The 56285-nt window shown below is 45.2% G+C and carries 61 protein-coding genes (1 of these 61 running past the window's edge); 32 read left to right on the top strand and 29 right to left on the bottom strand.

Annotated elements, in window-relative coordinates:
• Nucleotides 1-197, bottom strand: partial view of a chorismate synthase gene (gene aroC, locus ANME2D_RS16195; protein ID WP_048094010.1) — the 5' portion only. The gene continues 997 nt to the left of window position 1, outside the view; only the first 197 of its 1194 coding nucleotides appear in the window; the start codon lies at nucleotides 195-197; the stop codon falls past the left edge of the window.
• A gap of 206 nt (nucleotides 198-403) precedes the next feature.
• Here aroC and ANME2D_RS16190 point away from each other — a divergent pair, with 206 nt between their 5' ends.
• Nucleotides 404-1618 (top strand): zinc-dependent alcohol dehydrogenase, encoded by a 1215-nt coding sequence (locus ANME2D_RS16190; protein ID WP_048094009.1) that lies wholly within the window; start codon nucleotides 404-406, stop codon nucleotides 1616-1618.
• Nucleotides 1619-1738: 120 nt separating this feature from the next.
• Here the strand turns inward: ANME2D_RS16190 and ANME2D_RS16185 are convergent, their stop codons facing one another.
• From ANME2D_RS16185 to ANME2D_RS16170, 4 genes are read right to left on the bottom strand one after another with little or no spacing between them, the layout of a single operon-like run.
• Nucleotides 1739-2341, bottom strand: a complete 603-nt coding sequence (locus ANME2D_RS16185) for a DUF2179 domain-containing protein (RefSeq protein WP_048094008.1) — start codon at nucleotides 2339-2341, stop codon at nucleotides 1739-1741.
• Nucleotides 2342-2397: 56 nt separating this feature from the next.
• Nucleotides 2398-3693 carry an aminotransferase class III-fold pyridoxal phosphate-dependent enzyme gene (locus tag ANME2D_RS16180; RefSeq protein WP_048094007.1) on the bottom strand — a complete coding sequence of 432 codons (1296 nt, stop codon included), beginning with the start codon at nucleotides 3691-3693 and terminating at the stop codon, nucleotides 2398-2400.
• Between the two features lie 8 nt (nucleotides 3694-3701).
• Nucleotides 3702-5177, bottom strand: coding sequence for an aldehyde dehydrogenase family protein (locus ANME2D_RS16175; RefSeq protein WP_048094006.1), 1476 nt, complete (start codon nucleotides 5175-5177; stop codon nucleotides 3702-3704).
• 56 nt (nucleotides 5178-5233) lie between these two features.
• The gene (locus ANME2D_RS16170) at nucleotides 5234-6775 is read right to left on the bottom strand and encodes a serine--tRNA ligase (RefSeq protein ID WP_320408826.1); all 1542 of its coding nucleotides are present in this window, start codon (nucleotides 6773-6775) and stop codon (nucleotides 5234-5236) included.
• A gap of 179 nt (nucleotides 6776-6954) precedes the next feature.
• On the opposite strand from ANME2D_RS16170, the gene ANME2D_RS16165 reads away from it, so the two are divergent.
• Nucleotides 6955-7278, top strand: a complete 324-nt coding sequence (locus ANME2D_RS16165; RefSeq protein WP_081810353.1) for a PEF-CTERM sorting domain-containing protein — start codon at nucleotides 6955-6957, stop codon at nucleotides 7276-7278.
• Nucleotides 7279-7285: 7 nt separating this feature from the next.
• Here the strand turns inward: ANME2D_RS16165 and ANME2D_RS16160 are convergent, their stop codons facing one another.
• The gene (locus ANME2D_RS16160; protein ID WP_048094003.1) at nucleotides 7286-7507 is read right to left on the bottom strand and encodes a hypothetical protein; all 222 of its coding nucleotides are present in this window, start codon (nucleotides 7505-7507) and stop codon (nucleotides 7286-7288) included.
• A 73-nt stretch (nucleotides 7508-7580) separates the two neighbouring features.
• Complete coding sequence (purL, locus tag ANME2D_RS16155) at nucleotides 7581-10511, bottom strand: phosphoribosylformylglycinamidine synthase subunit PurL (protein ID WP_048094002.1); 2931 nt, start codon at nucleotides 10509-10511, stop codon at nucleotides 7581-7583.
• Nucleotides 10512-11144: 633 nt separating this feature from the next.
• Between purL and ANME2D_RS16150 the strand changes: the two genes are divergently transcribed.
• Nucleotides 11145-12191, top strand: coding sequence for a hypothetical protein (locus ANME2D_RS16150; RefSeq protein ID WP_048094001.1), 1047 nt, complete (start codon nucleotides 11145-11147; stop codon nucleotides 12189-12191).
• On the opposite strand, the gene ANME2D_RS16145 is transcribed toward ANME2D_RS16150, so the two are convergent.
• The 6 genes from ANME2D_RS16145 to ANME2D_RS16120 all read right to left on the bottom strand — a co-directional run bounded on the left by ANME2D_RS16145 (nucleotide 12188) and on the right by ANME2D_RS16120 (nucleotide 16113).
• On the bottom strand, nucleotides 12188-13201 hold the full coding sequence (locus ANME2D_RS16145) for a hypothetical protein (RefSeq protein ID WP_048094000.1): 1014 nt from the start codon (nucleotides 13199-13201) through the stop codon (nucleotides 12188-12190). The two genes, ANME2D_RS16150 and ANME2D_RS16145, sit on opposite strands and share 4 nt — an antisense overlap.
• A gap of 51 nt (nucleotides 13202-13252) precedes the next feature.
• Complete coding sequence (locus ANME2D_RS16140; RefSeq protein ID WP_048093999.1) at nucleotides 13253-13900, bottom strand: translation initiation factor IF-6; 648 nt, start codon at nucleotides 13898-13900, stop codon at nucleotides 13253-13255.
• 45 nt (nucleotides 13901-13945) lie between these two features.
• Complete coding sequence (locus ANME2D_RS16135) at nucleotides 13946-14209, bottom strand: 50S ribosomal protein L31e (protein WP_048093998.1); 264 nt, start codon at nucleotides 14207-14209, stop codon at nucleotides 13946-13948.
• A 9-nt stretch (nucleotides 14210-14218) separates the two neighbouring features.
• The gene (locus ANME2D_RS16130; RefSeq protein ID WP_048093997.1) at nucleotides 14219-14371 is read right to left on the bottom strand and encodes a 50S ribosomal protein L39e; all 153 of its coding nucleotides are present in this window, start codon (nucleotides 14369-14371) and stop codon (nucleotides 14219-14221) included.
• Nucleotides 14372-14445: 74 nt separating this feature from the next.
• On the bottom strand, nucleotides 14446-15105 hold the full coding sequence (locus tag ANME2D_RS16125; RefSeq protein WP_048093996.1) for a potassium channel family protein: 660 nt from the start codon (nucleotides 15103-15105) through the stop codon (nucleotides 14446-14448).
• A gap of 9 nt (nucleotides 15106-15114) precedes the next feature.
• Nucleotides 15115-16113: a potassium channel family protein gene (locus tag ANME2D_RS16120; protein ID WP_048093995.1), complete on the bottom strand. Its 999-nt coding sequence runs from the start codon at nucleotides 16111-16113 to the stop codon at nucleotides 15115-15117.
• Between the two features lie 135 nt (nucleotides 16114-16248).
• Between ANME2D_RS16120 and ANME2D_RS16115 the strand changes: the two genes are divergently transcribed.
• Nucleotides 16249-18237, top strand: coding sequence for a cation:proton antiporter domain-containing protein (locus tag ANME2D_RS16115; protein WP_048093994.1), 1989 nt, complete (start codon nucleotides 16249-16251; stop codon nucleotides 18235-18237).
• A 14-nt stretch (nucleotides 18238-18251) separates the two neighbouring features.
• Here the strand turns inward: ANME2D_RS16115 and ANME2D_RS16110 are convergent, their stop codons facing one another.
• Nucleotides 18252-20972 (bottom strand): cation-translocating P-type ATPase, encoded by a 2721-nt coding sequence (locus ANME2D_RS16110; RefSeq protein WP_048093993.1) that lies wholly within the window; start codon nucleotides 20970-20972, stop codon nucleotides 18252-18254.
• Nucleotides 20973-21341: 369 nt separating this feature from the next.
• Between ANME2D_RS16110 and ANME2D_RS16105 the strand changes: the two genes are divergently transcribed.
• Entirely contained in the window at nucleotides 21342-23375 is a 2034-nt protein-coding gene (locus ANME2D_RS16105; protein WP_048093992.1) for an acetate--CoA ligase family protein, read from the top strand.
• A 9-nt stretch (nucleotides 23376-23384) separates the two neighbouring features.
• Here the strand turns inward: ANME2D_RS16105 and ANME2D_RS16100 are convergent, their stop codons facing one another.
• Nucleotides 23385-24740 (bottom strand): PFL family protein, encoded by a 1356-nt coding sequence (locus ANME2D_RS16100; protein WP_048093991.1) that lies wholly within the window; start codon nucleotides 24738-24740, stop codon nucleotides 23385-23387.
• 2 nt (nucleotides 24741-24742) lie between these two features.
• Nucleotides 24743-25021: an ACT domain-containing protein gene (locus tag ANME2D_RS16095; RefSeq protein ID WP_048094039.1), complete on the bottom strand. Its 279-nt coding sequence runs from the start codon at nucleotides 25019-25021 to the stop codon at nucleotides 24743-24745.
• 284 nt (nucleotides 25022-25305) lie between these two features.
• Here ANME2D_RS16095 and ANME2D_RS16090 point away from each other — a divergent pair, with 284 nt between their 5' ends.
• The 4 genes from ANME2D_RS16090 (at nucleotide 25306) to ANME2D_RS16075 (ending at nucleotide 27892) form a co-directional block, all read left to right on the top strand.
• Nucleotides 25306-26166 (top strand): coiled-coil protein, encoded by an 861-nt coding sequence (locus ANME2D_RS16090; RefSeq protein ID WP_048093990.1) that lies wholly within the window; start codon nucleotides 25306-25308, stop codon nucleotides 26164-26166.
• A 70-nt stretch (nucleotides 26167-26236) separates the two neighbouring features.
• Nucleotides 26237-26956 (top strand): phosphoribosyltransferase, encoded by a 720-nt coding sequence (locus tag ANME2D_RS16085; RefSeq protein ID WP_048093989.1) that lies wholly within the window; start codon nucleotides 26237-26239, stop codon nucleotides 26954-26956.
• On the top strand, nucleotides 26953-27240 hold the full coding sequence (locus ANME2D_RS16080; RefSeq protein WP_048093988.1) for an acylphosphatase: 288 nt from the start codon (nucleotides 26953-26955) through the stop codon (nucleotides 27238-27240). The genes ANME2D_RS16085 and ANME2D_RS16080 overlap by 4 nt, the downstream gene beginning before the upstream one ends.
• A gap of 241 nt (nucleotides 27241-27481) precedes the next feature.
• The gene (locus tag ANME2D_RS16075) at nucleotides 27482-27892 is read left to right on the top strand and encodes a DUF1699 family protein (protein WP_048093987.1); all 411 of its coding nucleotides are present in this window, start codon (nucleotides 27482-27484) and stop codon (nucleotides 27890-27892) included.
• 22 nt (nucleotides 27893-27914) lie between these two features.
• On the opposite strand, the gene ANME2D_RS16070 is transcribed toward ANME2D_RS16075, so the two are convergent.
• Both ANME2D_RS16070 and ANME2D_RS18895 read right to left on the bottom strand, forming a co-directional pair.
• On the bottom strand, nucleotides 27915-28211 hold the full coding sequence (locus ANME2D_RS16070; RefSeq protein WP_081810352.1) for a Sec-independent protein translocase subunit TatA/TatB: 297 nt from the start codon (nucleotides 28209-28211) through the stop codon (nucleotides 27915-27917).
• Nucleotides 28212-28217: 6 nt separating this feature from the next.
• The gene (locus ANME2D_RS18895) at nucleotides 28218-28520 is read right to left on the bottom strand and encodes a twin-arginine translocase TatA/TatE family subunit (protein ID WP_048093986.1); all 303 of its coding nucleotides are present in this window, start codon (nucleotides 28518-28520) and stop codon (nucleotides 28218-28220) included.
• A 173-nt stretch (nucleotides 28521-28693) separates the two neighbouring features.
• Here ANME2D_RS18895 and ANME2D_RS16060 point away from each other — a divergent pair, with 173 nt between their 5' ends.
• Complete coding sequence (locus ANME2D_RS16060) at nucleotides 28694-29344, top strand: metal-dependent transcriptional regulator (protein WP_048094037.1); 651 nt, start codon at nucleotides 28694-28696, stop codon at nucleotides 29342-29344.
• Nucleotides 29344-31347, top strand: coding sequence for a ferrous iron transport protein B (gene feoB / locus ANME2D_RS16055; protein ID WP_052369004.1), 2004 nt, complete (start codon nucleotides 29344-29346; stop codon nucleotides 31345-31347). The genes ANME2D_RS16060 and feoB overlap by 1 nt, the downstream gene beginning before the upstream one ends.
• A gap of 12 nt (nucleotides 31348-31359) precedes the next feature.
• Here the strand turns inward: feoB and ANME2D_RS16050 are convergent, their stop codons facing one another.
• The gene (locus ANME2D_RS16050; RefSeq protein WP_052369003.1) at nucleotides 31360-31992 is read right to left on the bottom strand and encodes a site-2 protease family protein; all 633 of its coding nucleotides are present in this window, start codon (nucleotides 31990-31992) and stop codon (nucleotides 31360-31362) included.
• 35 nt (nucleotides 31993-32027) lie between these two features.
• Nucleotides 32028-32348, bottom strand: a complete 321-nt coding sequence (locus ANME2D_RS16045) for a MarR family transcriptional regulator (RefSeq protein WP_081810351.1) — start codon at nucleotides 32346-32348, stop codon at nucleotides 32028-32030.
• Nucleotides 32349-32473: 125 nt separating this feature from the next.
• On the opposite strand from ANME2D_RS16045, the gene ANME2D_RS17600 reads away from it, so the two are divergent.
• Nucleotides 32474-32626, top strand: coding sequence for a DUF1059 domain-containing protein (locus tag ANME2D_RS17600; RefSeq protein WP_081810350.1), 153 nt, complete (start codon nucleotides 32474-32476; stop codon nucleotides 32624-32626).
• A 36-nt stretch (nucleotides 32627-32662) separates the two neighbouring features.
• Here the strand turns inward: ANME2D_RS17600 and ANME2D_RS16040 are convergent, their stop codons facing one another.
• A complete protein-coding gene (locus tag ANME2D_RS16040) occupies nucleotides 32663-33595 on the bottom strand; it encodes a nucleoside recognition domain-containing protein (RefSeq protein WP_048093984.1) in 933 nt (310 codons plus the stop codon).
• Nucleotides 33596-33688: 93 nt separating this feature from the next.
• Here ANME2D_RS16040 and ANME2D_RS16035 point away from each other — a divergent pair, with 93 nt between their 5' ends.
• The 3 genes from ANME2D_RS16035 to ANME2D_RS16025 all read left to right on the top strand — a co-directional run bounded on the left by ANME2D_RS16035 (nucleotide 33689) and on the right by ANME2D_RS16025 (nucleotide 36041).
• Nucleotides 33689-34795: an ORC1-type DNA replication protein gene (locus ANME2D_RS16035; RefSeq protein WP_320408825.1), complete on the top strand. Its 1107-nt coding sequence runs from the start codon at nucleotides 33689-33691 to the stop codon at nucleotides 34793-34795.
• Nucleotides 34796-34847: 52 nt separating this feature from the next.
• Complete coding sequence (pdxS, locus tag ANME2D_RS16030) at nucleotides 34848-35744, top strand: pyridoxal 5'-phosphate synthase lyase subunit PdxS (protein WP_048093983.1); 897 nt, start codon at nucleotides 34848-34850, stop codon at nucleotides 35742-35744.
• A 69-nt stretch (nucleotides 35745-35813) separates the two neighbouring features.
• Nucleotides 35814-36041 carry a ribbon-helix-helix domain-containing protein gene (locus tag ANME2D_RS16025; protein ID WP_048093982.1) on the top strand — a complete coding sequence of 76 codons (228 nt, stop codon included), beginning with the start codon at nucleotides 35814-35816 and terminating at the stop codon, nucleotides 36039-36041.
• Nucleotides 36042-36061: 20 nt separating this feature from the next.
• On the opposite strand, the gene cofE is transcribed toward ANME2D_RS16025, so the two are convergent.
• From cofE to ANME2D_RS16010, 3 genes are read right to left on the bottom strand one after another with little or no spacing between them, the layout of a single operon-like run.
• The gene (gene cofE / locus ANME2D_RS16020; RefSeq protein ID WP_048093981.1) at nucleotides 36062-36829 is read right to left on the bottom strand and encodes a coenzyme F420-0:L-glutamate ligase; all 768 of its coding nucleotides are present in this window, start codon (nucleotides 36827-36829) and stop codon (nucleotides 36062-36064) included.
• Between the two features lie 54 nt (nucleotides 36830-36883).
• Nucleotides 36884-37612, bottom strand: a complete 729-nt coding sequence (locus tag ANME2D_RS16015) for a Nif3-like dinuclear metal center hexameric protein (RefSeq protein WP_048093980.1) — start codon at nucleotides 37610-37612, stop codon at nucleotides 36884-36886.
• A gap of 21 nt (nucleotides 37613-37633) precedes the next feature.
• A complete protein-coding gene (locus tag ANME2D_RS16010; protein WP_048094033.1) occupies nucleotides 37634-38692 on the bottom strand; it encodes a Leu/Phe/Val dehydrogenase in 1059 nt (352 codons plus the stop codon).
• A 312-nt stretch (nucleotides 38693-39004) separates the two neighbouring features.
• Between ANME2D_RS16010 and ANME2D_RS16005 the strand changes: the two genes are divergently transcribed.
• Nucleotides 39005-40654, top strand: coding sequence for a pyridoxal phosphate-dependent decarboxylase family protein (locus tag ANME2D_RS16005; RefSeq protein ID WP_198527461.1), 1650 nt, complete (start codon nucleotides 39005-39007; stop codon nucleotides 40652-40654).
• A gap of 14 nt (nucleotides 40655-40668) precedes the next feature.
• Here the strand turns inward: ANME2D_RS16005 and ANME2D_RS16000 are convergent, their stop codons facing one another.
• The 3 genes from ANME2D_RS16000 to ANME2D_RS15995 form a co-directional block, all read right to left on the bottom strand.
• Nucleotides 40669-41097 (bottom strand): hypothetical protein, encoded by a 429-nt coding sequence (locus ANME2D_RS16000; RefSeq protein WP_157834183.1) that lies wholly within the window; start codon nucleotides 41095-41097, stop codon nucleotides 40669-40671.
• Nucleotides 41098-41278: 181 nt separating this feature from the next.
• Entirely contained in the window at nucleotides 41279-41404 is a 126-nt protein-coding gene (locus tag ANME2D_RS18890; protein ID WP_277812955.1) for a hypothetical protein, read from the bottom strand.
• A gap of 110 nt (nucleotides 41405-41514) precedes the next feature.
• Nucleotides 41515-41757, bottom strand: a complete 243-nt coding sequence (locus ANME2D_RS15995) for a hypothetical protein (RefSeq protein ID WP_048093977.1) — start codon at nucleotides 41755-41757, stop codon at nucleotides 41515-41517.
• A gap of 123 nt (nucleotides 41758-41880) precedes the next feature.
• Here ANME2D_RS15995 and ANME2D_RS15990 point away from each other — a divergent pair, with 123 nt between their 5' ends.
• Nucleotides 41881-42102 carry a hypothetical protein gene (locus tag ANME2D_RS15990; protein WP_048093976.1) on the top strand — a complete coding sequence of 74 codons (222 nt, stop codon included), beginning with the start codon at nucleotides 41881-41883 and terminating at the stop codon, nucleotides 42100-42102.
• 401 nt (nucleotides 42103-42503) lie between these two features.
• Here ANME2D_RS15990 and ANME2D_RS15985 read toward each other — a convergent pair whose 3' ends face one another.
• Together ANME2D_RS15985 and ANME2D_RS15980 are read right to left on the bottom strand one after the other, a co-directional pair.
• Nucleotides 42504-43022: a nitroreductase family protein gene (locus ANME2D_RS15985; protein WP_048093975.1), complete on the bottom strand. Its 519-nt coding sequence runs from the start codon at nucleotides 43020-43022 to the stop codon at nucleotides 42504-42506.
• Nucleotides 43023-43026: 4 nt separating this feature from the next.
• Entirely contained in the window at nucleotides 43027-43365 is a 339-nt protein-coding gene (locus ANME2D_RS15980) for a hypothetical protein (RefSeq protein ID WP_048093974.1), read from the bottom strand.
• Between the two features lie 237 nt (nucleotides 43366-43602).
• On the opposite strand from ANME2D_RS15980, the gene ANME2D_RS15975 reads away from it, so the two are divergent.
• The 15 genes from ANME2D_RS15975 to ANME2D_RS15905 all read left to right on the top strand — a co-directional run bounded on the left by ANME2D_RS15975 (nucleotide 43603) and on the right by ANME2D_RS15905 (nucleotide 56111).
• A complete protein-coding gene (locus ANME2D_RS15975; RefSeq protein WP_048093973.1) occupies nucleotides 43603-44241 on the top strand; it encodes a hypothetical protein in 639 nt (212 codons plus the stop codon).
• On the top strand, nucleotides 44231-44563 hold the full coding sequence (locus tag ANME2D_RS15970) for a cupin domain-containing protein (RefSeq protein ID WP_157834182.1): 333 nt from the start codon (nucleotides 44231-44233) through the stop codon (nucleotides 44561-44563). The genes ANME2D_RS15975 and ANME2D_RS15970 overlap by 11 nt, the downstream gene beginning before the upstream one ends.
• A gap of 92 nt (nucleotides 44564-44655) precedes the next feature.
• Nucleotides 44656-45912 carry a hypothetical protein gene (locus tag ANME2D_RS15965; RefSeq protein WP_048093971.1) on the top strand — a complete coding sequence of 419 codons (1257 nt, stop codon included), beginning with the start codon at nucleotides 44656-44658 and terminating at the stop codon, nucleotides 45910-45912.
• 89 nt (nucleotides 45913-46001) lie between these two features.
• Nucleotides 46002-46439 (top strand): hypothetical protein, encoded by a 438-nt coding sequence (locus ANME2D_RS15960; protein WP_048093970.1) that lies wholly within the window; start codon nucleotides 46002-46004, stop codon nucleotides 46437-46439.
• A gap of 346 nt (nucleotides 46440-46785) precedes the next feature.
• The gene (locus ANME2D_RS15955; RefSeq protein ID WP_048093969.1) at nucleotides 46786-47331 is read left to right on the top strand and encodes a nitroreductase family protein; all 546 of its coding nucleotides are present in this window, start codon (nucleotides 46786-46788) and stop codon (nucleotides 47329-47331) included.
• Nucleotides 47324-47566, top strand: a complete 243-nt coding sequence (locus ANME2D_RS15950; RefSeq protein WP_048093968.1) for a sulfurtransferase TusA family protein — start codon at nucleotides 47324-47326, stop codon at nucleotides 47564-47566. Before ANME2D_RS15955 ends, ANME2D_RS15950 begins: the two co-directional genes overlap by 8 nt.
• 401 nt (nucleotides 47567-47967) lie before the next feature.
• Entirely contained in the window at nucleotides 47968-48489 is a 522-nt protein-coding gene (locus ANME2D_RS15945; protein ID WP_052369002.1) for a hypothetical protein, read from the top strand.
• Between the two features lie 89 nt (nucleotides 48490-48578).
• Nucleotides 48579-50291, top strand: coding sequence for an aldehyde ferredoxin oxidoreductase family protein (locus ANME2D_RS15940; RefSeq protein WP_048093967.1), 1713 nt, complete (start codon nucleotides 48579-48581; stop codon nucleotides 50289-50291).
• Nucleotides 50292-50420: 129 nt separating this feature from the next.
• Nucleotides 50421-51740, top strand: a complete 1320-nt coding sequence (locus ANME2D_RS15935; protein ID WP_048093966.1) for a signal recognition particle protein Srp54 — start codon at nucleotides 50421-50423, stop codon at nucleotides 51738-51740.
• 127 nt (nucleotides 51741-51867) lie between these two features.
• Complete coding sequence (gene ftsZ, locus ANME2D_RS15930; RefSeq protein ID WP_081810347.1) at nucleotides 51868-53061, top strand: cell division protein FtsZ; 1194 nt, start codon at nucleotides 51868-51870, stop codon at nucleotides 53059-53061.
• A gap of 160 nt (nucleotides 53062-53221) precedes the next feature.
• The gene (locus tag ANME2D_RS15925) at nucleotides 53222-53902 is read left to right on the top strand and encodes a hypothetical protein (RefSeq protein ID WP_048093965.1); all 681 of its coding nucleotides are present in this window, start codon (nucleotides 53222-53224) and stop codon (nucleotides 53900-53902) included.
• A 131-nt stretch (nucleotides 53903-54033) separates the two neighbouring features.
• Entirely contained in the window at nucleotides 54034-54738 is a 705-nt protein-coding gene (locus ANME2D_RS15920) for a ZIP family metal transporter (RefSeq protein WP_052369001.1), read from the top strand.
• A gap of 59 nt (nucleotides 54739-54797) precedes the next feature.
• Nucleotides 54798-55517, top strand: a complete 720-nt coding sequence (locus tag ANME2D_RS15915) for a dihydromethanopterin reductase (acceptor) (RefSeq protein ID WP_241763392.1) — start codon at nucleotides 54798-54800, stop codon at nucleotides 55515-55517.
• A gap of 29 nt (nucleotides 55518-55546) precedes the next feature.
• Nucleotides 55547-55783, top strand: a complete 237-nt coding sequence (locus ANME2D_RS15910; protein WP_048093963.1) for an LSM domain-containing protein — start codon at nucleotides 55547-55549, stop codon at nucleotides 55781-55783.
• Entirely contained in the window at nucleotides 55773-56111 is a 339-nt protein-coding gene (locus ANME2D_RS15905; RefSeq protein ID WP_048093962.1) for a helix-turn-helix transcriptional regulator, read from the top strand. Before ANME2D_RS15910 ends, ANME2D_RS15905 begins: the two co-directional genes overlap by 11 nt.
• Nucleotides 56112-56285: the final 174 nt, after the last annotated feature.

Genomic DNA, 56285 nt, shown 5'->3' with positions numbered 1-56285 from the left:
TCTGCTTTATCCTCCTCTTTCCTTGGTGTGGTTATATCACTCTGGCCCGGACGGCGGCGGTCAAGTTCTTTCTGGATATCTGCCTCATTGAGTGGAAGACCTGCCGGGCAGCCGTCTATCACCACGCCCGCTCCATAGCCATGGCTCTCACCCCATGTTGTTATGCGAAAGAGTGTGCCGAAGGTATTTCCAGACATGGTGTGCTATTTAGTTCGACTGTTTATATAAGCACTTGGAATTAATCACTTCTGCAACTACTTCCACATCTGAAAGCAGCGCAAGTTATATATGTAAAACAGAGCAAAGATTAATTTTAGAGGGTGAAGTACAGAATAGATTAAAAGGAGATATGGGGGTAAAGTATGAAAACAAATCAAAATAAGAAAGATAAGGGGAGTGAATTATGAAAGCTGTTGTTTTTCATGGTATTGGCGATATCCGCCTGGAGGATATGCCTGAGCCGCAGATCGAGCAGCCAAATGATGCCATCGTGCGCCTCACGGCTTCTTCCATCTGTGGAACTGACCTGCATATGGTCCGTGGCACAACGCCAGGGATGCAGCCAGGCACGATCATGGGACACGAGGGTGTAGGAATAGTCGAGCAGATCGGGCCTGAGGTGCGGAACATGAGGGTCGGCGACAGGGTCGTTATCCCGTCTACCATCAGTTGTGGATACTGCACCTACTGCCGCGCTGGCTTTTTCTCCCAGTGCGATAATGCCAACCCGAACGGACCGCTGGCAGGTACTGCCTACTTTGGAGGGCCGAAGGATACGGGACCTTTCAACGGTCTTCAGGCTGAGAAAGCCCGCATTCCCTACGCCAACGTCGGGCTTGTTAAGCTGCCAGATGAGATAAGTGATAACCAGGCGATCATGCTATCCGATGTCTTCCCGACCGGCTTTTTCGGGGCAAGGCTGGCCGAGATCGATCCGGGCGATACAGTTGCTGTCTTTGGATGCGGCCCTGTAGGCCAGTTCGCCATTATCAGCGCCATGCTCCTCGGTGCAGGCCGTGTCCTGGCGGTCGATGAGGTTCCATCCCGTCTTGATATGGCAAGATCACTGGGGGCAGAGGTGATCAATTTCGAAGAAGAGGAACCAATCGAAGTGATCCATCACCTCACAGGCGGAATAGGCGTTGACCGTGCTATAGATGCAGTCGGGGTTGAGGCTGAGCACCCGCACAGGGGGCCTGCAGTCAGGCAGGCAGAGCAGAAGGCTGGGGAGTTCCAGCGGGAAGTAAAGGAGGTTGCGCCCGAAACCCATCCGCAGGGTGATGTCTGGAAGCCTGGCGATGCACCTTCCCAGGCACTACAGTGGGGAGTGGAGGCACTGGCCAAAGCAGGAACATTATCGATCATAGGCGTTTATCCTGAAACAGCCCGGTTCTTCCCGATTGGCCAGGCTATGGGCAAGAACCTCAAGATCAATATGGGGAACTGCAACCATCGAAAGTATATCCCGATGCTCATTGATCTTATCCGCAGCGGTTCAGTTGATCCAGAGAGGTTCCTGACACAGATCGAGCCTCTCACATCGGCGATCGAGGCCTATAAAGCCTTCGACCTGCGTCAGCCTGGCTGGGTCAAGGTGGAGCTTGTGCCGGGGATGTAGATTAACAGGATCAACAGGATAACGCAGATTTATAAAAAGGCATCTGCGTTTATCCGCGTTCATCTGCGGTTTATAAACTCCTATATTTTGAAAAAAGAGAAGTATCAAATCAAAGGCAGTTTATTTTCCGAGTCGATTCAGTCTGAAAGAACTAAAAATGTCTTTTCCATAATGGGATCTTGTTGATGGAAATATGCCCTCACTGGCTGATCTGACCTCTTCTATAGAAAAAAAGGCCTTGGGATTAAATCTCTTAATTATGCCCACAACATTATTGACCTCTTTGCGTTTGATAATCGTGAAAACGATTTTTACCTGGCCTGTAGCTCCTTCAGCATCCACGCTCGTAACCCCATAGCCAATAGATTTAAGCGAATTAATCAATTCGCTCGTGTCCTTTTTTGTGATAATACGGACAACCAGTGTACCCATTGCCATTTTGTTTTCAATATATATTCCTGCGAAATTTCCCATTGCAAAACCTCCTGCATAAGCGACATAATAGGCAATGTTGGTGAGATTTTGCATAATTTGTCCGAGCGCAAAGAGCCAGATGATTATTTCAAAAAACCCAAACAGTGGAGCAAGGTATTTTTCGCCTCTTGAAATAAAAATTATGCGTATTGTCCCCAAAGTAACGTCTAAAATCCTTGCAGTAAAAATAAGTATCGGCAGAATAACCCATGCGAATATTTCTGAATTTAAAAAATCTGTGCTGATCATTTCCAATCTGAATACATTAATAATCTTGATATATTAATAGATTCCTTCGCTATTCCTTATTTTCCCACGGCCTTGAGCGCATCCTCAAATATCTCAAAGCCGCAGTCGATCTCCTCCTTAGAAATTACCAGAGGCGGTACAAACCTGATAACAGAATCACCTGCAGGAAGCATGATCAATCCACCCTCAAAAGCCTTCTTAATGATCAGATCACGTTTCTCAACAGCAGGGTCTTTGTTCTCCTCCACGAGTTCCACACCTATCAGAAGACCCATGCCCCGCACATCCCCGATTATCCGATATTGATCCTTGAGCTCATTCAGGCGCTTGATAATATATGCGCCTTTATCAACCGCTTGATCTCCAAGTTTATTGCTCTCCATGAACTCAAGCGCTGCAAGCCCGGAAGCAGAGGCAAGCAGGTTTCCCCCGAATGTGTTGCCATGCGCCCCGGATGGCCAGCTCATTATCTTGCCTGTTGATAACGTAGCACCAAGAGGCATCCCGCCGCCAATTGACTTTGCCATGCACACGATATCAGCCTTTACATTAAAATTCTCCATTGCCATGAACTTACCTGTGCGGAAACCACCGCTCTGGATCTCATCGGCTATCAGCAGCACGCTGTTCTCATCGCATATCCTGCGAATCTCTTTGTGGAATTCGGGCGGCGGGACTATGACCCCGCCCTCTCCCTGTATTGGTTCTACTACTATAGCAGCCGTATCCTCCGGTGATAGCTCTCTTTTGAGTATGGTGCGTTCTATCTCTTTAGCGCAGGCTATACCACACTGGGGGCATTCAAGATTAAAAGGGCAGCGATAGCAATACGCGTAGTAGGAATGCACGACCCGAAGCGAAGGGAAATGCTCTTTATGCCGTATTTTTGAGCTTGTAAGAGATAGCGCACCAAGCGTTCTTCCATGGAAGGCATGGTAGAATGCAATCATACTGTTTCTCCGTGTGTGCCAGAATGCAAGCTTCATTGCAGCCTCTACCGCCTCTGCTCCTGAGTTTGAGAGAAACACCTTCTCATACCCTGTTAACCCGCAGAGCTTCTCTGCCAGTCTCAGCGGCATCTCTGCATAAAAATCTGAAAACTCGCAGTGGAACGTCCTCTCTGCCTGCTCTTTAACAGCGTCTATGACCTCTTTGCACCTGTATCCTGTATTCATTACAGCCACGCCTGCGGCAAAATCGATGTAGCGGTTGCCATCAACATCGAATATGATCGAGCCCTCAGCATGGTCAACCACCAGGTCATACAGCCGCGTAAGTGACGGTGATATGACTTTATTATCCCTGCCTATGATATCCCTGGATTTTGGGCCTGTAGTTCTCATAGTTCTCATTATCCCTCCTAATACGCCAGATCTATCTGTGCTTTCTGGAGCTTTCCACTGTAATCAAAATAAACGGTTTTCAATTCTGTGAATTCCTCTATCGCTGTTGTACCTGCTTCACGGGCTCCGTTTCCTGATGATTTCACACCCCCGAACGGCAGGTGGATCTCAGCTCCGATTGTAGATGAGTTGATGTATGTTATGCCTGCTTCTATTTTTTCAATTGCCCTGAAAGCGTCATTAATGCTATCTGTATAGATAGAGGATGAAAGCCCATATACCACGGAATTGGCGATCTGTATTGCCTCATCAAGATTACCGGCGCTGATTAAAGATACAACAGGGCCGAATATCTCATCCTGTGCTATTTTCATATCAGAAGCTGCATCTGTAAATATGGTAGGTTCAAAGAAGTAGCCTGGCAGGGGCTTGATGATACTTCCGCCCTGAACCAGTTTAGCACCTTCATCCTTTCCTATCTCTACATATTTTGCTATCTTCTGAAGCTGTGAGTTATTGATAACAGGACCGATGTCGGTACCCTCATCAAGACCGTTGCCTATTTTAAGCTGTTTTGTTCTCTCGATAAGTTTCTCCTGGAGGAGAGGCAGTATCTTCTCATGCGCTATGACGCGGCTTGCTGCAGTGCACCGCTGCCCTGCAGTTCCGAACGCTCCCCACAGAATACCGTCTACAGCAAGGTTCAGGTCAGCATCGTCCATAACAATGATCGGGTTCTTCCCGCCAAGCTCAAGAGAGACCCTTTTCATATCCCTGCTTGCCTCACCCATTACCAGTTTACCCGTCTCAAGTGAGCCTGTGAAGGATATGGAGCGGATCTTCCTGTTCCTGATAATCGCACCGCCCACAGTGCTTCCATCCCCGGTCACAAGGTTCAGTACGCCTTTTGGAAGCCCTGCCTCTGTGAGTATTTTCACAAGTTCTATGGCAAGTATTGGTGTATCGCTTGCAGGTTTAAATACTGCTGTATTCCCACAGATCAGGGCAGGCATTATCTTCCAGGAAGGGATCGCAAGCGGGAAGTTCCAGGGCGTGATCAGCCCGACTACACCTATGGGCCTTCTGACCGTAAGACAGAATTTGTTCGGAAGTTCAGACGGTGTTGTCTCCCCTAAAAGACGTCTTCCTTCCCCTGCTGCATAGTATGTCATATCGATTGCTTCCTGGACATCCCCCCGCGTCTCATCCAGAACCTTTCCCATCTCGATTGTCATAAGGCGCGCAAGCTCTTCCTTTCTTTCCTCAAGCATCCTTGCTGCCTGAAAGAGTATCTTGCCGCGGTATGGAGGAGGTGTACTGCTCCATCTCTCAAATGCATCTTCAGCGCTATCTGCAGCACGCTGCACGTCATCCTGCGATGCTCTCTGTATTTTTCCGATTAACTCAAGAGTTGTGGGGTTATAATCATCAAAAGTCTCGCCTGTGCTTGATTCTACCCATTCTCCGTTTATGAAAAGCTTATATTCCTGCAAGGTACCTCACCCTGCTATAGAGTTGTAGGCGATGCTATTTTAAGGTTTTTGTGTCATCACATAAACCTGATTCCCCTGGGTATCTCTCCGATTTTATCCCTGAACTTATCCGGCCAGTCCTCAGGCTCAAACCCCTTCTGTGCAAGGAATACGCTTGCCCACCTCTCAAGACCGATACCAGAGCATCCGCTCCACACATCCTCTGCGGACTGCGATTTCACATTAAAGCCCCTGGGATACTTATCGCCATTCACGCTCAGGTTCTGGAACTCAAGCCACTCCCCATCCTTGCCCCTGTAGGGCAGCGGTGCCTCAAAATCAATTGTTCCAACATCATCTCTCCCTGCAAGCCCGATCATCCCCTCCTGCGCCATGAACCACGGTGTAACCCATGCCATCCTCCACTCAAGATCAAGGATATCGTTGAATACATGCTTGTAGCACTCCTGCATATCCTTTGAGTGGGAAAGGACCTGCTCAGGCGTACCGATGAAAACAAGTTCTATCCTGTGGAACTCATCCACCCTTTCCATGCCGTGTATGCCGCCGCTCTCGTACCTGTGGGATGTGCCTGAGCGGTCAAATACCTTGATGGGGAGAGAATCATCAGCAATAATCTTTCCCTGCAGGAATGGCCAGAACGATGGGCACTGGGCATAGGCCATACCGCCAAGAGGTTTATCGATTTTCTCCCAGATGAGGTTAAGAGGTACTTCAAGAGTGACCTTGTAGTAGTCCATAACCTCCTCCCAGAACGCCGGGTCCCTTGTCTTCGGGGGACAGACATAGTATATCTCAGGGTATATTCCCTTTGCATGACCTGAGCGCTTCCATACTTCCCAGGGAACAAGCTTCGGGAATATCATCTCAATATAGCCAAGTGGCCTGATTATCTCCTCAAGCACGATCTGCTCAAACGTCCTGAAGATCTGTGTCATCTGCGGCCCGTGTATCCACTGACCCCTGCCTACGCCATGCTTTATCCAGCCGCGCCTCTCGGCCTCAATGGTCGGGTCGCCCTTGAATTTCATCTCTTTTTTAGGGCTCTCCCATAGAAGGCTCCAGTGTTCAGCTTTTCCGCCAAAGCTCTGCGCAGCTATCTTATCCTCTATGAGTGAGATTATCCTGTCAGGGATCTTCTTCTCAAGTTCTGCTTCCCCGACATCGAGTGTGAGCGTAATCATACCATCTTTAAAATCTATTTCCCTGACATAAGGTATTTTGTGCTGGCGCAGTGCCTGCTCAGAAGGTAACTTAACAATGAACTCCTCTATTTCCATGCCTCTTATCCCGATCCTGTATTTCTTACCAAGCACTCCTGCAAGCGGTTTTCTGAGGCGTATAAATGCATCGTGGGCGCGCAGGTACCTATCAGATTCAATATCAAAAAATATGCTGTTATCCTTGATATCCCAGCCTATGATCCTGGCGCCTCTTCCTGCCGGGACACCTTTTTGCAGGATGGTCGCTTTTGCTTCTTCGATGAATCTCTCTATGTCTGCGCATGCTGCGGATACATCTGCGCTTGTTTTGAAAGCGCCTTTGAGGTGAAAGTAAGGTTCCATTATCTCATCAATCGTTCTTATTTGAGGTATCACTTACGACTTATTTCTTATTAATACTTTCATGCATCTATAATTCCTATGTGTCTTTAGCATATAGTCCCACTCCGTGAAGTTACTTATAGGCTTATGTTGATTAACTATAGTAGTAATAAATACTGGAGGAGTTAAAGATTAAGAATAAAATAATAGCAATCACTGTATTTCTTGCAGAGATGATGGCAATGACAGGGGTTGTGGCGACAGCAGATACAGAGGCTGTATTGATAGACAATAGTACTGAGCATAGAGATGACTATTTTGATGTTGACACCAAAATTTATACAGAAGGCCCCAACTTATCACCTTCTACATCATATAACCTGACCATAACAGACCAGGGCTCCTCAGGTAACCAGAGATCGATTGTTGCTCAAGATGAGGGCGCCATGGATCCTGACACCACTTATATAATACCAGAATTCCCAACCATCGCCCTTCCAGTAGCAGCAGCATTAGGAATAATATTCATTATATATAATAGAATAATAGAGGAATGATCCGAAGCTAATATGGAAGCTCCAGCAGTCTTAATCCCAGGGGTGCTATTCTTAGCTCATCATGCTCTTTATCAATGAATGCCTGCTCATGCAGGAAGTAGAGGATTTCATCTAAGGTATGTGGCGGCAGGATAATCTCCTTTTTAATCTCATTAACATTATGCCACCTGGAATCTTCAAGTAACTCCAGTATCATATCAAGATATATCGTAATCACAATTATGCTCATTACTATGTAGTCTTATTTATAGCTCACTATCTCTAATATAGATAGAGAATAGTTTATTGAAAAATTACCACCCTTACCACCGCAGCGTCTTCTGCCACGCTTCCTTGAGCTCATCGATCCCCGCGCTCAGGATCACTTTCTCACCGTCCATTATCGTAAAATTCTGCTGCCATGTAACCACGCCGATATCCGCAAATACATTCCCTTCCATGATCTCCTCGAATCTTCCTACCTTATCTGGCGACACTGTCACCACGAAGCGACTCTGGGACTCTGAGAACAGTGCAGTATCTGCGCGCTTTATGTTCTCGGCAGGCACCTTTGTCAATTCAACAGTCATGCCTGAATTTCCTGAAAATGCGCTCTCAGCCAGTGCCACACCCAGGCCACCATCTGAGCAATCATGGCATGAGGCTACAGTGCCCTCATGGATGGCTCTCTCAAGAGCTGTATAGAGCCTTTTTGCCGACACAGCATCCACCTTCGGCACGTCGTTCCCGATAAATCCAAGCGAGGCAAAGTACTCTGAGCCTCCAAGTTCATCCTTCGTCATACCGAGGACGTAAACCCTGTCATCAGGTCTTTTGACATCCATGGTCACGGCTTTCCTGACATCCTCTATTTTTCCGATGGTCGAGAAAAGTACAGTTGGAGGGATTGAGATCTTCCTGCCTCCTATCTGGTAATCGTTCTTCATGCTGTCCTTTCCAGATATGCATGGTACACCGAAGGCTGTTGTATAATCATACAGCGCCATGTTCGCCCTCACAAGCTGGGCAAGTTTATACTCTCCATCAGGGGTCCTGTCTGATTTAACAGGATCGCACCAGCAGAAGTTATCAAGACCTGCCACATGATCTAAAGAGCCGCCCACTGATACATGGTTGCGGATAGCCTCATCGATAGCACATGCGGTCATATGGTATGTATCGACATCCCCGTATCTCGGACAGATACCGTTGGCAACTACAACGCCTTCCATGCTCTCAAGCAGAGGCCTGATAACCGCGGCATCACTTGGCCCATCTCCTGTAAGTGGTTTTATCACTGAGCCTGCCTGTACCTCATGATCGTACTGCCGGATCACATACTCCTTTGAACAGATATTCAGACGCGAAAGAAGCGTCTTAAGTGCAGCAGTCAAGTCTACATCTCCAGGAACTGGCTTCTCAAACCTCCTGGTCTCCCACCGTGCATTAAGTTTCATAGTGGGAAGACCCCTGTGCATGAAATCCATATCAAGGTAAGCTACACTCTTATCTCCGTATATTGCATGAAATTTTCCGCTATCGGTGAAGGTTCCGATAACCGTTGCCTCTACATCCCTGGTTTTTGCAAGGTTCAGTAATTCATCTATTCTCTCATGGGAAACAGCAAGCGTCATCCTCTCCTGTGACTCTGAGAGCAGTATCTCCCATGGATCAAGACCTGCGTATTTTAAGGGACATCTCTCAAGGTTTATTAGACAGCCTCCCGATAGCTGCGCCATCTCCCCGACTGATGAAGATAATCCTCCTGCGCCGTTATCAGTGATGGCATTATATAGCCCCATATCCCTTGCCTCAAGCAGAAAATCAAGCATCTTCTTCTGGGTTATCGGGTCTCCTATCTGGACTGCGGTTACGGGGGAATCCTCATCTAATTCCAGAGATGAGAAAGTAGCACCATGTATGCCATCTTTCCCGATACGCCCTCCCACCATAACAATAAGGTCGCCAGGGTGGATCTCTTTAATATGGGAGGGCTTTCCATTAATTACAGACGGCATTATCCCGCCCGTGCCGCAATATACCAGAGGTTTACCAAGATACCGATCATCAAAGACGATACAGCCGTTCACTGTAGGGATTCCGCTCTTATTGCCGCCGTGCTCAACGCCACGTCTTACGCCTTCAAATATCCTCTTGGGGTGAAGAAGGCGCTGGGGAAGCCTCTCATTATAGAACGGCGAGGCAAAGCAGAAAACATCCGTATTAAAGATCAGCCTTGCCCCCATACCTGTGCCGAGAGGATCGCGGTTAACACCCACTATACCTGTGATCGCGCCGCCGTAAGGGTCGAGGGCTGATGGCGTATTGTGTGTCTCAACCTTCATCACAAGGTTGTAGTCATCATTGAACCTGATCACTCCTGCATTATCTGTAAAAACAGAGACAAGCCATGGTCTGTTGATCTCCAGGGTTGCCCGCTTTATAAAGGTATTAAAAAGAGAGTTAATAATTTTTGTTCCGTTTTCATCTGTATATGTTATCTGGCTGTTGAATATCTTGTGCTTGCAGTGCTCAGACCATGTCTGGGCAAGTACTTCTATCTCCACATCGGTCGGCAGGAAAAGACCAAGTTCTTCCCTTATGGCTCTCACATCAGCATTATCAAAATATCCACGGATCGCTCTCATCTCAGAGAGATCCAGGGCAAGAAGCCTTTGCCTGCTTATTTCTTTTAATTCGCCATCACTTACATTCAAATCCAGTGTCAGGACTGAGGGGACATGTTCTCCCCCGATAGCAGGAAGCGGAAGATGTATACCTTTTTCTTTATCCCAGTCCCTTGTGCTGGTAATCTTCCACCTCTCGATGAGACTGTTAGCAAGGAGACCGCCTGCTATCTGCCTTGTCTCCTCTTCTGTAATGTCCCCTTTGATAAGATACTGTCTTGAAAAATATACTCCTTTTAGCCTGGTTTTAAGTACATCCTCAGATGCTTTTTTTGCAGTTGCACCGACATTATCCGTAACGCCAGGCTTAAATCCTACCTCTATCAACCATGAGAAATCATCTGCAAGAGGACGGTCTGAATAGATCTGTATTACGGGATCGGCAAACACCTCCTCCCCCAGAAGTCTTATCTGCTCATGCAAGAGATCTGCATCAAATGTGTAGATATCAATTGTTTTGATAGATTCCACTTCTATATGCAGGTCTTCGATTATTCTTTTTTTTATGCCCTCGCCGAGTGCATCTCTCATTCCTTTTTTAAAACAGACTTCGATTCTGCTGACCATTGTTCTGTATCAATCCAGTTTCGTTGTTTTTACCTTCAAGCATGGAGTTATGGTTCTCATTATCGTATTCTCCAGGCTGAAGGTTATATTATCTCAAAAGCTAATATAGTTATCAACGACTGAATAATCGCTGTTTACGGTGCAGATAATGTGAACTACCACACTACATGTAGGGTTATCTTCTCTACCCCCTGACCCCACGTTATAAAATAGTAGCTCACAGGTACATAAAACAGTAAACCCACCCCCCAACCTGCACGATCATTGACAATGATGATCCACCCCCCAACCTGCCATCTCACTTTATCTCTACCTATTCACCATCATCATTCTATACATAATAGTAGCACGGATAAATATTCAGTTGTGAATAAAGTAATACTGAATTAACATCCTGCTGCATTAAATTAGAGATAATGCACCTGGTATTAATTCAGTGACACTACAGTAGGAAATAGTAGTTAATAATATAAATAGCGGGAGAATAACTATCTGAGAAAGGACAGGATTTATGGCCAGACGTACATGGGTATCTGAACAAGGCGGTTCAGGATGCCGTAGATACCATATAATAGAATAGCATCTAAATGTGAAAAGATTTATAAGACACTAACTTAGTGATACCCTAATAGTATGGTTGTTAGAAAGAACATATCACTAGAAAATAGCCATCTTAAGAAACTTGAGCCGCTAACCAAAAAGCACAATGATAACCTGAGCGCAGCAATTCGAGACGCTATAGATGTCACGGAAGCTGCACTTCACCGCTATGGCACTATCGAAAAAGCAATATCAAGTATTACCGCGGATAAAAGGGAATTGACAGCAAGGGAGAAATCTATAGAATCCGGGAAAAATGTGATGCTTAGCAGTCCGATCTTCATATGGATGATCAAATGGACAAAAGGCATACCGCTGGACAAGGAAATACTTGATGAGCTGCTTGATCCATTACAGATCAAGACGATATCAGACCTGGATAAACATATCAATGAGATCAGCAATGAATCGGGCTGGGACTGTAAAATATCTATATTCAGCATGGACAACATTAACCCTGCAACTGCAACTGTTGCAGTATCAGGCGATAATGAATATTATCGTGATTTCCTGGCTCAACTTGTGGTAATGTTCCTTGTCTATAATAAAGGTCTTGATATCGATGTTGTTCACAGGAGGGCAAGTACTATCCGTATCGATTTAAAGGTCAGGGAGAAAGGAACATATCCGCTTGTCGCAAGGGAACACTTCGGGTACCTAAAAGAGGCGATGGACGAGTTCATGTCAAAACAGGATTTCTGGAAGAGCTTTTTTGAAATTTATCGTTCTGTGAACTACAATATGGTATCCCTGTATAAAGATCACTACGAGGATCTACTTGCCTGCAATTCACTTCTTGATATAAGGATATTCGAGTCGCTATCAAAAAGACACATATTAAATATCCCACACCAAGATTTCTTAGTGATGTTAAAGAGGACGCATGAGTCCCTGAGAATTATAGATCGAATAGAGATCTTTGATGATAGTATCAGTATATACCACAATTATAAGAATGAAAAAGCAATAAAGAAGATAAGAGATTATTATTTATTACTTCTTAAAGCGAACGGCCATGAGTATGAGGCAAAATATTCTACCAGCCTCATAGTCCTGAACCATGTATGCTGCAGGGATTAGATTACTACGACCTTTTTTGCAATATCCCTGCACAGTGTTATGTACTCTGCCGGGTTCACGGATGGAAAAGTATCGATCAAACAGATGTCGCATTCTTTAACAGCTTTTCCAAGTTTTCTGATATCACCATGATATACCAGGATCTCTGCCTGCCCTTTAGCTTTTGCCATGAGCACAGGCTCATCCCCTATGGGTTTATCATAATCTGGCAACTCAAAATCAATCTCTACTCCAAGGATATCTGAGTTAGCATTGATATTTAAAATGGTGTTACGCAGCGCAGGAAGCCAGGCATCATTAAGGATCACCCTTCTTGCACCTCCGAGTACGCTTAAAAGACCGAGAGTGCCCGGACCGCAGAAACCATCAACTATTACAGTATTATCAAGTTCTCCGTTAAGGTACAGCTCTTCAAGTTTTTTTATCTTGGTGTTATTGAATTCTATGTGTATCATGGACTGGTTCTTATAGATGCACAGTTCTCCGAATATTGAAGATACCACGTCGCACCGCGTATCACATCCCGAAAGTAATTCATATGTATGGGGCGTGCTGTCTGTGTCCAGTATTCCTATACTCTTTAATGGGTGGCCGGTTCTCTTTATCACTCCTTTTATCTCGGGAACACTGGCCATTATTATATCAGCCAGTTCCTTTGTAACCGAGTCCATTATAAGAACAAGATTTTTGCCCCCCAGGCGCGGAGGATAGGGCACCTGATAACCAGATGTGATAAGCGGAGTTCCGACCTCTTTTAGTACGGCATCAGCGGGAAAAAGCCCTTTTTGTTTCAATACTGTCAGGACGTTCCCGATTACAGAATCAAGGTGCCTTTTGCCGCATTTGCTGCACCTGCCAGTGTTATTATCAATAGTCTCATGAAGCGGAACGCTCTTATCATACTGAGGGTCAGGCGGGCATGAGCTGCATGCCATGTACATCTGGAATATCTCATCCAGTATTTTTTCAGCGGGGAGTACGCAGTCTCCGCTGCATGTAGGACAGTTCATGTGGATATATCTCTTAAATTTCCGTAATTTATATTCAATTATATCAGATTATTATACATAACCCAGTGTATCTTCAATCCTGGCAAGTTCAGGCCCTGTTGTGTCCTCTCCTGCCACATAGCCCCTGCTGTTCGCAAGAAGTCCTGAGCCCACAAGAGGCGAGCCAAAATTGATAGTCCCGATATCCACAGGTAAGTTGAACAGTTCTTCCACGACCGCGATCTCAGAAGTGGTAGCTCTCGGATGCACAAGTACCCCTCTGTTCGTGGCGATTGCAGCCATACCCACGGTCTTTAAGCCCCCGATAGTACCTCTTCTGGCATCAACTCCGAGAGTTCGTTTAATTATCCCGATTGATCTATCAGATAGGTCAGGATGCACCAGGGCTGCAGTATCATTAGCAAGTATGATGTTCCCGGCAGCGTTCAATTCTCCAGATAATCTTGCAGCTCTGGTATGCTTTCTTAGCTTTCTTAGCTCTCCATCGAGAACAAAATCTGCAACTACAATACCTGCTGTGTTTCCACGCATCAATGAGCCTACAATAGTGCTTCCGCCAACCAGAGAAGGGACTGCCGTCACACCAAGGGATTCTTCAAGCTCTCTTATAGTTTCATCAGAAGTATCATACGGAACAAAAGCAAGCCCGTCTGTGCATGTCGCAAACACGCCAATGACCGGGCTTCCCAGGATGTTCATCTTGCGCTTTAACTCTACGGTCCATTCCCCCGGGGCAGGTTAAGGTTATTCCTGTGCAAGCTCGGCTTGCACGCCGCCAGCCTCGAACTTGACTGCTCTTACCCGCAGTTTCAATGGTGGCTTCATGGAGCCTCTCTCCCAGAGCCTCTCATTGATCGTCTTATCAAGCTTGATCTCTGTCATATCGGTCTTAAAGTGCTTTGCAAGAAATTCCCTTACCTTTTTAGATGCGCTTTTTGCCCTCTTCCAGCGCGGGGCTCTTCTTGCATCTGAGAGCGGGATCGTATAAATTCTTTCAATATCTGCCATAAACTTACCTCAAACATCCAGTGTGCTGCGTCTCCAGTTGCGTCTCTTTGGATGGGTCATTACATGCCTGTTGGTTTTTACAATAACCCACGCTGGAACGCGCTGGTTCTGGTTCTGGGCTTTTGCCAATCGTTTCTTCTTACCTTTTGTCTTTTGGGTCATAAAAATGCACCGGATAATCTTAAGATTATCCTAGAACTATCGATTAATTGATAAAGCTTTTGGAGGATAAACCATCAGGTTCTGGTGTATTTTTCCTTAAATTTTGAGATCTGGTCATGATTTCCGATAATGGCAAGTGTCATTCCCTCCCCCAGGATAACTGAAGGATCTATATCTGTTGTTGTCTTTCCGTTCTCCTCAATTCCTATTATGGTGCATCCTATCCGGGAGCGGATAGAGGCTTGTGCGATACTTTTCCCGGCAAGGGGTGAGTCCGGGGTTATGCGGTAGCGCTCGATCTCAAGCCCTTCAGGCATCATTATGATCTCCTCTATCTCCTGTCCCAGGATTATGCGGGCGAGCATCTGAGCAGCCACGATGGATAGGGATGCCACATAATCAGCCCCTGCCCTGTATATCTTATCAATGGACTTTGTGGCATTAGCCCTTGAGATGATTATGCAGTGGGGATTTAAATTCCTGGCAATAAGGGATGTGAAAATAATATCTGTATCATTATTCAGAACTATGATAACTGTAGCTGCATTCTTAAGGTCTGCGCGCTTGAGAATCTCCTCATCAGTTGCATCTCCGGTCACGTACTTAAAACCTTTATCCTTCAACTTCATTTCGTTTTTATCAACAACTACAAAGTTCACATGAGCTCTCTCAAGAACTTGTGCTATACGCCTGCCCACATCCCCGTATCCGATAAGAATAAAATGTTTATCCATATAATATACTCACCGCGTCATCTTTTTTAATGCCTCAAGCTTCTTCTCAGTACCGACTGCCAGAAGTACAGAATTTTCTCTTATTAAGTCCTCAGGCTGTGGGTTCAATGATAACCTGCCCCCGCTCCAGAGCCCGACGATATTCGCACCTGTGAGTTCGCGAATCTGCGCATCCTTTAATTTTTTTCCGATAAGAACGCTTCGAAGATAGATCGGAAACTCCACAATGCTTATATCTGCAAAGAACCTGGTTGCTCCAGAGAGATGGACCGTTAGAGGATCGATGGCTTTTCGTCCTAAATATGTCCCGAACAATGCTTTTGGAGATATTACCCTGTCAGAGCCTGCATATGTCAGGTATCCTGCTTTTGCAGTATCTTCGACAAGGGATATCACCTTGACATTGCCAAGCTCCCTGGAGGTGAGAACTATACTGGCATTCTTCTCATCACTCTGATTTGCTATCAGCATCCTTGCAGAGAGGATATTGGAGTTTAGCAGTACATCCTCATCTGAGGCATCCCCATGGACGCAGAGTATCTTTCTGAATACCAGTTGGGTAATATTCTTTTCATTCTCATCAATGATAACGAAAGGAACCCTGTACTCGTCAAGCTCTGTAATAAGAGTTTCAATGAGCTGGTTATAACCACATATTATAATATGGTTTTTTAGATCAGCCCGAACCTTTAAGGGCAGCTCTCTTCTGGCTGTTCGCTCAAGCACAGGAGTGACAACAAGAGGGGAGAGAAGAGCAAATATCATAACTATACCTGAGAGGATTACAATAACACTGAACAACTGCCCGATAGATGAATCAAAAACAATATCTCCATATCCCTCTGTAGTTATAGTTGCAACCACCCAGTAGATTGCCGTTATAAATTCATAATCCCTATTTTCATAGGTACGCATCAGATACAGAAAAACCATGCTATATATTAATATAAGAAGTATAAAAATAAGAATATATGAAAAAATAGATCTACTTATTCTAAGCCTGAACATCCAGCTAATTATTGTATTAATAAGTCAATAATATTACTGCATATCAGATACTCAAATCCTCAGGTAATAAGGCAGCACGGGCAGGATGGTTTGTGAAGGATTATATAGTCGTAGTACTTTAGTGTTATTTGTGTTATGGCTGAGCCTATTTTTTTGCGGGATTTTGCTATCATCTTTGGTGCTGCGATTGGTATTACCCTTTTGTTCCACCATCTCCGTATAGCACCTATTGTGGGTTACTTGATCGCAGGCGTACTGCTTGGCCCTTCGATGCTGGGTATTGTAGGAGATATTGAGTTGATCGAGATGATGGCCGAGGTTGGTGTCATCTTGCTATTGTTCTTGATCGGGGTTGAGTTTTCGCTTGCTGAGATTATAAGGATCAATCGCGCCGTGTTTGTGGGCGGGTTCCTTCAGGTCTTTCTGACGACTGCCCTTGTACTGCTGGTTGCACTATCATTTGGCGCATCTTTTGAACAGGGTATCTTTATTGGTTTTTTGGTAGCACTGAGCAGTACTGCGATTGTACTTAAAGTGCTCTCTGATCGAGGTGAAATTGATTCTCCGCAGGGTCGTCTATCCGCTGCGATATTGATCTTCCAGGACCTGAGTGTTATGGTGATGGTACTGCTTGTACCGATATTGGGCGGAGGATCTGATCTTTCTATTGCTGGTGTGGCGTTAAATGTTTTTTGGGCATTAGCAATCGTGGTCCTGATGATAGCAGTATCCCGTTTTGTTGTTCCTTTTATACTGTACCGGGTGGTTCAGACACACAATCGCGAGCTGTTCCTGATCAGCATTGTACTGATTTGTTTTGGAACTGCATGGTTAACATCGCTTATAGGTCTATCTCTTGCTCTTGGCGCTTTTCTTGCAGGACTGATAATTTCTGAATCTGAGTATGGACAGCACGCTTTTAGTGAGATCCTGCCGCTTAAGGATATTTTTAGTATCCTTTTCTTTGTATCGATCGGCATGCTGCTGGATATTGATTCTGTACTCAGAAACCCGCTGGTTATACTTCTGGCAGTACTTGCAATCTTTGTGATTAAGTTTGCAGCCGGAATACTGATTCCTGTTATTCTGGGCTATCCGCTCAGGGTTGGTGTACTTGTGGGTGCTTCTCTCTATCAGATTGGCGAGTTCTCTTTTGTGCTATCTAAGGAAGGAATAAATCTGGGCCTATTCTCAGGCGATGAGTACCAGGTATTTCTTGCGTCCGCAATTATTACTATGGTGTTCACTCCATTTATGATCCAGGGAAGTAGAAGTTTTTCAGAGTATGTTGAACGACTGCCGATCCCGCATATGATCAAGTTCGGATACCTTCACGAGGACCTTTTTGATAGAGCAAAATTAAAAGACCATGTGGTCGTTGTGGGTTTTGGTCTTAACGGCAGGAATGTTTCTAGAGTGCTGTCTTCATTTGATATTCCTTTTGTGGTGCTGGAGATAAACCCTGAGACCGTGCAGACTGAGAAAAAGCGTGGTGTTCCCATATTGTATGGTGATGCTTCCAAGGAGGCGGTACTTGAGCACATCGATATTATGATGGCGCGTTCTGTGGTAATTGCTATTTCTGATGCCTCTGCCACACGAGGAATCGTGGAATTGGCCCGGAGGCTTAACCCATCGATATATATCATTGCGCGAACCCGTTATATGAATGAGGTTAATCCCCTGTATTCTCTCGGTGCAAACGATGTAATACCTGAGGAATTTGAGACCTCGATCGGGATAATCTCAAGGTTGCTGCACAGGTATTTTATTCCTGTTGATGAGGTTGAGAAACACATAATTGAGATTAGAAAGGATGGTTATGAGATGTTCAGGAATATACATCAAAAGGATGCTGTACTCCCGCAGCTAGAGCAGCATTTGCCTGATATTGAGATAGAGACTATTAGAATAGGGGTAGCCTCGCCCCTGGACGGGAAAACTTTAGCTGAGGTAGGGCTCAGGAAGAAGTATGGTGTCACGGTACTGGCAGTTCAGCGCGGCAGACAGACAATAAGCAATCCTTCTGGCGATACTCAATTACTGGCACAGGATATCATTATCCTGATTGGCACCCGGGATAATATCAACAGGATAAACTCCCTGATCAGGTCATATAATTGATAGCGAATATTTATCTATCTCTTCGTAACCGATACAGGCAGCCGCCCGTACACGCCAAGCCGCTTGAGTATCTCGTCGAATATCAGGATTGAGCTGGCCACAGGAATGATGAGTGCCCAGTCGGTCAATGATAGCGGCACGGTACTGAATATTACCTGCCCCGGTCCTGAGTACACAGCCCCCAGTTGAAGCAGTATCGCACCGCTTATGCCAGCTATAAGCCACCGGTTGCTCAGTATACCGATGGAGAACAAAGACAGGTAACTTGAGCGCGCACTTAACGCCCTGAACCACTCAAAAGAGACAAGGGTGGTAAAGGCCACTGTCTGTGCATGCTGAAAACTCCCGATCTGGAGCTCGTAGGCGAACAGACCAAGCGTTCCGACAGCCATCACCGGGGACAAAAGGAGCAGACGGCGCACCAGGAAACGATCCAGTATACCAGAACCCGGCGCCCTGGGCGGCTGTTTGAGTACATCCCAGTGCTTTGGCTCGACTCCAAGAGGCACGGTGCACGCACCATCCGTGACGAGGTTGACCCACAGAATCATTATGGCCGTAAGGGGCAGAGGCATACCGAGCATCAGGGCGGCTGTCAGAGTGAAAACCTCACCAATATTGGTAGTGATAAGGTAGGCAACCACGCGGTACAGGTTGCTGAAGATCACCCTTCCCTCCTCTATCGCATTGACGATGGTGGCGAAGTTATCATCAGTGAGGATCATATCAGCTGCCTCCTTGGCCACCTCGGTTCCGGTTTTTCCCATCGCTACCCCGATGTCTGCGCCTTTTAAGGCCGGAGCGTCATTAACGCCGTCGCCTGTCATCGCGACGATGTGTCCTTTTTCCTTAAGAGCCTCCAGAATCTTGAGCTTGTGCGCAGGCGAAACGCGCGCGAACACGCCCACGGTCATCGCCTGATCAGCTAATTCCTCTTTTGACATCTCCTCGATCTGCGATCCACTGATCGCCTGCCCTGCGCCCCGGCTGATGCCCACCTTCTCAGCGATCGCCGAGGCCGTCACAGCGTGATCCCCTGTGATCATTACCACATGAATCCCGGCGCCCCGGGCATCATTGATAGCCTTGATTGCCTCGGGACGGGGAGGATCGACCATGCCCCAGAGACCCGCGAATGTAAGCTCGCTCTGTGCAAGAGAGCGGTCCAGTTTCTCAGTATCTGCAGGAAGATCGCGATATGCCCCGGCCACAACACGCAGCGCCTGCCTGGCAAAAGACGTATTGACCTCTTTTATGATCTGCCGCCGGGATTCATCCAGTTCCACCCTTTTTCCATCCTCCAGCATGTGTGTGCAGAAATCGATTACACGCTCAGGGGCACCCTTGACATAGACCACAGATCTGTCAGGTGCTGGATGCATGGTCGCCATGTACTTTTGCTCGCTTGTGAAGGGAATCTCAGCCTTTCTTGGCTGCTGGCGCTTGAGTTGATCTATATTGAAACCGGCCTTGCGTGCCACAACGAGTATGGCTCCCTCGGTCGGATCGCCTTCGATCCACCAGCCCTTCTCATTATGTATCAGCCTGGCATTGTTGGCAAGGCTTCCTATGGTCAGCAGGGTCCTGAGTTCATCAGAGAGTTCGTGTGGCAAAGCCCCGTCCTCAGGGTAGATCTCGCCTTCGGGCTCATATCCCTGCCCTGTGACTGTATAGGTTCTTCTCCCGACCCACATTCTGGTTATGGTCATCTCGTTCTTTGTGATTGTGCCGGTCTTGTCCGAGCAGATGACCGTAGTAGATCCCAGCGTTTCAACCGCAGGTAAACGCCGGATGATCGCATTCCGCCTGGCCATCCGCTGGACCCCCAGTGCCAGCGTCACACTTATGACTGCGGGCAGTCCCTCAGGTATGGCCGAGACCGCTACAGCAACAGAGAACAGCACCATCTCTATGATCTCATATCCCTGCAGGATTCCCAGGCCAAAGAGACCAGAAGCCAGCAAAATCCCTCCAATACCCAGAATAGTGCCCAGGCGACCCATGCGGCGCTGCAGTGGAGTCTCCTCGCGCTCGGTCTGCCGCACCTCTGTGGCAATCTCTCCTATGACAGTATCCATGCCTGTGGCTACGACCACTGCACGTCCCCGCCCTGCCGTGACCGAAGTGGACGTCCAGACCATGTTGGTTCTGTCTATCAGTGCCTGCGACTCCGGGTGTCGGCCCGGCTGCTTGAAGACAGGCTGTGATTCTCCTGTCAGGGCAGACTCATCCACCTCCAGATCATCGCTTTTAAGCAGGCGTGCATCTGCCGCCACACGATCTCCGGTCTCAAGCAGCAGGATGTCCCCGGGCACGACCAGAGAGGCCGCGATCAACCGCTCCTGTCCATCACGAAGAACCATGGCCCTGGGTGCTGCCATCTGACGCAGTGCAGCCAGAGCCCGCTCTGCCCGCCACTCCTGCACGAATCCCATGATGGTATTGAGCACCACCACACCGGCGATCACAGAAGCATCGATGTAATGCTCTATCAGAAGCGATATAAAAGCTGCCCCGACGAGCAGATAGATCAGCGGACTGCGAAGCTGTTTGAGCATCATACGAACCGGACTGATGCCATTCTCTTCTTCCAGTATGTTCTCCCCATACTTATCCAGATGCTCTCTGGCCTGCTCTTCTGTCAGGCCGTTCTGATCAGCACCGACCCTCCGCAGCACCTCCTCTTCGGATAGAGCATGCCACGGGATCTTTTGGCTCTCCCGGTCATCTGGCATTATTCAGTCGCAAAGCCTCTGTTACGTTCATGATATTTTTCTTTCATTTATCTCTCCCCTTAATCTCTCTGATTCTAAGATCATTTAATCTATAAATGGGTACTAATCCGTATATTGGTTTCTCTGTATTAAATATTTTCTCCATCTACAGTTGATCCTGGAGTTCTGATTTATAAGGTCGCCATATAGTATTAAAATGGCAAAGACAAGATAATCAACTTCTGTGGTTTATATACTATTGTCAGATGTTATGCGGGAGACTATATATAAGAAAAATGGTAAACCTATTATGAGGAGTGAGTTAGTATGGTTAAAGTTAGTAATTCGTTCATTGCTGGATGGATAAAGGCACAGTCGACGGGGTAAGCTATGCCAGATAGGTTATTAAGCGAGTCTGAAGGATACGATCTGCTAAAGAGGTATGAGATCCCGGTTCCAGAGTATAAGATTGTAAAGAACGCTGATGAGGCTGCAGAGACAGCAGACAGGATGGGCTATCCTGTTGTGGCTAAAATAGTCTCTCCACAGGTAATCCATAAAAGCGATGTCGGTGGGGTTATAACCGGAATAAAGAACAGGGAGATGGTTACAGACGCCTTTGATAGGATAATGCAGAATATAAGGAAAAATGCCCCCGGTGCCGATATAACCGGTATACTCATTGCAAAACATATGCCTCCCGGGCTTGAACTTATAATAGGGGGAAAAATCGACCCGTCCTTTGGCAGGATCATTACTTTTGGACTTGGCGGAAAACTTATCGAACTTATGAAGGACGTTTCACTAAAAGTGCTTCCAGTTGAGATGGACGAGATAGAGAAGATGATACGAGAGATAAGGGGATATGCTCTGATAAGGGGCTACAGGGGCGAGCCGCTCAAGGATGAAAAAGAACTTGTGAGAATCATTGATAGAGTATCAGGATTATTTTATGAGAACCGTAATATGGTTGAATTTGATATTAATCCACTGATACTGTATGAGAAAGGGGCGTGCGTGGTCGATGCGAGGATTTATACAACCGATGTGGTGACCGAGCCTGTAAAAAAAATAGAGAAGGAGCTCTCTGCAGGGATTTTTTATCCCGGATCTATCGCTGTTATTGGCGCTTCTTCTGATCCCAATAAAGTTGGATATGCAGTTTTCAGGAATTTACTGAATTTTTCTGGTAAATTATATGCTGTGAACCCAAAAAGAAAAGAGATACTTGAGCGCGAAGTATATCCATCCATGGAATCTATTCCTGGCAGTGTTGACCTTGCGGTTATAACGATCCCGGCAGCATTCGTCCCGCAGGCCATTGAGGAATCGGGTAAAAAAGGCGTAAAACTGGCGGTTGTCATATCTGCCGGATTCAGGGATACAGGCGAGGAAGGGAGAATCCTTGAAGACAGGGTCGTGCAAATTGCACAAAAGTATGGCATCAGGATGATCGGTCCGAACTGCCTCGGGATTATCCTGCCGCATAAAAGGATCAATGCGACATTCGGTCCTGAATCCCCTGAACCCGGAAACCTTGCATTCATTTCGCAAAGCGGCGCTGTTATTACAACGGTAGTGGACTGGAGCCTGAAAGAGGATACAGGCTTTGGGCTTTCTGCTGTCATAAGTGTGGGCAACCAGGCAGATCTGGGTTTCAATGATTTTTTGAAATTCGCAAAGGATGATGCTGATACAAGAGCCATAGTACTCTACATTGAGGAAATAAAAAACGGCCGTGAATTCATGAGAGTTGTCAGGGAAGTGGCAAAGGAAAAATGTGTTGTAGCAATAAAATCAGGGGCATCAAAGAAAGGTCAGAAGGCAGCATCAACCCATACAGGTGCTGTCGCCGGGGACTACGAGGTGTACATGGCGGCATTCAGGCAGGCTGGAGTCATTGCTTCATATTCCCTGAGAGAGGCATTTCAGATAGGTGAGCTGCTTGCCTCTGAGGATTTCCCTAAGGGGAACAGGGCAATTATAATAACCAATGCCGGAGGTTTTGCAGTTCTCGCTGCAGATTATGCGCAGATGTACGGCATTGAAGTTGTTGAGCTCACACAGGAACTACTTGATAGTCTGGACTTTTTCCTGACACCAGAGTGGAGCCATGAGAACCCGGTGGACCTGGTCGGAGATGCTGGAGCCGATAGATATGCCCGTGCATTTGATATCATGATCCGTAACCAGGATAAATGGGATATCACATTCGTTGTTGCAGTCCCTTCGGCCGTATTGGACTCAAGACATCTTGCCCAGGAGATCGTACGGTTCTCAAACCATACTCAAAAGATGATAATCGGGTGCTTGCTTGGGGGAAATACTATGATGAGCGGTGTGCATATCCTGAGAGAAGCATCCATACCAAATTTCTCTGAGCTTGAAGAAGCTTTCAGGGCTGTTGGTAAAGCTCTGTTTTAAGGCTCTGCTTTAATTCCTCATGCTTGTAATCGGGCCTGGCATCCTGCCGCCGCGCAGTATAAATTCACGGGGACTGAACCTGTTTACCTCCATTATATAGGTCTCACCCAGCAAGCCTCCAAAATTCACATAATCCCCGGCTTTTTTACCCGGGACAGGGATAAGCCGAACGCCTGTAGTTTTTCCGTTCACCACGCCTATGGAGAGTTCATCAGCGATTATGGCTGATATCGTCTCAGCAGGCGTATCACCGGGGATAGCGATCATATCAAGCCCGACAGAGCAGACCGAAGTCAGGGCTTCAAGCTTCTCGATCGAGAGCGCACCTGCTTTTACCGCTGCGTTCATGCAGGAATCCTCACTCACAGGGATAAAAGTACCGCTTAATCCTCCAACATTCCCTGATGCCATGGCCCCGCCTTTTTTTACCGCATCGATTAGGAGCGCCAGCGCAGCAGTACTGCCGGGCGCACCCATCCTCTCTATACCCATAAGCTCAACTATCCTTGCAACCGAATCACCCACCTTTGTGGTTGATGCAAGTGAGATATCCACTATCCCGAAAGGTACATCCATATTGGATGCAAGTTCCCTGCCGATCAGCTCACCTGCACGTGTTATCTTAAAAGCAGTGCGCTTGATGATCTCGGAGAGCTCAGTCAGGTCGCAGTTCCTGTTCTTCTCAACAACGCTTCTTACCACACCCGGACCGCTGATTCCTATATTGAGCGAAAAGTCCGGCTCCCCAACGCCGTGAAAAGCCCCTGCCATGAATGGGTTATCCTCTGGCGCGTTTGAAAAAACTGCGAATTTTGTGCATCCTATTCCATTCTCTGTTCTGTTTGAGATTTCCTTCAGGATATTCCCAAGTTTTATGACAGCATCCATGTTCATACCCGATACTGTGGTGGCTACGTTAAGAAAAGCGCATACCCGCTCAGTACTTGAGAGGACATCCGGGAGTGAGTCTACAAGCCGTGCATCTGCCTTTGTCATCCCTTTCTGAACAAGCGCTCCGTATCCGCCTATAAAGTCTATACCCGCATCATGCGCTGCTCTGTCAAGTGTCTTTGCGATCTCAAACTGCACCTCACTTGAGTGGGCTTCGGTTATAAGAGATACCGGGGTTACGGATACTCTCTTATTCACTATCGGGATGCCGTATTTATCCTCAAGATTCCCTGCCTCTATGATGAGTCTTCTTCCATATCCTGTGACCTTATCATACACATTCGATTTGAAAATTCCAGGATCTGAGTGGATGCAGTCTTTAAGGTTTATGCCGAGCGTCACCGTCCTTATATCAAAATTATGGTAAAGGGTCATCCTGACTGTTTCCATGACCTCTTCAAGTGAGTATTCCATCCTTACACCCTGTGCATTGCCTTGAAGATATTCTCATGCTGTATCTGTATTGAGAGGCCCATCTCAGTCCCTATTACCGCAAGTTCTTTTTTTAACTCTCCTATCGTTATTATGGAATCAGATATATCAGCCAGCATGGTCATCACAAAATAGCCGTCCATGATCTTCTGGTTCAGGTCCTCAATATTGATATTGTGCTTGAAAACCGCGTTTGAAACCCTGGCGATTATTCCCTTCTGGTCTTTACCTATTACTGTTATGAATACAAGGTTTTTAGTCATTTGCATATAATGTTTTCGTAACAATACAAATCCTTTCCCCTCCGAAAAGGTTAAGAGCAATGTAATAGTATGTGAAGAAAACATATACTCTTTATGTACTGATTAGGAGTAAACCTTTTGAGGATTCAAATACAGGATCTCATGATGACAGGAGTATCTTAATTCTTAATCAATGCATAATATAGAGTATACTGATGAAAAGCTGTTCCGGGTAAGCCGGGATATGTATCGTGCATTATGAAATGCATAACCCCAACGATTGTTGGAAAAGGAGGACATATAGATTGTTGAATGAGTTACAGAATCGAAAGAACGACTTGAAGGATAAATCAGAAGAATACAAAAATAAAAGAAATGAGCTCAACTTGGAAGCAAGTAAATGGGCTGGTAAAAGAAACGAATTAAATAAAAGCACCAAAGAACTGATCGATGAGGCACAGCAGCTCAAAAAGTTGCGAGATGAGAATAACCATCAGGTAAGTGAGGCTAAACTCAAACGCGATGAATTAAATGAGCAGGCTAATAAGGTATATGCTGAAATCGATAAGATCCGAAAGGAATTAAATCTTGGTAACGGACCATCCCTGAAGGAGTTAAAAAGGGAAATAGATAGGCTAGAGTTTAAGCAACAGACCGAGGTATTGACACCCGCTCAAGAGAGAGAACTTGTGGATAACATAGCCTCGTTGACTGAGGAGCTCAAGCGTAAAAAGCAGCAGCTTGAGGGCAGCAGCGAACTAAAATCATTACTTGAAAAAGCTCAAGTCCTGCGTGATGAAGCGGCAGCATATCATAACAGGGTTAAGGAGTATGCTGAAGCGGCGCAAAAGTATCATGATAAAATGATCGTAATTTTTAAAGATGCTGATAGGATAAGATCGGAATCAGATGAAGCGCATAAAGAATTTGTAAAAGCGCAGGAAGCTGCTGACGAACAGCACAGACTATTTATACAATCCCAGAAAGAGATCCGAGAACTTAATAAAGTAATAATCGGATTAAAGAGAAAGACAAAAGAAAGTAAGGAAGAATCTATCAGAGAAAAGACCAAGAAGGAAGCCGAAGAGGTATATAATCAATTCAAGCTTGGTGAAAAATTAAACACTGAAGATTTGATGTTACTGCAGAGATCTGGACTTCTGTAAACCTGCACCTCTTTCCTTTTAAACCGGCCTCGGTTGTTTTTTGCTTTCCTAGTCAGGAGTATCTATCACTATGCACGATCCATGTTCAGTAGAAAAGCATGGGGATTCTTTTAGATGCCACATGGTAAGCTGGGATGAGGCCTATAGACTTGCTAAGATCTTAGCGAACAAAATAAAAAGATCAGGGTTTACACCAGATCTGGTCATAGGCATCGCAAGAGGCGGGTTTGTACCAGCGTGTACTGTATGTGATCTTCTTATCCAAAAAGATCTTGTATCTGTAAAGACCGAGCACTGGGGAATAGCAGCAGCATCCGGAAGAGCGAAAATAAAATACTCACTTCCTGTAGAGGCTGATATATCTGGAAAAAGGATACTGGTCGTGGATGATGTCGCAGATACCGGAGATACCTTCTCTGTGGTTGTTGATCACATAAACAGGAAGAATCCTGCCGAAATCAGAACTGCGGTCCTGCATTACAAGACCTCTTCGATATTTATCCCTGATTACTGGGGTGAAAAACAGGATGAATGGAAGTGGATAATATATCCATGGGCTCTTTATGAGGATCTTGCCGGGTTTATCGAAAGGGTGCTGATACATCCCATGACACATGAAGATATAAGAGAAGGCCTGAAGAGCAATTTTGATATAAAAATACCAGGGAATGACATTATGGAAATATTAGATGATATGAGCCTGGCAGGATCTCTCAAGAGAACAGAAAAAGATAGAGTGGTTTTTTGGGAGAATGTTGAGACTCTAAAACAAAGAGGTGAGATGAAATGAAAAAGAGAATGCATATCTTTGTTTCAGGAAGGGTTCAGGGAGTATTCTTTAGATCAAGCACGAAGGACATGGCGCAGGAACTGGGTCTTACAGGCTGGGTGAGGAACCTTGGGGATGGACGTGTTGAAGCGGTTTTTGAAGGTGAGCAAGGTGGGGTTGAAAAAATGATACAGTGGTGCAGGAGAGGGCCTGAATATGCAAGGGTGGATAATATTGAAGTAATACCTGAGAGATATACCGGGGAATTTAAGGGGTTTGCAGTCAGGCACAGTATCTCCGATTAAAATGCGAGACTGTTTAAGAGTGCAATAAGTTTATATCCTGTAGTATATACAACCCTGAATATCATGATATTAACTGGCACTGATGATGATTATTATATCATTAACTTATTCTAAATATCCTCTTGTCTTAGAAAATTATTTATATGGTGAAATTGTATGAGTTCTTAAATTAAGAAATTTCTATACCATGTGAAAAAGTATAATAGTATGAAAACCGTATAACAATATGAGGTAAAATATTATGAGAATTAGGGTAGTTAGTTCAAAAGAAGAGATTAATTCACTCGGACCAGGTGAAAAAATTATTCATCTTGCTTTCAGACCATCGAACAAAGACATTTTCGCATTAGTACAGGCATGTCCTAATGTTAAGGCAATCCATATACCCAGTTCGTATATCAGAACAATATCAAACTCTACCAAGATGTTTCTGGATATGCAGAGCATAGCCCTGCTGGAAGGCGATGTGTGGGGCCACAGAAAGGATATAAACGAATATTCTGAGATCAAGCCTGAGGTCTTTGACAGAATGCAGGAACTTAAGACAGAGGGCTTATCCGAATCTGCTATGCTTGATAGACTGGGAAGAGAGACCCGTCTTAGCAGAGATTTATTAAAATTCCTGTTAAAAGAGAAGACAAAGAGGAAATAAATTTTTATTTCTGCACTCTTTTTTATTTTTTCACTTTTTTCTGTATTTCATCCAGCAGTTGTTCATCACTCTTGTCCCCAACCACTATCTCAAGATCATTGGCCATCTGTTTTATTTTTGAAGATTTTTCTTCGATAGGATGACCTTCTTTAAGTGATTTCTCAACATCCCTCAGCTCATTCTCAGTCTCATGTCTGGCTTTTTTATACTCACCAGTTGCCTTGCCGATTGAGCGTGCAAGTTCTGGTATCTTACTTGCACCAAATAGGATGATAACTACCAGAAATACCAGTACAATCTCCTGCGGTCCTATTATCATATTATATCATGTACTCCCTGTTTTTACAGTCAAATCTTTATCTTTTATCCTGGAGCGTATCTCTTCAACGAGCTGTTCAGGTGTTTTATTCTGTACATCTAAACCCATCTCAATAGCCAGGTTATGTATTTTTATATCCTTATCATTTAAGAATCTATTTGCTCTCAGGTCACGTTCAGTTTCAATCTGTGCCCTCTTGAACTCTCCGACTGCTTTACCCAGGGATTGTGCTAATTCAGGGAGTTTTGATGGCCCGAACAAAAACAAAGCTACAATTAGAATCAATACCAGTTCCTGAGTTCCGATCATCAAATATCATTGAGTTTTTTTGTTATATAATCTTTACCATAACCGTAAGCAGGTACTTACCAATACCCCTCTATAACCGTTGGTAACTTTCTTTCATCCCCTTATGTCAAATATTTATTCTGGTATCAGAAAGCTATATGGGCTTGCAATACCTAGAGTTAGGTGTACCTAATATGGAAGCTGATACTCCCAGAGTTGAAGAATACCTTGAATCGATCTACAAACTGCAGCAGGACCAGTACCCTGTAAGTACATCACGTCTTGCCGAACATTTAAAACTTTCTGCGCCATCAGTTTCAGAGATGGTTAAAAAACTTGCAAATAGAGGTCTGCTATCGCATACAGAGAAGGGGGTCTGCCTGACCGAGGAAGGTAAATCAATAGCTAAAAAGGTTATTCGAAGACACCGACTTTCTGAGCGATTACTTACAGATGTCCTGGGCTACAGGTGGGATGAGGTTCATGATGAGGCATGCAGGCTTGAACATGCAATAAGTTCTGAGATGGAAGAGCGTATCTCAGAGAGCCTTGGAAACCCCAGGACCTGCCCGCACGGCCATCCGATTCCTGATAAGGATGGAGTACTGGTGAAAGAAAATGTAAAATCCCTGTCGGAATTAAAAGCATCTGATAGGGGGATTATCGTCAGTGTGTTTGAGGAAGATCCAAGGATGTTAAAGTACATGGCATCTTTAGGATTGATCCCTGATGTCTGTGTAAGGGTAGAGGAGGTTGCACCTTTCGGAGGGCCTATGATCGTGTGCGTATCAGGTTCCCGATACGCACTTGGAAGGGAGGTGGCATCAAGAATCAAGGTGAAATAATGCCTTCATGCCATGGAGCCCTCAAGGGTATAAAGGGGAGTACTGATTATACTTTTGTGCTTGCGGGCAATCCTAATGTTGGAAAATCAAGCATATTCAACCGGCTGACAGGGATGGGTGTTGTAACTGCCAACTATCCTGGTAAAACAGTCGAATTGAATATGGCGACTACTACTTTTAAAGGCCTGCGTATCGGTATAATCGACCTGCCTGGAAGCTATGCTCTCGGGGCTGTATCTGAGGACCAGTGGGTAGCACGCAGGGCAGTGCTTGACAGCAAACCCGATGCGGCGATAATGGTACTCGACTCCACCAATCTTGCCAGGAACCTCTATATGGTGCTCCAGTTCATCGATCTTGGTATTCCCATTGTGGTGGCCTTGAACCTGATGGATGAGGCAGAGAAAAGGAATATCATAATCGACGCTCCGGGATTATCTGAACTGCTCGGAGTCCCTGTGGTGCCGACCACGGCAACAACAGGGTATGGCCTTGATGACCTGATACAGGAGGCCATAGATGTTGTAAGAGACAGCCAGAGAATAAGATATCATCTGCAATACGGGACTGATATCGAAGCGAATATTAAAAGACTTGCTGAGCTGCTCTCACCTTATGATTTCGGGATAGCGGGAAGGGCGCTTGCAATACTGCTCCTTGAAGAAGATGCCGAGTTTATAGAACTTGTAGAGAAGCATACAAACGGCAGATCCTTACTTGAGGAAGTAAAAAAGATAAGCAAAGAGATAGAGGAAAAACACGGGGAGGAAACACCGCTTCGGATCGCGCGTGAAAGGCACGGACTGGCAGGTGTGATTGCCTCCCAGGTGCAAAACGATGCTGCGCCTGTAGTATCGGATAAGCTCTGGGGCTACACCACTTCTCCGCTCACAGGTATTCCTTTACTTATCTGTGCTCTCGGGGTTATCTTTGCTTTTCTGTTCTATGGAGGAAACTGGCTCTCCACGCTATTTAGTGATCTGTGGGCTGCGTACGTATCTCCTGTGATCGATGGTGCTATATTCACAATCTTCGGCGAAGGGCACATTGGCAAAACCCTGATATGGGGATTTGATGCCGGTATCCTGGCAGCACTTGCTGTCGGAATACCTTATGTGCTCACATTCTATTTCATGCTCGCCTTTCTTGAGGATACAGGGTACCTGAACTCTGTGGCATTCCTTACAGACAGGCTGATGCACAGGTTCGGGCTTCACGGCAGGGCTATTATACCGGTTGTGGCAGGCGCTGGCTGCAATGTGCCTGCCATAATCGGAACAAGGGTACTGACAACGATGCGCGAGCGAACCATAGCCAGTGCCTTAATTACGCTCATCCCCTGCAGTGCACGGACTGCTGTGATTCTGGGTGCGGTCTCATTGTTTGTTGGCTGGAAGCCTGCTGTTGCGATATACATTATTGTTCTTACCCTTGTGTTCTTCGTAGGTGTCGGGTTAAACCGCATCATGCCGGGCAGCTCAACAGGGCTTGTTATGGAGATGTTCCCATTCAGGGCTCCAATAATATCGAACATCATCAAGAAGACATGGTACAGGTTCAAGGACTTCGTGTTCGTGGCATTCCCGATTGTACTTGCTGGTTCTCTGGTTCTGGGCGCCCTGTATGAGACAGGCTATCTCTGGAGACTTTCATCACCGATATCCCCTGTCGTTGAAGGATGGCTTGGGCTTCCTGCTGTTGCAGGGCTTACGCTTATTTTTGCAGTGCTCAGAAAAGAGCTTGCTCTCCAGTTGCTTGTCACGCTTGCCGTAGTGATCTACGGGGGAGGGGCTGATAACCTCTTGCTGTTTATGGATAAGACCCAGTTATTTGTTTATGCTCTCGTGAACACGATCTATATTCCGTGTGTTGCCACCATAGCTGTCCTTGGGCGCGAGCTTGGCTGGAAGCGGGCAGGCAGTATCATGGCGTTCACGATCACACTTGCAATACTTATCGGCGGATTTGCTTACAGGTTTATCGAATACTTCAATCTGCTCTGAGCATTAGAAGACTCAGATCAAGCCCATAAGTAAAAGCAGGAGGATTATTGATGGAATCCCTACCATTCCCCATAATGCAGGGTTGTATCTCAATACTTTCGCACCATCAAGAGGACCAAAAGGTATCATATTGAAGCCTGCAAGGATAACATTAATAAAGGTCCCTCTTATAAGCAACTCATTAAGAACTTCGTGTGATAAGCCAGAGTATGCAACGAAATATAAAGCTACAAAAAAGGATGCAGCAAGTATCAGGTTCACAACTGCGCCTGAGACCGATATATATGAAAACTCCCTTGCACTTTTAAGAGAATCCAAATAGCGGTCCCCAAACTGGCTGTAATCAACATATCTGCCACGGATCATTACTGCACCCGGCGCTGCAAATATAAACGCTCCGCCTGTGATAAATGAAATACCAAATGCAAGGAGAAGCCCGATTGGGCTTGCTTCGTAATCTGCCGCATAACCGTATCTTCTGGCTGTGAACTTGTGGGCAAGCTCATGAAAAATAAAACCCGCCCCTACACCAAAAGCCGCTATTACCATCGCCCGAGGAGTAATATAGGGGTATGAGAATGCTATGGTAAGTGCGATTAAAGAGACTGTGAGGTGTACTGTCTCGCGTGAACTGGTTCTGCCCATGCGCTCAATATTAATCCGAATACATATAAATTAAACTATACGATTCCGCATGCAAAGTTTGATATTAACTCATCATGCTGCGGGCTTCTCACACCATAGAGGCACTGGCGCGCATCCTTATAGTAGAGACGCTCCTCAAGTATGCCTTCTTTTTTCAACCTGTTCAGGGCATACCGCACCGTGCGCGGAGGAAGAAAACTCTCAGAAACAAGCTCTTTCTGGGTCATAAGTCCCCTGTACTCAAGCACCTTGAAAACCAGTTTTACTGAAGGGGGTAACCGCTCTATCTTTTTAGTGTAAACGTCCTGTACCTGTGCTGTTTCAGAGTAGATATGCTTCTCCGATGTTTTTGGCATATTAACAGCTATACCTTTATATGATTTAAATCTTTAGGCAAAATATGCCTGTAAAATATGCACTCCCTTACTACACAAGGTTTATTAATTCCCAGACCAAAACTTGTTTAGGGAGGTGAGTGACCATGACTAAGGAAATAGATTGTAAAAGATGTAATTTTATGATCAGAAGTGAGAACGATGATGAGCTGGTCTCGTTCGTGCAGCAGCATAACAAGAATATGCATAACTGGGATACATCAAAAGAAGAACTACTCAGAGCTGCAAAAGATGTATAGGTAATATCGATTCATAATTTACATATTATATTTATTTTACCAGAACAGGGCAAGCAGTAGTATTATAATAACCGTTATCCCTTCCTGCATCAGTGTAGCGATCAGCATGATCTCCATGCCTAATCTCGGGGTGAATATCCCCATATAGTAAGGAATAGTGAACCTCAGGCGTGTAACACTTGATAGTACCCTGCCTACGAGCAGCGTTATCAAGATCTCTTTCTGGGACATTATCCCCTCTGTCAGCAGCCTGCTTGCTATGGTATATGCCCCTATGTTGCTGGCAAACCATGCTGCAATGATCGGAAGCCCTTCACCTGGAATATAATCAAGCGCAGGAAAACCTTCTAAATAAACAGAGATCATATCAAAAAAACCGATATCAATAAGCAGAAATACAATTACTGCAGCAACTACCATTGTCGGGATAACGCGACGAAGCGGAACCCATGAGACTGAGAGCGCATCCTTAAGAGCTGTTCTGAAGTCTTTTTTCTTTATCTCCTGCTGGATTGCCTGAACTTTATCATGAGGCAGCAAAATCCTCCCCAGGACAAGAGTTATTGCCGTCCTGAGCAGACCCACGAATACCACAATACCAAGATAGATCAGTCCTGTAGTCCCGAGCAGTACTACAAGAACAGGAAGGAGATCCCTTACAATAATGAACGTTGCCGGAAAAGAGTTAACAAGAGATGCAATTATGGTCTCTTTTCGATCGATCAGGCCGTTTTTATTAAGCTGTGCCAGCATGGAATTCCCGGCAGTAGGTGAGCCAAAGGATGCCAGAAAACTTATACCCACCTCCTCTCTCAGATGAGCAAAATGCATGAACGGTGCAGTCACAAAGCTCAACTTCTGTATCCAGCCAAGCTCGATTAACAGTTCCATCAGGACAATACCGATAACCGTAGGCGGAATAACTACGGCAAGATAACTGGCAGCAGAGACTAACGCATCACTCCACATAATGGACTAATTGGCGATGATTTTTAATAAGGTTTTTACTGGATCCGGGAGTATCTCGGAAAGCTTATTTATTACCAGGTGAAAATATTGCTGATGAAAGATATGCTGTCATGGGATCAAACGCTGTTTAAAGACAGCGAGCTTTTTGAGCTTGACCATATCCCCGAGCATTTTCTTCACAGGAATGCGCAGTTGCAGTCTCTTATGTTCAGCATGCGTCCTGCCCTGGGCGGGGGAAGACCCATTAACTGTCTTTGCACTGGCAAACCAGGTACTGGCAAGACCACTGCTGTGATCAAGATATTTGAAGAGATCGAGAAACATACATCCAGAATCATCCCGGTGCTTGTTAATTGCCAGGTGGCCTCTACAAGGTATGCGGTTTTTTCCCATATATTCAATAAGCTCATAGGATACTCTCCGCCTTCGTCTGGAGTCTCTTTTAAAAAGGTGTTCAGTGAGGTTGTGAAGCACCTGGTAGAGCATGAGAGAATACTCGTCGTGGCGCTTGATGACATGAATTACCTGTTCTATGAGAACGAAGTCAACGAAGTGCTCTATTCTCTTCTGCGGGCGCATGAGACGCACCCCGGGGCGCGCATGGGTGTGATTGCCGTACTGAGCGATACCGGTGTACCGCATATGCTTGATCCCAAAGTCGAATCTGTGTTCCTGCCTGAAGAGATCATCTTTCCCACATATTCTGTTGATGAGATCAGGGATATCCTCTCAAACCGCGCAAAGCTTGGATTTTATCCCGGTGTACTGGATGACAGCGTACTTGACAGGATTGCCGGGCATACGTTTGATCTAGGGGATCTGCGTGTGGGAATAGACCTGCTCAAGCGCGCCGGTCTTAATGCAGAGAAGCGGGCAAGCAGGACGATATCTATTGAAGATGTAGAATCTGCATATGAGAGATCACGGCTTGTGCATCTCTCCTATGTGATGCAATCATTGAAAGAGGATGAGAAAATCCTTCTCGGCCTGATAGCGGATTCATCTCCAGCTAATTCCGGTGAGCTTTATGAGAGATTTCACTCCCGGACAGATCTCGGCTACACACGTTTTTATGAGATGCTGAAAAAACTTGATGCGGTCTCGCTTATAGATGTTGATTTTACAGGTAGAGGCTTACGCGGGAGAAGCAGGGTTGCAACACTTCGGTACAGGGCAGATGAAATAAAGACGAGGCTATGATCGACCAGGGGCGTAAAGTATAATACCTCATATAATATGAATAATACCATTTATGCAACTTGAAAAACTCAGACATGGTACAGAACTTTTAAAACGTGGCTTTGCCAGAATGCAAAAAGGCGGAGTAATAATGGACGTAACTACGCCAGGTGAGGCGCAGATAGCAGAGAGAGCAGGGGCAGTGGCTGTAATGGCGCTTCATGCAGTACCTGCGGATATACGGAAAGCAGGCGGGGTTGCGAGAATGGCAGACCCACAGGTAATAGCACAGATCATTGATTCAGTTACAATACCGGTTATGGCTAAAACGAGGATCGGGCATTTTGTTGAAGCCGAGATCCTTGAGGCGCTTGGCGTTGATATGGTAGATGAGTCCGAGGTACTGACGCCAGCGGATGAGATGTTCCATATCGATAAGACCAGTTTCACTATACCGTTCGTGTGCGGAGCCCGTGACCTTGGCGAGGCGCTGCGCAGGATAAACGAGGGTGCGGCCATGATACGGACAAAGGGTGAAGCCGGAACAGGAGATGTGAAAGAGGCTGTGAGGCATATGAGGGCGATCATGGGCGCGATAAGAGAACTGAGAGGCAAAAGCCAGGAAGAGCTTATATCAGTAGCAAGGAAAATAGAAGCCCCAATTGAGCTTGTAAAAGAGACAGCAGAACTCCAGAGGCTTCCTGTGGTGAACTTTGCAGCAGGCGGGATTGCCACGCCAGCGGATGCAGCGCTGATGATGCGCCTTGGGGCGGATGGGGTTTTCGTGGGCTCAGGGATATTCAAGGCAGAGAGCCCTGAGAAGATGGCCAATGCCATTGTTGAAGCCGTGAATAATTACGATAATCCCCCGGTGCTTGCAAATATCTCTAAAGGTCTTGGCGGTGCAATGAAGGGTATTGATATAAGGAGTCTTACCGAGAAGGAAGTGCTGCAGGCAAGAGGATGGTAAGTCAGGGCAGGAGTTTGCTCTTCGCTGGCATGTAAAGATATATTTAGCATAGTAGTCTAAACTGAGATTATGGGAGAAATAGCAGTACACCTTCCCTCAGATCTTGAGAGAAGCATAGAAGACCTGGTATCCAGAGGGGTATATGGGTCAAAGGAAGAAGCCATAATTGCCTTGATAAGGATGGGCATAAGCTCGCTGAAGAAAAGAGAAGAGCCAAAGGTCTATCATGTCCCTGGAGAGCACCCGCCCATTTCTCCGGCCAAGCCTCCGGAGAGATGGCCAGAGCACTTTGAGTAGTCGCAGGAAAAGAACCAGATTCAATACTTCTGCTCTTCTTTCTCAAAGCATCCAAAGTACAGGCACTCCTTGCGTGAGATGAGCGGTATATCCTCGCTGCCCTTAATAAATCTCACAGGCGCATCCCTGATAAGCACAGCAGGTGTGCTCTCATCAGCCTCGCCCATGATTATCTGCGCCGCAGATACAATGTTATCTGCCGTGGCACGCCTTGTGATCAGAAGGGGTTTTCCGAAAAGATCAATCCGTCCCCTTGCATCCTCAACAGGCTCTATACCTGCGCAGCCCAATGCTATGCCCACACATCCCAGGCGCAGAGGCTGCGTCCTGCTATCGCCTATTATTACGGCAAGATTGCACTGGTATTCAGCCATCAACCTCTCCCTGATCTGAATGGCGCTCCTCTTCGCGTCCTCTGGCAACAGTACTACATACCCCTGCGGCGCATTGGAGCTATCTATACCCGCACTTGGAGATAGCACTCCTTTTGTTATTGTAACCACCACGCCTGTCACTCCGCCAAGTATTTCATCAGATTCCCTGATTATAAGCTCCATCTTTCTCGGATCATTCCCATAGAATTTTGAAAGCTCAGCAGCCCTCTCACCCGGGACAACACTCTCAAGTTCGACCACACGTCCCTCAGCAGTAGCTACCGCTGATTCGGCAAGGACAAAGATATCGTTATCCTTCGGTCCTATGCCTACTGCATCAATCGCATCGATCAGCACTCCTGCCATATCATCGCCAGGCTTTATAAGGGGTGTTTTTATACTGAACAACTGCATTTAAAATTCCTTACGCTCTCCAAAATCTTTAAGTAATATATATGTTCTGCAATCTTATTTAGCACTTCGTATATCAGGTCTATCTTCTATAAAAACCGATTCGACTGGTAACCGCTCGCATAATCTCTCCATGGCAGGGGCTTCAGTGGCGTAATGGGTTGCATCAAAGAGGCATAATTTCCCCGCATAGCGTATTATATCGTGCCTGAGCTCTCCTGATATAAGGGCATCGGCACCGTGTGCAAAGGCTATATCGATATACTCCCTGCGAAAGCCGCTTCCTCCTATCACCATGACTTTTCTTATCTGGCCCTCTCCAGTGTACTGCACACTGGTATCCAGCTTCTCTGCTATGAAAGATGCAAATTCTGAGGCGCTGCAGGGCTCTATTTCGCCCAACCTTCCCAATTCAAGTGGTACAGGATTGCGTAAGCCCAGGAGTTCAGCAAGCACGTCGTTCACTCCCCCTTCTGCTTTGTCATAGTTCGTATGCATGGTGTAGATGGATATATCGTTATCTATGGCGATCTTTAGTGTATCGGATAAGCGTTTTGATATCAGGTTTATGGGATCGAATATCAGCGTATGGTGGGTGATGAGCAGATCTACGCCCAGGCGTGCAGCTCTGTTCAGGACAAAGTCTGTGGGGTCAAGCGCGACAGCGATCTTTTTAATATCGTTATCCCTATCAAGTACAAGTCCTGTTCTTCCCTTATCAAAATCCTCGGCAAGCTCGGGAGGTGCTATGTTTTCAAGAACTGCGATTATTTCTCTGAGTTCCATGGTTATTTGTTATCCAGGGGTTTATTTAGCCATATCTCTTTTCGCCTGCCTGATTCTTTCTTCGACCATGCGATCAGCGGCAACCTGAGTTGAGATTTTCTCCAGCCTGGCTATATCAAAGATAACTCGTAAACGATCATAAATCTCTGCTGTCCTGTGAATCACTGTCTGTCTATCGCACTCTCCTATATCATAAAGCGTAGAGATTAATCCTCCGGCGTTGATTATGTAATCAGGGGCATAAAGGATTCCTTTTTTCGATAACTCTTCTGCATGCCGCTCATCAGCAAGCTGATTATTGGCCGCCCCGGCCACGATATTACATCCAAGAAGAGGAATAATATCATCATTTAGAACCCCACCAAGCGCGCAGGGTGCGAGTATATCAGTATCTACCTGATAGATCTCATGAGGCTCGACAACAGCCGCGCCCAGCTCCTTGCTGATTGCCAGTAATCGGCTGCGATCAAGATCCGCTATTGTGAGCTTTGCGCCTTCAGCATGAAGAATCCGGGCCAGCTTATCACCCACTTTGCCGATACCCTGAATTGCTATCCTTATCCCGGATAGCGAATCGCTTCCGTACATCTCCATCACTGATGCCTGGATTCCACGAAATATGCCAAACGCAGTGATGAAAGAGGTTTGCCAGTTCGCTTCGGGGATATCTGGAGGACATGTAGCGTACTCTGTCTCCTGGCCGATAACCCGCATATCTTCAGGAGATGTTCCCACATCTTCTGCGGTCAAAAATCTGCCATCGAAACTCTCAACAAACCTCCCGAATGCACGAAGCAACTTCTCTGATTTATCCCTGCGGGCATCCCCGATAATGACAGCTTTTCCACCGCCAAAGTCCAGACCTGCGGCAGCAGCTTTGTAGGTCATAGCGCGAGAAAGGCGCAGCACATCGGCCAGAGCCTCATCCTCTGTTCCATAGGGCAGCATGCGCGTGCCTCCGACCGCTGGACCAAGAGTTGTATCGTGAATTGCTATTATGGCCTTAAGCCCTGCTTCATCATCCTGGCAAAAGATCACTTCTTCATAACCTGGAATGTTAAGATTTTTAATTGTAATCATTGGAATGATGTTCCCCCCTTCTACTAACGTCATTGAGAGGTTGTCATCAAACTTATATATACCTGATCCGGGCGAAGTGAGCTCATCCAATAACACATAGGCTACAATCATGATTTCTTAACCTGTTATCCCGTCTAATTATTGGATGGGTTCACGCTGTAAGTAAAGTATATATGCCATCATAGATAAACAAAAAATGAAGTATTGTAAGGAGGGGGTTAGAAAACGAAACGAAATCCCAGGCGGCAGAATTATACGGAGATCCTCGAAGATCTGAAGACTTATTTCCCTGCCCCGATGTCTGATCCTATTATGGATGGCTACTTTATACATACCATCTCACACTTTCTTGATCATGTAGATAGTCTGAAGTGCATTGCACCTGTACTTGGGATAGGATATGAAAAGTGCATGGAGGGCACTCGCCGTAATATTGATAGAGAAAAGCTCGCCATGTTATCCAGAATAAAGCAGGGAGAACAATCTGAGAACGCTCACAATCAAAACTTCCCTGATGAGATGAGTTCTATAGAAAAGGTAACTGAACTGCTGGCTGATTACTGTCTTGGTATGACGATCTGGGCACATCCGAATGCCCAGGCTAATGTCGTACCTCCACCTACAATCCCCAGTATTACAGCTTTCATTGCCGCTGCAATCTATAACCCGAACCTCATATGGGATGAATATTCGTGCATGTTCGCCGAAGCCGAGCTTGAGGCTGTGGCCATGCTCTCGGATCTGGTTGGTTACGACTCGAAGAAATCCAGCGGTATCTTTACATTCGGCGGTACTGGTACGATCCTGTACGGTTGCAAACTGGGGGTTGAGAAGATATTCAGCGGTCGTGCTATGACAGAGGGGGTTCGTGATGATGTGAAGATAGTGGCTTCGGAATCATCACACTACTCACGACTCAATGTGGCTGGCTGGCTGGGAGTAGGAACAAAAAATGTGGTGACCATACCAACTACCCGCGAGAATGAGATGTCGCTGACAGACCTTGAAGATTACCTGCGGCATGCGTTCGAGACAGGGGAAAAAGTGGCCATTATTTTAGCTACATTGGGCACCACAGACACCTTCGGGATTGACGACCTTGCATCCATTGTGCGGCTGCGAGACAAACTCGCTGCTGAGTACAGGTTAGAACATTTGCCCCATATCCATGCCGATGCTGTTATAGGCTGGGCATGGGCTGTGTTCAAGGATTATGATTTCGAGATCAATCCTCTTGGCTTCCACGCGCGGACATTGCGTTCGCTGCAGGACTCCCTTCAGCGGATCAGTTCTCTCCATATGGCCGATAGTATAGGAATCGATTTCCACAAAACAGGTTACGCTCCTTACATCTCAAGTGCCATGCTGGTAAAGAACCGACAGGATCTGATTCTCTTAAGCCGTGCGCCAGAGCAGATGCCTTACCTCTATCAGTACGGCTATTATCATCCCGGCATATATACCCTGGAATGCTCGCGCCCTGGAACCGGCGCCCTTGCTGCTCTGGCTAACATGCGGCTGTTAGGTAAGCAGGGCTATCGCGTACTGCTCGGTCATGTGGTGGAGATGGCTGAGATGCTGCGGGATCAACTGGAGAGACATACTTTCATCAAGATACTCAATGACTACAATTACGGCCCTGTCACGCTCTTCCGTGTGTACCCGGATGGAGCAGATGCAGAAGAAATTTTCCAGCGAGAACTGACCGATCCCGACTATAGAGAGCAACTTGAAGAATACAACACCTATAACCTTCGTATCTTCAAGCAAATTCATGAGCGAGCAATGCGAGGTGAAGGTATCCTCCTCTCATGGACGGATGCCTGTCGTCATGCTAACTACCCCGATGGGCCTCCTGTTGCAGCCCTGAAGTCGTTCATTATGAGCCCGTGGACGAATTTGAAAGCCGTGGATATGGTTGCTCGCCAGGTGCTGGAGGCACGAATGCAGGCAAAAAAATAAAACAACTGGGCTTTTTATTCCAGTCCAAACCTTATAGTGCACTCACCAACTACGCCTGGTTTATCTATACCATTCGTGACTACATTTCTCCCTATCTTTTTAACAGCAGCATACTTAGCAGCCTGGACGATAGGGCATGCGGTCGCTATACCTTCGTTTCTCAGTATCTCGTTTCCGTGGCAGATGGCGCATCCTCTGATATCAAGCGTATAGTTATTTTCATCACAATCAATCTTAACATCTGTTGCAAATTCAAGCTGGTTCCTCAGGTAATTCTCAAAACTCTGTGCAAACTCGGCGTTATTATTGAATTTCCCCACATTGCTTGCCCAGTTATCAGCTATTATCGAGCCAACCTTAGCATTTACTTTCTTGGCATCCTCTCCCAGTGCTTTTATAACTATGCTGTGGTATTGTTTAAAGAATTTCAGGCTTGTTGTCATATATCCTCCAATATCATAAGTTTTGACAAAACCATACATAACCCTTATCCGATATAAAGATTCTGATATTTAAGAAACATACTACCGCGTTTTTTATACATTTATAATACAAAAGCAGGTATGGTAGAAACATATGCTAATTGAAACAGACGGTAGTAAGTCTGTGGGCATTTCAGCTACTCTAACAACTTCCACCATCTATATTACCTTCCCATCCAATACTTCTTTCAAGTTTAGACAGGTCTGGTCTTTTATTTTTCTTATCTTCACTTTCTTTACCTTCCTCTTTCGTTTCATCTTCAATCATTGTATTCACCTCCTTTTTTGATGTACAGGAAACTACTAACATAGCTTTGTATTCCACAGATATAAATATAAGGTATAAGGAATATCGCAAAGTACAGCAAAAACATTACGCTACCCATGTAATATCTGCGTTTTCTTATTCTTATCTTGCTTGATTTTTTCTTCATATGCTATTATGGTTCTGCAGTGTGGCAAAAAAATGAAATATATTGTCTTGCCTTCAGGCCCTTTTCCTTCTTTTTGTGCGAACATGGGTATATCGTAGTGCGCAACCAGTCTCTCCAGAACCTCCTTTTCTGCTATTATTGCATCTTTTTGTATATTGGGTGCATTGATTACCTGGTATTCTGCCATGTTTTTCACCTCTTATGTTGTATTCTGCCAGATACAAGGCACATAAGATATTTATATTTTTGTATCATACACTAATATCAAATTATATGAGCAAATATTAGTTATAAATAAAGATGATAAACTATGATACAAATCTATGGTGCAATGAGGGAAGGAATAGGCAAATTCATAAATAGAAAATCAAAGGTAGCAGGCAAAGAGTACGATTCGTTTTTCATTTATGTGCCGGCGGAGGTCGCAAGGGATTCACAATGCCCGTTTAAGCATGGTGATAAGCTCAAGATTATAATAAACGGTGATACATTCATCATTGAAAAGGTAGATTCCCCTCAGGATTTAGCTTAAGGTAAAGCTTAAGCTAAAGCATTGAATATAGTACAATATCTCATTCGGAGTCAAAAATGCTTGCAGATGAGGACATTGATCTTGGAAAAACTGGCTGAAAGATGAATCTGTCACGATCTGTCAGAAACATCTTATTGTTGTTTTCATATTAGTGCAACCGAAACAATTACCAGCGTTCATATCCCTTCTGAGACATACGTTTTCCTTTATATCTTTCTCTTTACGGGATAGGAATTTACACCAGTTTATCATTGTTAGTCCCAAGTGATAACCCATTCCGATACCTCCTGTATTAACAATCAGTTCATATCCCTAAAACTATATAATATTTATCCCGATATATATAAGGATAATTATCATTATAACCATAGGCTCATTATGGAATGCCCGTTATAAGATGCCTACCAGCCTGATCCAAATCTCTCACGAAAAACAAGAGAATAGATATCCTTTCTTTCAGAAACCCTGTTTCCCTCATCTGGATGGCCGAGAGCTATTACAGCCATCAGTGCATAAGAATCCGGGGCTCCAAGTGCTTTATTCACCATCTCTTTATTCTTTAAAATCTCACCAAGCCACACCCCTCCGAGCCCGAGTGAATGGATGGCAAGCAGCATATTTTGGATGCATGCTCCGATGGATTGAACATCTTTTGTATAATCATACATCTGGTCATTATCAAGAAAAACTGCTATCAATACAGGGGCGTTTTTAATGATTCTGCCGTAGTGCGTGAGCTTTGAGATACCCTCCTTTATATCAGGATCTCTTATTATAATAAACCTCCATGCCTGGTTATTCAAACCAGATGGTGCCCACCTGCCCGCATCGATAATCAGCTCAATTACCTCATCACTTACGTCGTCATCTGTGAACTCACGAACGCTTCTGCGCGATTTAATGGCCTCGATCGTGTCCATGATATCATCCGTACATCTGCGGATCAGGTGGATTAGACCTTAAAATTAAAATAAGGGCTTCAAGAGCTATGGGAAACACGACTGTTAATTCTTCATCGCAGGTAGCACACCGTTTTGATAGATAGAGTGGAGTTACGCTGATCGTCTCATCATAAATGGTTTCGGATATAAAAGGGCTCACTGTAGATGTTGCCTGTCCAATGTTAAACTCCCCACCTGTTAGAAACTCATAGTACGTGATCTTTTCTGAATGGCCGCAATTACATCTCAACTCGATCTTATTTTTAAAGAATATATTATTCCTGGCTTTCTGTGATAAAGAAATAATTTCTTCTTTCATCATTCTAATATTGGTCTTTCTGTACTAAATCCCTTTTGATTAGTATGTGGGTCATACTGGGTGGCTACCAAGACCCATCTATAACCGTTCAGCATTTTATTCATCTCACACCAGCAGGGCTCGCGGGTTTTGTTCTCACAACAGAAAACCTAATATTTATTAGGGCAGAGGCCAAGATTAGTTCAGTCAGAGGAGAATTTTAGCCGAAGATTAGACACAACCAAAAAAAAATTAAAAATTATGACCATGACATCCCGTTTCCGCAAGTTCGTACTCACCGCGCATATCACTTTTTCAGTTGGCTGGCTCGGTGCTGTCGCTGGATTTTTAGCTCTTGCCATAGCCGGTCTGACCAGTCAGGACGCTCAGATGATTCGTGCCGCCTATCTCGCGATGGAGTTGATCGGCTGGTTCGTAATCGTTCCATTCAGTATTGGTGCTCTGCTAACCGGTCTTGTCCAGTCACTGGGCACCGAGTGGGGCTTGTTTCGGCACTACTGGGTACTGGTAAAATTCCTGTTGACCATAGGTGCCACCATCGTCTTGCTGCTACACATGCAGCCAATTAGCTACATAGCGGGGGTAGCGTCAGAGACGTCACTCTCTAATACCGAACTCCGAGGGTTGCAGATCCAACTCGTTGCCGATGCCGGTGCCGCCTTGCTGGTCTTGCTCGCAGCCACAACGATATCGGTGTATAAGCCGTGGGGCAGAATCCGGTACGGGCCGCGTAAGGAGTACGAGCAGCATGAAGGGGTGCCAGATCGCGGATCGAAAACCAAGAAATCCTGGGGGCTATACACATTGCTTGGGCTTATCATCCTGGTTCTGTTGGTTGTCATTCTTCACCTCATTGGCGGTGGTCCAGGTGGCCGTTGAGCATAGCAACCGAACCAGGCATCTCATGTACGTGAAACAAATAGAAAACGGTCTTGACCTTACAGGCATAGCAAAGAGCGTTGCAGCAATCTATGATACCTCACTTGAACCCGGCCAGAGCATTCAGCCCCATTATCACCCTGAATCTGAGGAAATATACTATATCCTCTCTGGATACGGCATCATGACCATCGGGGACGAAAAACAGGAAATCTCACGCGGGGATGTGGTGTATATACCTGCATCTGCACCCCATACGTTGTTGAATACGGGAAGCGTGCCATTGAGGTTTATGACCGTATCGGCTAAAGGAGATAGATAAGAGCACGAAAGGGATAAGAAAAATTAATCAGCTTTCTACGCAATCAGAAATAGGCAAAATTGCCCTCTATATATAATAAATAAGGTGTTAAGATGATTAATAACGAAAGAGTACAATTTATTATACAGGCTTACAAAGACGATTCAGAGAGTGTATACAACACATGGTTTGTTAATAATGAGGCAAGATTAAAAGCCTTTGGAGCAATTCGCAGAGGCGTTGAACAGGTTATAAAGGATATCAAGGAAGGTACTTTTCCTGCTGATTTTAAAGGTTCTTCCCTTGAAATAGTCCTGACTGCCATAACTGAGCAAAAACAAGTTTTTGAAGGTGCTGCCCATCCGTTTTACTGGAAACCAAAGCTCAGAATTCCAGATATTTATGAGAACAATACAAATAAATCTCTTTTCGGCCAATTCCTGGAATCGTGCATAAAAGCCAATAAAGAGGAACAGATTATTAAAGAGGTTGTTAAACTATCACATTACAATATTAAAGGACTGGGACCAGCAGTGGCAAATATTCTGTATTTTATCCATCCAACAATTATTCCACCGTTTAACACGGCTATGGTAAACGGATTCAATTTATTATTTAAAGAGAAGAAAAAGCTGGGCTCCTGGAATGATTATTTAGAGATGCGGGATACGATTCTGCAAGTAAACGACCAATATAAGAATTTACTATCAAAGGACCTTGGGGCAATTTCGGGATTGCTTTTTGATATCGGCGTAGGGAAAATTGTAGTGGATGGAAATGCTCAGATGGTAATAGAGAAAAAGAGAAAAGAACTCCTGAAGAAAAGGCATCAACAGGTACAAGCTGAGATTGAAGAAGAGAACACGCACACAAAAATCCAGTATCTGCTGATGAAAATTGGAAAATCTCTTGGCTACGATGTCATTGTGGCTTCCAATGACAGGGCAAAATCGTATAACAATGAAAATTTTTCGTTTATATCTCTGCCAGAATTTCCAGATATCAAAATTGATGAAGATGTTAAGAGAACCGTTGCCCTTATTGATGTAATCTGGTTTGAAAAAGGCACTACTAAAATTGTAAGTGCCTATGAGGTCGAAAAAAGCACATCGATCTATTCCGGTATCCTGCGCCTGGCCGATCTTGCGCTCACACTTCCAAATTCAGAAAAGATATTGCTCTATCTGGTTGCCCCAGAACAAAGAGAGAAGGAAATAATCGCGCAATTGAAAAGACCGTCCCTTGCAGCCAAAGAAGCTATCAAAATATCATACATTTTATTCTCCGAACTTTGCGAGCATTGCGAATCTATTTGCAAGTTCGGGGATGATCATACAATCATGGAAAAAGTCGCAAAATGTATAAAATAAATCATTTCCTTCACTACTGAATTTTTTTAAAAAGCTAATGCAAAGACTTAAGTGCTCTTAAGCAATCCTCCTTCCAAGGAGGTATGTATATGAAAAAATCGATAACGGTATTAATAATTTTGATGCTTGTACCTGCTGCAAGTGCAAACATCTTCACCGATGTATTTAATAAATTAGTTCCATATTCGCAACCGCTTGGGGTCAATAATACACAATCTGTAATGGAGGATGACTTTGACAGCCTTATGGCTCAAATTTACCAATTGAACACTCCCGCTAACATTCAAATTCTGAGCAAGAAGATGCAACACTACGGAATTAATGCAATAAAAATTGGAGTAACAGATTATAACAAAAACTTCTATGTGGTCAAAGATTACGGAATTCTCGAAGATTACCCCACCAGCAATATTGAAATCACTGTAAGCAAGGCACAAATTGACCAGGTAAAACACTACATTGCAGACGGAAAAATCACTCCATATGAGCAGTTCAGGATGTGGATGATTTACAAAGACTTACTATAGATAATATAGCTACAATTGACGAGCTAAAGCAGAGCGGTTTCAAGATCACCGAGACCATCTGCCAATTCAGATGATATAAAATATAGACTCATATATCACCGCAAAGGGCGCAAAGAACGCAAAGCTTAGACTCGGATGTGGTTCAGCTAATATAAACAACGAACTGGTACAAACTCAAAACGAACTCGGGCTGATGAGTTCGTTTAAGTTCGTTTTGAGTTCGTTGTTAATCGTCTTTTTCATTGTTATCTATGAACCCACAGTTAATGTATGTTGAATTAGCGGATGGGTTCAAGATCACCACAAAGCTTAAATTACTGTAAGCGCAAGCTTACTTAGGGAATATATGGATGTTTTTGAAGCAATCAGGAATAGATGCAGTGTACGGCAGTTCAAACCAGATATCATTCCAGATGAAGCCCTTCGGAAGATACTGGATGCTGCGAGGTGGGCTCCAAGTCCGTTTAATACCCAGCCCTGGGAATTCATAATCATCAAGGATAAAGAGACCCTGAAAGCCATCTCAAGGTATGCCAGATATTCTGGTTATCTTGCTGATGCTCCGATGGCAATTGCCGTGGTTGTGCCGCCGCTGGATATAAAGTTCTCGTGGACTGAACACCTGGGAGAACCCAGGTTTGCTGCTGCCAAGGCGGTGCAGAATATGATGCTTGCAGCATGGGAACTTGGAATAGGGACATGCACGGTAAGTATAGAGAGGGAAAAGGTCGCTGAGATACTTAATGTTCCCATGACCCATTTTGTGCTGACAGTCATTCCAATAGGATACCCCAAGGTCATGCCTTCAAAACATGAAGAGAGCTTCAGGAAAAAGCTTGATGATATGCTGTTCTATGAAAAATACGGGGTGAGGAGCAGACAGAATGAATGAAGAGGAGATTAAACCTGATAAGGTTCTTGATTGCATAGGTCTTTACTGCCCCATACCGATCTTTAATACCACACAGGAGATGGAGAAAATTGAGCCCGGACAGGTACTTGAGATGATTACCGATGATCCGGCTGCTGTACAGGATATCCCGCGCTGGGCTAAGAGGGCAGGACATCAGTTCTTAAAGTGGTTTAAAGAGGATGAACATTTCCATTTTCTGATACGGAAAGGGTAATCCTGCATTTTTGGGCTATTGCATTTATATTGTTACTTTATTTTGGCTAAAAACTGTAAATAACTGTGGTTAACCTAAATAAGCCTACCCCTATATTTCTACTGGAGAATTGATCCTGATAATTATATGGGTTCTAAGGGACATTTTAACATCAGATAAAGCTTAATCAATTTATAGGGAGGATATAGCCTATATTTTAAAAATATAAGTAATCATTGAGTATTTTTCAGTTATAACCTAGATTAACCTTTATTTCAATTGAAAACTTTATATAGTATTAATTCCATTTAGTCAACACGTCGTTCACAATTATTTCACTCAGAAGGAGGCATCGGAGGGGATTCCTGATGCGCCGCTGTTCGTCCCTGTTGACGGACAGCGCTCTAATTTTTTGAGGTATTATGAAGATACGGCTTGAGATCGATGGAAAGAATGCGGGCAGTTTGAGTTACAAAGGACCGGATTCAGCCGAACTGGCAGTAACGTATCTAAATTCGATAGAAGCAGATGAAGTCCAGATATACCTGGTGAGAGATGACGGAACAAAGGCATTTGCAGAGTTCTCTGGAGAATTCTGGAGCATGTCTGCAACCAAGTTCATACTATCTGCATCAAAGAATAAACAGGCCCCTGAGTTATCCACTTCCTCCGATGAATTCCATCAGGAATCGCTCACATTGAAAGAGCGGTTAGAGATGTTTTTAAGATTTGAATACCCCAGGGTCTGGTTCACCTCCCTTGATGTAAAGAGGCAATACGAGAGAGTCTACGGAAAAATTAATCTTAGCACTGTATCCACATATCTGGCAAGGATGTATAGGGATAATATACTTGAGAGAAAAGGGAACCATAACCAAAGAGAATATCGATTTAAAGATGAGACTAATCCACTCATGAACATGGAGTATGCTTCTGAAAAATGAAGCCGTAACATGGATCAGGCAGAGACAGAGATGCCAGGAATAATTAACCCATCCATACCTTTAATACAAAAAATCATATCTTAAAGCCTATGCACGGCTGGACCGGAAGAATTGTAATAATTGATTTAACTGATAGCAGAATAACCCAAACAAAGAGCGATACTGCTATTCTCCATTCCTTCATCGGGGGAAGAGGGCTTGGAGTAAAACTGTACTGCGATGCCATCCATCCAGGTATTTATCCTCTTGCACCTGAGAATATCCTTATATTCGCAACAGGGCCTCTGACAGGTACTGCCTCCCCGATGTCAGGCAGGCATGTAATGGTATCTAAATCCCCTCTTACCGGTACAATCTTTGATTCAAGCAGCGGGGGATTTTTTGGAAAAGAATTAAAATTCGCAGGGATCGATGCGCTTATAATAAAAGGTAAAGCCAAGCAGCCTGTCTATATCTCTATCATAAATGATGATATCGATATACTGCCTGCAGGAAAATTATGGGGAGAGAACGTCAGGTCATGTACCCATAAACTTTCACCCCAGGGGCACGTGGCATGTATAGGTCGTGCAGGTGAGCGGCTTGTTACTATTGCAAATGTCATGAACGACTACTTCCATGCCTGCGGCCGCGGGGGACTTGGTGCGGTCATGGGCTCAAAGAACCTTAAAGCGGTCGTTGTAAAAGGGGATCAGAGACCCGCGATAGCAGATGAAGAAGGGTTTGAGAAAGCGCGCCAGGATGCGCTCCGCCTTATAAAAGCAGGCCCGGTCGCATCAAAAGGACTGAGCACATACGGAACGTCTGCACTTGTGAACCTGATGAACTATATGAAGATACTGCCCACGAGGAACTTCCAGAACTCCGAGTTTGGCGGTGCTGATAGAGTCTCAGGTGAGTTCATCAAAGAGCATTATGATATTAAAGGCCATGCCTGCTACAACTGTATCATCGCATGCAAACACATCATAAAAAGCGGGGCGCTTGAAGGCCATGAGATACCTGAGTATGAGACCCTGTGGGCCTACGGCCCGGACAGCAACAATGCAGATATGGATGATATTATCAGGGCCAACCGACTATGCAATGACTATGGAATAGATACCATCTCATCAGGCTCAACGATAGCGGCCTATGCTGAGATAATGAATGAGGATATCACGGAGTTATCAGAGCTCGTTAAAAAAATAGGTGAGAATGAAGGGCTCGGGAAGGAACTCGGAAAGGGCTCAAAGGCTCTTTCAGGCTCGTACGGGAAAGATGTTGCAATGCATGCCAAAGGGCTTGAACTGCCAGGCTATGACCCGCGCGGTGTTCTGGGAATGGCTCTTGCCTATGCCACATCAAACCGGGGAGGGTGCCATCTTCGTGCCTACATGGTCGCGCCTGAGATCCTGGGAAAACCCAAGAAGATCGACCGCCTGACCTTCTCAGGTAAGGCAGGGCTTGTGCAGATATTCCAGAACGAGATGGCATCTCTTGATTCGCTGGTGCTGTGCAAGTTCGCATCGTTTGCGGTCTCTGAAGAGGAATTCGCAAACCTGTTAAGCTCTGCAACAGGGATCGATTATTCCACCGAGGAGTTCTTAAGATGCGGTGAGAGGATCTGGAACCTTGAGAGACTGTTCAATATCAGGGCAGGATTCACGCGAAAAGATGATACTCTTCCAGAGAGGTTCTTCGGGAGCGGGGGGATCAACAGGGTGGAGTTTGAGAGAACCCTGGATGAGTACTATCATTTCAGGGGATGGGATGAGAACGGGATACCAACAGAGGAAAAGCTGAGAGAGTTGAATTTATAACTATAGCCAGCGTAATAGGTATCACAACCCCTGTAGCTGCTATTGTATGTTTTATCATTCAAAAAGCAGTATAAAGTTAAGCATAAGCTTTATTAAGGGTACATGTAATAATCAAAAAATTAACTGGCTATGGTACTTGATAAACTAGGCGGTTCGCTTCAGGATGCACTTAAGAAACTCGTTGGTGCAAGTAGAATCGATGAAAATGTAGTGAACGAAGTAGTGAAGGATATCCAGCGTGCTCTCCTGCAGGCTGATGTGAATGTCAAGCTTGTAATGACATTATCCCAGAGGATAAAGCAGCGCTCACTCAAGGAACCCCCACCGAGCGGGATGAGCCCCAGGGAGCATGTGATACGCATTGTCTACCAGGAACTGGTGAATATCCTGGGTAAGAGTGCGAATGTCAGGCTTGCCCCCCAGACCATAATGATGGTAGGGCTGCAGGGAAGTGGTAAGACAACAACGACTGCAAAGTTAGCGCGCTATTTCCAGAGGAAAGGATTAAAAGCAGCGGTTATCTGCGCAGATACGTTCAGGCCCGGGGCATTTGACCAGCTAAAAACGCTATGCGATCGGCTGGGAATCTTCTTCTATGGTGAGAAGGATGTAGAGGATGCTGTGGCAATTACACAGCGGGGACTGCTGGCCATTGAAAAATATGATGTCAAGATAATCGATACGGCTGGAAGACATGCCCTTGAGAAGGATCTTATCAAGGAGATGGAGGATATCCACAGCACTGCTCAGCCGGATCATAAGCTCCTGGTCCTGGATGCGGCTATGGGTCAGCTCGCAAGCGAGCAGGCAAAGGCCTTTGATAAATCCATAGGGATAACAGGTGTGGTCATAACAAAACTTGACGGTACTGCCAAAGGCGGGGGCGCGTTATCAGCAGTCTCTGAGACTGATTCCGCAGTTGCTTTCATCGGTATTGGCGAGACCACGGATGACCTTGAAAAGTTCGAAGCAGACAGGTTCATCTCCCGCTTACTGGGCATGGGGGATATCAAGTCCCTTATTGAGAAAGCAGAAGATACCCTGAAGAGTGAAGACATTGATATGGAGTCAATGCTCAGCGGGCGATTCACACTGAAAGATATGTATAAACAGCTTGAAGCCGTGAACAAAATGGGGCCTCTCAAGCAGATAATGCAGATGCTGCCCATGGGTAAACTCGGAATGAAAATCTCTGATGATATGTACAGCGTGACCCAGGATAAACTTGGCACCTATAAGTACATTATGGACTCCATGACAGATAAAGAACTGGAAGACCCAAGACATATAAACAGCTCGAGAATCACACGGATCGCGCGTGGATCAGGAACAAACTATGAGGATGTACGAGAGCTTCTTAAATACCACAAGATGATGCAAAAGGCCATTAAAGGTATGAAGGGAGGCAAATTCAACATCCAAAAAATGATGAAAAAATTCGGAGCATGAGCCTGCAGCAGTAGCTTCGAATATTCTTATTCTATAATCAGTCCTGCTTGAAAAATTCTGTGCAGTTGAAAAACTTATATACTAAAACAGCTATTTAAATACTGTATTTTCGAAGGAGGCTTTAAAAATGGTTACAGACATTAAAGAGTTCGCAAAAACCGCAAAACCATCTGTTGCTGTTGTCGGGCTTGGTGGTGCTGGTTGTAATATCACGACATGGATCGCAGAGAAAGGAATGGCCGGTGGCAGGATAATTGCCGCAAACACCGATGCGAATCACCTGCATATACAGAAGGCTGATAAACTGGTTCTTCTCGGGGAAAGATTATGCAAAGGGCATGGATGCGGAGGTTTCCCTGAGAAAGGTGCGCAGGCAACCAGAGACAACTTGAGCGATCTGAGGACTGAACTTGAAGGAACAAACCTTGTATTTCTTGTCGCAGGACTGGGTGGAGGAACAGGGACCGGCGCCATGCCGGTAGCTGCTGAACTCACGCGAGAGCTGGGTATCCTTACCGTCGGATGCGTGACCATCCCGTTTACAATCGAGATGTCAAGAAGAGAGAAGGCAAGGGAATCTATACAGCTGCTTGCTCAGTCATGTGACTCTGTAGTAATAATCGATAACTCAAAATTAAGGGAAGTAGCAGGAAACCTTCCATTAAAAGAAGCTCTTAATGTTGCTAACGCACTTGTAGGAGCATTTGTAAAGAACCTGACTGATACGATCACTCAGCCAAGCCTTGTTAACCTTGACTACGCTGATCTGCGTGCAGTCATGGAACGCGGCGGAGTATCATCAATCGGGATAGGTGAAAGCGTTGGTGAGAATAGGGTCGAGAAAGCGGTTGCACAGGCTATCAGCACTCCACTGCTCGATGTAAGGGATGTATCCGCAAGCTACGGTGTGCTGGTTCACATAATCGGCGGAGAGGACCTGACACTTGAGGAAGTGGCGGTAGCAGGCGAACTGATAATGGATAAGGTACCGAATACCAAGAGGATAATCTGGGGCGCAAAGGTTGATCACTCTCTGACAGGCGCTGTCCGTGTAATGGCAGTATTGACAGGTGTTGAGAGTCCATTTATATCAGGAGAGATAGAAGTAAAGGAGAAAGCGGTTGCTATAGAGGCTGTTGAAGAGGTAAAACCCGAGCCAGTCAGACAGGATGTAGAACCTCCTCAACCAGAGCCCGCTGTAAAAGTCAAAGAGCCAGAGCAAGATATAAAGAAAGAGGAAGAGAAGACAGGTAATTCATACATATGGATCGGTCTGATCCTCCTGGTAATATTCATTCTGCTCTGGTATTTCATGCAATAGGCAAGGGCAATAGCCAGGGCATACTTTTTTAACATTATGTCCCTTGCATCTTTTCTCCATATCTTTTTAACAATCATGCTGATGTTTCTCTGAGGAGGAGAAGGATTTATTACGGGTTAGTAAGGTAGTATTCATAAGAGCAATAGAGAAAGAGAAAGTAATGGGAGAAGAAAAATTTATTATATATATCAAAGAGCGCCTTGAAGCAGGACGGATGCCTGAGGCTATAGAGATCTCTGAGGCCACCGGAGTACCGCTTTCAAAAGAGGAGCTCAAAGGTTATATTCATAAATATCTTGAGAATGGATGGATATCCAGGGCCGTAGCAGGCTCTAAAGCTGCAGGGATAGAACTTCCAAAAGAAGTTCTTACTGGCTATGTTAATAAATATCTTGATGAAGGCCAGATCTACTCTGCTATTGAGGGCTCTAAGATTACCGGGACACCGCTTCTAAAAGATAAACTCATCATGATTGGAAGGGAGTGCCTTCTGCAAGGAAAGCTCTATCCTGGCATGGAAGCCTATGGTCTTGCTGATGAAACTCCACCGGAGGAGGAACTCATTACCTGCGGTGATAAGTGTTTTAGTGATGGGCAGCTCTATCCTGGCCTGGAGGCATACAAAAAAGCTAACAGAACTCCACCGGAGGAGGGTCTCATTACCTGCGGTGATAAATGCTTCGATGAGGGATTTCCCTCTCCCGGGTTAGAAGCATACAAAATAGCTAATAAGATCCCGCCAAAGGAGATACTCCGTGAATGCGGTGAGACGTGTCTTCATCAGGGACGCCACGACGATGCAAGAAAAGCTTTCGTGGCAGCACAGAGAACAGAAGAATAAGCGATACTCTTGCATTATTTTTTTTAAGCTCGTTCCAGCCCTGTGTTTTTAGTCTTATATGTCTTGAGGATAACTATAAGCTTCTTTAAAAACAATTATGTTTAAATAAAAACAAAAATGTTACGGGGGCTATGATTTATCTGGTGTATGCTCTAATAGCCAGTACATTTTCAATCATCGGAGGACTGCTGCCTATTTACACAGGCTTAAGGCAGGTCAGTACAAATTATTTAATCGGGTTTGCAGCCGGTGTATTGATCTCTACGGCTATCTTTGAGATGCTGCCTGAAGCGGTACTGGAGGCAAATGCTAAAATAGTGAATCCACTTGCACTGGGTTTTTTCTCATTGTATCTGCTTGAGAAAAGCATAATGGTCCATGCCTGCAAAGAGACAGAATGTGATATCCATATATCGGGCTGGATAGGTGCTGTAGGTCTTGGCCTTGAGAGCATACTCGATGGAATTGCTATCGCGGTGGGGTATTTTACAGAGCCTGTCCTTGGCCTGATTATTGCATTCGCCGTGGCTGTTCATGAACTGCCTGTCGGTTTCTCAACAAGTATTATAATGAGGCGTGCAGCTTTTAACACAAGGGATACCCTTAAGATATTAATAGCTACCTCACTCCTGACGGTTGTAGGCGCATTGATGGCAGGTTTTTTCCCCCGGGAATATTTTGGCCATATCCTCGCCTTTACAGCAGGCACTTTCATCTATATCGGTGCAAGCGACCTTCTACCCCATGCCCATGAGCGGGTTGATTGGAGGGTGGTGGTAAGTGTTATCTCTGGTGCGATAGTTGTGCCTCTTTTTGAGGTTGTACTGGGGATTTAAAGACATGGCTAAAATTTATATGGTATGATGGGTACTATAACCGAAAGCTTTTGATATATATGAGAATCGCATGGGGCATCACAGGCGCAGGACATTTCCTGCGCGAAAGTTTTGAAGTTTTTAAGAGGATCAAAGAGACAACAGCAGATCTAAAAGTGACAGCCTTTGTATCCCGGGCAGGTGAAGAGGTTATCAAGATGTATGGACTGGCAGATGAACTCTTAAATATCTCACCCGGTGGATACCTTGAAGAGATCTTCTTTGAGCGCAATCAGGGAGCAAGTGTTCCAAAATCCGGCAGGTTCCTGCTGCAAAAGTACGATGCCCTGATAATTACTCCTGCCACATCCAACTCAACCGCAAAGATCGCTTATGGGATAGCGGATACCATTGTAACAAACGCAGTAGCCCAGGCAGTGAAAGGAAGTGTTCCCGTGTTTATTGTTCCTGTAGATATCGCAGGAGAGATCGAGTCCAGGATGCCGTATTCTATAGATCGGGAGATCTGTATGAACTGCGAGATATGTCCTCCCAGAGAGAATTGCCCGGGATACGCGATTGTAGACCAGATTGATCTTCTAAAATGCAATGGATGCGGAGAGTGCGTGAAACTATGCAGTTTTGGTGCAATAAGAGGTGGATTGACCAGGCTTAAGGTCCGTGATATAGATTCAAAGAACGTCAGGATGATAAGAGAACTTGAAGGGATAACTGTACTTGACAATCCACCGGGTATTCTCGATGAGATTGCAAGACTCATGCAAAAATTGAAGTACTAAAGGAAATAAAATAGGACGGAGGTCATATTTTGTTTCCAAATAAAAAAGTTCAAACATTAATTGGTACACGCATACAGGTTGAGATGAAAGGTGATAAAAATACCCTTGAGGGCAAGCTTGAGAGTGTTGATGACAATTTGAATCTGCATCTTGTAGATACCTTTGAGATTGCAGACGGAGTAAAGTCGCGTTCTCTGGGCTCAGTAGTGTTAAGAGGAAATAATATAATCCTGCTATGTCCTGTAGGGGAAAAGAATGGAAGATGAAGAAAGGATCCTGGAGTTGATAATGTCCAGAGAACATGGAATTTTACAAAATGAGCTCTGGAGAGAGGCTAAGATAGATCGCCGTAAATGCTCCCGTATTGTTGACAGGCTAGAAAAAGACGGAGAGATTAACAGGGAGCAAGAATTAAATAAGGGCCTGCGAACCTACCGAATTAAGTATATCGAGAGAAAAGAAACAGTTAAGGACTTTAAGTTATTAATGGTCGATGATATGTTCGCCCCATGTACAGGCTGCAATCTTGAGTGCACACCAGCGCAGTGTGTACCCCTCTCTGAATGGATATTCGGTCTTCTTAATGAAGAGTAGGATAAGCGGGTTAGAAGTGGAGGGTTAGGGAGTGGGTGGTATCCGTCAAAAATAGACCCGCATATCCTGTTCGATAGATAACGAACGTGGTATTAAAATACTTTTCGGTATCTTCAGTACTTCCGAATAGCCCTACTTCCGAATGAATGAAATATCAACACATCTATTTTGAAG

This window comes from Candidatus Methanoperedens nitratireducens (assembly GCF_000685155.1).
GTDB lineage: Archaea > Halobacteriota > Methanosarcinia > Methanosarcinales > Methanoperedenaceae > Methanoperedens > Methanoperedens nitratireducens.
This window is presented reverse-complemented; position numbering and strand designations above follow the sequence as displayed.

Bases quoted from the DNA above. Each gene is read 5' to 3' on its own strand.
- ANME2D_RS16190 (WP_048094009.1), top strand. From the start codon at position 404: ATGAAAGCTGTTGTTTTTCATGGTATTGGCGATATCCGCCTGGAGGAT.
- ANME2D_RS16185 (WP_048094008.1), bottom strand. From the start codon at position 2,341: ATGATCAGCACAGATTTTTTAAATTCAGAAATATTCGCATGGGTTATT.
- ANME2D_RS16180 (WP_048094007.1), bottom strand. From the start codon at position 3,693: ATGAGAACTATGAGAACTACAGGCCCAAAATCCAGGGATATCATAGGC.
- ANME2D_RS16165 (WP_081810353.1), top strand. From the start codon at position 6,955: ATGATGGCAATGACAGGGGTTGTGGCGACAGCAGATACAGAGGCTGTA.
- ANME2D_RS16160 (WP_048094003.1), bottom strand. From the start codon at position 7,507: ATGAGCATAATTGTGATTACGATATATCTTGATATGATACTGGAGTTA.
- purL (WP_048094002.1), bottom strand. From the start codon at position 10,511: ATGGTCAGCAGAATCGAAGTCTGTTTTAAAAAAGGAATGAGAGATGCA.
- ANME2D_RS16150 (WP_048094001.1), top strand. From the start codon at position 11,145: ATGGTTGTTAGAAAGAACATATCACTAGAAAATAGCCATCTTAAGAAA.
- ANME2D_RS16145 (WP_048094000.1), bottom strand. From the start codon at position 13,201: ATGAACTGTCCTACATGCAGCGGAGACTGCGTACTCCCCGCTGAAAAA.
- ANME2D_RS16140 (WP_048093999.1), bottom strand. From the start codon at position 13,900: ATGAACATCCTGGGAAGCCCGGTCATTGGCGTGTTTGCGACATGCACA.
- ANME2D_RS16135 (WP_048093998.1), bottom strand. From the start codon at position 14,209: ATGGCAGATATTGAAAGAATTTATACGATCCCGCTCTCAGATGCAAGA.
- ANME2D_RS16130 (WP_048093997.1), bottom strand. From the start codon at position 14,371: ATGACCCAAAAGACAAAAGGTAAGAAGAAACGATTGGCAAAAGCCCAG.
- ANME2D_RS16125 (WP_048093996.1), bottom strand. From the start codon at position 15,105: ATGGATAAACATTTTATTCTTATCGGATACGGGGATGTGGGCAGGCGT.
- ANME2D_RS16120 (WP_048093995.1), bottom strand. From the start codon at position 16,113: ATGTTCAGGCTTAGAATAAGTAGATCTATTTTTTCATATATTCTTATT.
- ANME2D_RS16115 (WP_048093994.1), top strand. From the start codon at position 16,249: ATGGCTGAGCCTATTTTTTTGCGGGATTTTGCTATCATCTTTGGTGCT.
- ANME2D_RS16110 (WP_048093993.1), bottom strand. From the start codon at position 20,972: ATGCCAGATGACCGGGAGAGCCAAAAGATCCCGTGGCATGCTCTATCC.
- ANME2D_RS16105 (WP_048093992.1), top strand. From the start codon at position 21,342: ATGCCAGATAGGTTATTAAGCGAGTCTGAAGGATACGATCTGCTAAAG.
- ANME2D_RS16100 (WP_048093991.1), bottom strand. From the start codon at position 24,740: ATGGAATACTCACTTGAAGAGGTCATGGAAACAGTCAGGATGACCCTT.
- ANME2D_RS16095 (WP_048094039.1), bottom strand. From the start codon at position 25,021: ATGACTAAAAACCTTGTATTCATAACAGTAATAGGTAAAGACCAGAAG.
- ANME2D_RS16085 (WP_048093989.1), top strand. From the start codon at position 26,237: ATGCACGATCCATGTTCAGTAGAAAAGCATGGGGATTCTTTTAGATGC.
- ANME2D_RS16080 (WP_048093988.1), top strand. From the start codon at position 26,953: ATGAAAAAGAGAATGCATATCTTTGTTTCAGGAAGGGTTCAGGGAGTA.
- ANME2D_RS16075 (WP_048093987.1), top strand. From the start codon at position 27,482: ATGAGAATTAGGGTAGTTAGTTCAAAAGAAGAGATTAATTCACTCGGA.
- ANME2D_RS16070 (WP_081810352.1), bottom strand. From the start codon at position 28,211: ATGATAATAGGACCGCAGGAGATTGTACTGGTATTTCTGGTAGTTATC.
- ANME2D_RS18895 (WP_048093986.1), bottom strand. From the start codon at position 28,520: ATGATCGGAACTCAGGAACTGGTATTGATTCTAATTGTAGCTTTGTTT.
- ANME2D_RS16060 (WP_048094037.1), top strand. From the start codon at position 28,694: ATGGAAGCTGATACTCCCAGAGTTGAAGAATACCTTGAATCGATCTAC.
- feoB (WP_052369004.1), top strand. From the start codon at position 29,344: ATGCCTTCATGCCATGGAGCCCTCAAGGGTATAAAGGGGAGTACTGAT.
- ANME2D_RS16050 (WP_052369003.1), bottom strand. From the start codon at position 31,992: ATGGGCAGAACCAGTTCACGCGAGACAGTACACCTCACAGTCTCTTTA.
- ANME2D_RS16045 (WP_081810351.1), bottom strand. From the start codon at position 32,348: ATGCCAAAAACATCGGAGAAGCATATCTACTCTGAAACAGCACAGGTA.
- ANME2D_RS17600 (WP_081810350.1), top strand. From the start codon at position 32,474: ATGACTAAGGAAATAGATTGTAAAAGATGTAATTTTATGATCAGAAGT.
- ANME2D_RS16040 (WP_048093984.1), bottom strand. From the start codon at position 33,595: ATGTGGAGTGATGCGTTAGTCTCTGCTGCCAGTTATCTTGCCGTAGTT.
- ANME2D_RS16035 (WP_320408825.1), top strand. From the start codon at position 33,689: ATGAAAGATATGCTGTCATGGGATCAAACGCTGTTTAAAGACAGCGAG.
- pdxS (WP_048093983.1), top strand. From the start codon at position 34,848: ATGCAACTTGAAAAACTCAGACATGGTACAGAACTTTTAAAACGTGGC.
- ANME2D_RS16025 (WP_048093982.1), top strand. From the start codon at position 35,814: ATGGGAGAAATAGCAGTACACCTTCCCTCAGATCTTGAGAGAAGCATA.
- cofE (WP_048093981.1), bottom strand. From the start codon at position 36,829: ATGCAGTTGTTCAGTATAAAAACACCCCTTATAAAGCCTGGCGATGAT.
- ANME2D_RS16015 (WP_048093980.1), bottom strand. From the start codon at position 37,612: ATGGAACTCAGAGAAATAATCGCAGTTCTTGAAAACATAGCACCTCCC.
- ANME2D_RS16010 (WP_048094033.1), bottom strand. From the start codon at position 38,692: ATGATTACAATTAAAAATCTTAACATTCCAGGTTATGAAGAAGTGATC.
- ANME2D_RS16005 (WP_198527461.1), top strand. From the start codon at position 39,005: ATGGATGGCTACTTTATACATACCATCTCACACTTTCTTGATCATGTA.
- ANME2D_RS16000 (WP_157834183.1), bottom strand. From the start codon at position 41,097: ATGACAACAAGCCTGAAATTCTTTAAACAATACCACAGCATAGTTATA.
- ANME2D_RS18890 (WP_277812955.1), bottom strand. From the start codon at position 41,404: ATGATTGAAGATGAAACGAAAGAGGAAGGTAAAGAAAGTGAAGATAAG.
- ANME2D_RS15995 (WP_048093977.1), bottom strand. From the start codon at position 41,757: ATGGCAGAATACCAGGTAATCAATGCACCCAATATACAAAAAGATGCA.
- ANME2D_RS15990 (WP_048093976.1), top strand. From the start codon at position 41,881: ATGATACAAATCTATGGTGCAATGAGGGAAGGAATAGGCAAATTCATA.
- ANME2D_RS15985 (WP_048093975.1), bottom strand. From the start codon at position 43,022: ATGGACACGATCGAGGCCATTAAATCGCGCAGAAGCGTTCGTGAGTTC.
- ANME2D_RS15980 (WP_048093974.1), bottom strand. From the start codon at position 43,365: ATGATGAAAGAAGAAATTATTTCTTTATCACAGAAAGCCAGGAATAAT.
- ANME2D_RS15975 (WP_048093973.1), top strand. From the start codon at position 43,603: ATGACCATGACATCCCGTTTCCGCAAGTTCGTACTCACCGCGCATATC.
- ANME2D_RS15965 (WP_048093971.1), top strand. From the start codon at position 44,656: ATGATTAATAACGAAAGAGTACAATTTATTATACAGGCTTACAAAGAC.
- ANME2D_RS15960 (WP_048093970.1), top strand. From the start codon at position 46,002: ATGAAAAAATCGATAACGGTATTAATAATTTTGATGCTTGTACCTGCT.
- ANME2D_RS15955 (WP_048093969.1), top strand. From the start codon at position 46,786: ATGGATGTTTTTGAAGCAATCAGGAATAGATGCAGTGTACGGCAGTTC.
- ANME2D_RS15950 (WP_048093968.1), top strand. From the start codon at position 47,324: ATGAATGAAGAGGAGATTAAACCTGATAAGGTTCTTGATTGCATAGGT.
- ANME2D_RS15945 (WP_052369002.1), top strand. From the start codon at position 47,968: ATGAAGATACGGCTTGAGATCGATGGAAAGAATGCGGGCAGTTTGAGT.
- ANME2D_RS15940 (WP_048093967.1), top strand. From the start codon at position 48,579: ATGCACGGCTGGACCGGAAGAATTGTAATAATTGATTTAACTGATAGC.
- ANME2D_RS15935 (WP_048093966.1), top strand. From the start codon at position 50,421: ATGGTACTTGATAAACTAGGCGGTTCGCTTCAGGATGCACTTAAGAAA.
- ftsZ (WP_081810347.1), top strand. From the start codon at position 51,868: ATGGTTACAGACATTAAAGAGTTCGCAAAAACCGCAAAACCATCTGTT.
- ANME2D_RS15925 (WP_048093965.1), top strand. From the start codon at position 53,222: ATGGGAGAAGAAAAATTTATTATATATATCAAAGAGCGCCTTGAAGCA.
- ANME2D_RS15920 (WP_052369001.1), top strand. From the start codon at position 54,034: ATGATTTATCTGGTGTATGCTCTAATAGCCAGTACATTTTCAATCATC.
- ANME2D_RS15915 (WP_241763392.1), top strand. From the start codon at position 54,798: ATGAGAATCGCATGGGGCATCACAGGCGCAGGACATTTCCTGCGCGAA.
- ANME2D_RS15905 (WP_048093962.1), top strand. From the start codon at position 55,773: ATGGAAGATGAAGAAAGGATCCTGGAGTTGATAATGTCCAGAGAACAT.